We start from the raw sequence: 57,671 nt of genomic DNA, 5'->3' as shown, positions 1-57,671 counted from the left end.
CACTTTTCAATTCTAACTGAATCGAATAACCGTCTGTGCATTTCTTTATCCAAAACACAATCTAGAGAGAGTATATTTTTCTTGATTTGTAGAGGAATAAAACCAAGTATATTGCATGAAGTCCAATGCTATTTTGTGGAGAAATGACCATACAAAAAGGCGTAGAACTCATCTTAAAGCTTTTGAGGTACTGGTATACCGTGCAACAATAAGTGAGCCCACGCCTAGGTCGTGAGCAAATTTACTTATTTTCTCGTTGCTACAAAAATTACCAGTTTTCAAAAGCGAGATCAAAGTATAATTACTTTATTTTTTAACTATCTGATAACAAATATAGTAATATATTTTTAATTGCGCACTATCGACCGCATTATTTTTACATACTACTCTTAATTTGCTATAATGGATAGCGTAAACAGACATATATGTAAATACATATATTATAATTGGATAATAAATTCTGATTCACAAAGAAAGTTTGCTGATGAGCATAATATAGAAGAAAGTATTGTTAGAAAGATTAAAAAAGCATCTCAAGATAAAGATTATATTGAGTATAATATCCCTATCACTACTCTTGAAAAAATATGTACATCTAGGGAAATCAAGTTATACGAGTTTTTCAAGATGCTTAACATATAAAAAGGCTCCAACTTGGAGCCTTTTTATATGTTATATTATTATATTATTTCTTAACGGCATCTCCCTGTCCTTTTCCAGAAACAGTTCCGATAATGTATTTAAAATAATTAGAAATAGACATTGTTTGATACATTTCGGCATCTAATTTCGCTAATTTTTCAGGTGTTGACATGTCGACATTATTAATTTGTCCTAAACCTGTAATTCCTGGTAGATAATTATAAACACCTCTTTTCTCACGTTCCTCGATCAATTCTGTTTGATTAAATAGACATGGTCTAGCTCCAACTAAACTCATATCCCCTATCAACACATTAATTAATTGTGGTAATTCGTCTAATTTAGATTTACGCAAAAATGCTCCAAACTTCGTTACTTGTGCTTGAGATGCTAAATGTGATGCTACCGATTTTGTATTCACATCCATTGTACGAAACTTAAGCAAATTGAATGCTTTCTTTCCTTTTCCTACACGTTCTTGTACAAAAATTGGCGAACCAGTATCAAAAAGTCCAATGATAAAAAGAATGACTCCTATTGGCCATAAAAATAATATGCCGAAAAAAGAGAATAATATGTCGAATAATCGTGTCATAGTTTAGTTTTGCTTAAAGCTTTTTATTGTTTTAATAATTCCTTCTTCTGCCGACAAAGGTAATTGTTTAATACCTAAAGCCAATTTAATTTTTTGGTTGGAAACAACATAATTTTCCGTTAACTTCTTAATTCGTTCAGAATTTAATGGAAATCGAATTATATCACCAACCTTTGCAACAGCTTGTATTATACCTTTTGGAATAGGTAAAAATTTCGCTTTACGTTCCAAAGCTTTATTTATTGCAATAATTAATTGGTTCGTCGATAAGAATTGATCGTCTGAAAAATTATAAACACCTGATTTTACAGTCTTATTGATTAACATTTCTTGTACTAAATAAGATAAATTGTCAATACTCAAGAATGAACGACTATTATCAAATTTTGATAACGGCCAAGGAATACCCTTTTCAACAACTTTATATAATAAATTTAAGTTCCCTTTATTTCCAGGTCCATGTATCATACAAGGACGTACAATAAATAAACGTTTTCCTTCTGGTAAATTTTGAGCCAATAAATATTGTTCAGCTTCAAACTTTGATTTACCATATGGTGTTAAAGGATTCGGAACTATCTCTTCATCAATAGTATTATCTGCAGTATCAGCACCAGCTTTAACAGAACTAAAATAAAAGAAATCTTTCACTTCTGATTTCAAAAACTCATAAAAAAGTTGAATAGTTAAATCACGATTAATCTTAAAATATTCAGATTCATCAGAGACATTTTCTAAATCGTGAGCTTTACCTGCAAGATGAATAATGGCATCAGCATTTTTATCTAATTTAGATAACCAATTTCCTCGTAAAGAAAGTGATTCAATAGAATGATGGTTATTTTTTAAATATGATGAGAGATTTTGACCTACAAAACCTGAAGCTCCAGTAATAGTTATTTTCATTTTTTAACTAAAATTCTTTCCAAATTATCTATACATGATTTTAATGTGAATCGTTCAGAAAAATATTTTTTTCCATTTCTTCCTTTCTCTTCCAATATAGCTTTATCAAAATTAGCTGCCTTTTTAATAACATCAGCTAATTTAGTTTCGTCTGATGATGGCACAGTAAAACCACAATCAGCTTCATTTATTGTCTCAGCTCCTTCTCCATTTAACATAGCTAATATAGGTTTACCAGATGACATATATGCCTGAACTTTTGCAGGAACTGTTAAGTTAAAAATAGGATCATCTTTAAGACTAACCAACAACAAATCTGCTTCTGCAAAGAAAGTAGCCATTGCTTCAACTGGAAACCGTCCAACTGTATGCACTGTTTCTTGCAATTGATGTTCCTTAACAAATTCTTGCACAAAAGGCATCTTTCTTCCATCGCCAACAATTATGAATTTTATTTCTTTATAATTTTTCAATAATAAAGCTGCTTTCATAATTGTGTCCATATCTTGTGCTTCACCTACATTTCCAGCAAATAAAATTTTAAAGCCTTCTGGTAAGTCAGGAATTGGGTAATTTGTTTCACCTTCTGAAATACTTTCTTCTGCCCAGTTTGGAAAATACTCAATTTTATGACCAAACTCTCCTTTCTCTAATATTGACTTTCTAAAACCTTTTGAAGTAATTAAGAGTTTTTCAGATTCTTGATAAAAGCCTTGTACAACACGTTTATAATAATTTAGAATGCTTTTATTCTTAACGCCTCCTGCTATCTCCAAACTTTCAGGCCATAAATCCATTACCCAAAAGTAAATAGGTATTTTTTGAATTTTCTTAACTGTAAGTGCTGGGTAAAATTGAGTGATTGGAGAAGGTTCATGGACAATAATTGCATCATATTTTTTCTGACGAGCCAATTTACGAGCCTTTAAAGAAGCAAAAAATGCAAAAGAATAATAATTCAAAAAAAGACGAATTCCTCCTCCTTTTCCACGAGGAAGTAATAATGATCGAACTATTTCAACCCCTTCTATGTTTTGATTCCTCTTTTTTTTATAACCGTAACCATCATAAATTTCTCCTTCAGGGTAGTTTGGAATACCTGTCAGAACTGTTACTTGATGCCCACGCTTTTGTAATTCAAAAGCTAAATCGGTACTTTTAAATGTTTCTGGATAAAAATATTGGGTAACAATAAGAATATTCATTCCAACTAAATTTCCTCAGACCAAACAGTTCTTTTAATATAATCTGCGTACGAAATAATAATTCTTACGACTTTCTCTGAAACATTTGGCATTGAGTAATCTGCAACAGGGCGGAAATTTCTTTCATCGCCTACTTTTTGTTGTAAAACCTGTGTTAAACCTTGCATAATTCTTTCTGGTGAAAGTCCAACCATCATTACTGATGCTTCTTCCATCGCTTCAGGACGTTCGTGTGCTTGACGAATATTCAATGCTCTAAAGTTTAGTATTGAAGATTCCTCAGAAATTGTTCCTGAATCCGATAAACAAGCGTATGCATGCATTTGCAACGCATTATAATCATGGAAACCTAATGGTTTTAAAAACTGAATTTCAGGACGCATTTCAATTTGCATCTTGTCAATCATGTTTTGCGTACGTGGATGCGTAGAAACAATAATTGGATATTTATATTTTTCAGCGATTGCATTTAAAGAAGTCATTAAACCACGGAAATTTTTCTCAGAATTGATATTTTCTTCACGATGAGAAGACACAACGAAGAATTTACCTTTTTCAAGATTTAATTTTTCTAAAACATTCGACACTTTAATTTCTGGTAAATAATGAGTCAAAACTTCAAACATTGGAGAACCTGTTTTGATGATTCTATCCGCAGGAAGACCTTCCCTCAATAAATACTCACGAGCAATATCCGAATAAGTTAAGTTAATATCCGAAGTATGGTCTACAATTTTACGATTCGTTTCCTCTGGTACACGTTGATCAAAACATCTATTTCCAGCTTCCATGTGGAAAATCGGAATATGTCTTTTCTTTGCAGGAATCGCACATAGGCAAGAATTGGTATCTCCTAAAACCAAAAATGCATCAGGTTCTAATTCCTCTAACAATGGATCAATTTTAATTAAGATATTTCCAACAGTTTCTGTTGCTGTTTTTCCAGCCGCTTCTAAGAAATAATCTGGCTTACGAAGTCCTAAATCTTCAAAAAAAATCTGGTTTAATTCGTAATCATAATTTTGTCCAGTATGGACTATTGTATGCTCTATAGCTTCGGAAGCATCCAAAGCTGACAATACTCTTGATAATCTTATGATTTCAGGTCGTGTTCCCACAACCGTCATTACTTTTAGTTTTTTCATTGTTATGTTTAGTTGTTAAACCGTTTCAAAATATGTATCCGCATCCTCTGGATTAAATGGTTCATCTATCCAGAAAATTGTATATAAATCTTCGTCTCCGATATTTTTGATATTATGGGTATACCAAATTGGCATATCCACATAAGCTGGTTCTGTTCCGTCTAAATAGAAATCCATAACTTCATCCGTATCAATCTTACGCAATTGAATCAAAGCTTTTCCTTTAATCACAGCAAAACGTTCAATTTTACGTGTATGATAATGATTTCCTCTTGTAATATCAGGAACCGTTGTTGAGAAAGAACATTGACCGCCAATTCCCAAACGAATCACCTCAACAAAAGCTCCTCTTGGATCTGTATGCTGCGTAAACTTAACTGGAAAATGTGTTTTATAATCGATGTACGAACGATAGGTATTGAACAAATTATGTTCGAATTTATCCATTAAAACTGGGATTTCGCTACCGTCGAAATATTTAGTTTTATAATCATATAATAAAACTAAAACTTCAGAAACTTTCTTAGTTGCAGTTGGCTCTACAAATAATTCTGACTGACTTTTCTCTGAACGAATTTCGTTAATAATAGTCATCACCAATTCTTGAACATAGATCAGCTTCACTTCTCCGTCATTGGCAATTGTTGGCATTTCTCCATGCGTTAATTGATGACAAAAAGTTGCGATAAACGAATTGTAGAACGGTTTCCCGAATGCTCCAAAAACGTTTGGAATAATAAGACCTGTTACTTTTCCGCCAGCTTCATTTGCCCAATTTACAATCGCTTCACGTCCTTCTTTTTTTGATTTCCCATATAGATTATCACGCTCTTCTTGCGTCGAAGAAGAAATTAAAACATGAGCTTTAGAGTTCGTTCTTTTTAATGAGTCAACCAAATTTTTAGCTAAACCGACATTTGTTTCATAAATAAACTGCTCCGATTCATGACGATTCATTGCAGCAAGATGAACAATAACATCACATTTTGAAGTAAATTCATCCAGTTTGGTTTCATCTTCAAAGAATTCTTTTTGAAAATCTACTCTTTCAAATTCTTCTGGGAATAAACTTAAAGTATTGTATAAATGCTTTCCAACGAAACCATTTTGTCCTGTAATTCCTATTTTTTTCATTATTCGTTTTTAAAATAATCTAATGCAAACCTATATTCATCTTGGATTTCGCCTAAGGCATAATCTCCAAGAACCAACAATTTACTTCCATCCTTTTTTGCTTGAATTGCGGTAATATGTCCAGAAGGGATATGCAGGTAAGTTAAAGATTCGTCTTTTAAATGGTATTTCGAAATCCTTAAATCTTTCGAAGGTTGATCAAAATTATCAATTTCAATCACAGAAACTTCAAATTCACCTTTCATTGCAGCAAACCAACGTTGCTCGACTTTATGCCCTTGCCAACCTCGAATAAAATCTAAAGAATGATTTTCTATGGTATAAATACGTTTGATTTCAGAAGTATCAAATTCATTATTAAATGTGATGATTCCTCTTTCGTCTTCATACTTTTTACCATCAAAAATCAAATTGTTCATATTTAGATTCTTAGATTAATAAGGATATTGCATTACATCTTCACCAAAAATTTCTTTACGAATTAATGGCAATTTTGAAATTAATTTTTTAAGACCTTCAACACCTTGTTGCTCTGTATTATGAGAATGATAATCTTCGATTTTAGAAACATCTTCTTCACCTTCTGAAAAGTATTTCGCATAATTCAGATCGCGATTATCTGCAGGAACACGATAAAAATCGCCCATATCTTCTGCTTTCATCATTTCTTCACGTGTACAAAGTGTTTCGTATAATTTTTCACCGTGACGCGTCCCAATAATTTTTACTGGAACTTCTTTACCTGTCATTTCAATTAAAGCTTGCGCCAAATCTCCAATACTTCCTGCGGGAGCTTTGTTGACAAATAAATCTCCAGGATTTCCGTTTTCAAAAGCGAACAATACCAAATCTACAGCATCTTCCAATGACATGAAAAAACGAGACATATTAGGATCTGTAATAGTAATTGCCTCTCCTCTCTGAATTTGATTCAAAAATAATGGAATCACCGAACCACGAGATGCCATAACGTTACCATAACGTGTTAGACAAACTACAGTTTCTGTTAGATTTCTTGCTTCGGCTACAGCCACCTTTTCCATCATTGCTTTGGAAATTCCCATAGCGTTAATTGGATAAGCCGCCTTATCTGTTGAAAGGCAAATTACCTTTTGTACCTTGTTCGCTGCAGCTGCACGAATAACATTCTGCGTACCTTCAACATTGGTTTTTACTGCTTGCATTGGAAAAAACTCACAAGATGGCACTTGCTTCAACGCTGCTGCATGAAAAATATAATCTACTCCACGTGTTGCAGGCTCTACAGAACTATAATCGCGAACATCACCGATGTAATATTTAATTTTCTCATTTTTATAAAGATTACGCATATCATCTTGCTTTTTCTCATCACGAGAAAAAACACGAATTTCTTTAAAATGATCTGTTGCTAAAAAACGGTTAAGAACAGCTGTCCCGAAAGAACCTGTTCCTCCTGTAATTAATAGGGTTTTATTTTTTATTGCTTTCATTTATTTAATCTTTTTAGGATTTCAAAAATATTTCTTAAAAAGATATATCTTGAATAAATTCTTTTAAGAAATGTACGGTTATTTTTTGTTACATTATTTTCATGTAGCCTTCTAAATAATGTTTTACTTTCAATAAAATAATTTCCATTAACAAAATTAGCTATTAAACCTATCCAAATATCATGAGATTCTAAACAACTTGGGAATGGTAGTATTATACTTTTTAATTCTTTTCTAAAAGCCATAGTACTACCATAATACAAAGATTTTCCTAAAAATATATCTAAAATATTTTTATAATATTTTGAAGAATTACTCGTAACTATTTTAAAAGTATCAAATTCTAATTTGTTTCCAATATTATCAATATAATCCATATTACTTGTAATGACACTTACATTATCTTTACTTTCAAATACTTGTAAGAATGTTTTTCTTTTATTTGCATTCCAAATATCATCTTGATCAGATAAAAAAATATACTCATTTTTTGTCATAGTTATTAATTTTTCAAATGTTTTAACGTGTCCTACATTTGTATTATTTTCATGAATCCTTATGAATCGAGAATCTATTTTTTTAATTACTTCCAATGTATTATCTGTTGAGCAATCGTCCAATATTAAAAGTTCGTCTCCTTCGATCAATTGATCAATAATTGAACGTAATTGCTCTTCAATATACTTCTCACCATTATAAGTAGCTAAACATACACTAATATTCATCCATCAATTTTTTATATATTTTGTAAGTTTCATTTGTTGAAATATTAATATTAAAATTATTAGCAGATATAGTCTTAATGATAAGTTTATCTACAACTCCTTTCTGTTTAATTTTTTCAATTACAGCTAAAAAATCTTCTTTTTCTGTATTTTCTATTGTATATCCAATATTATTTATAGAAATAAATTCAGATGAGTCTCCTATTGAATTAGTCATTATCATTGTCAGTCCAGAGTTAAGATATTCTTTAAACTTAATTGGAGCTGAAACTAAATTAATGATATCATCATCTCTAAATAAAATTCCATAATCACATTGGCTTAAGTAATATAGCATTTCAGTTTTTGAAAGACTTTTAACAAAAAAATTATTTCTATTTAACCTTCTATTATTTATTAAATTTTCAAATTCATTTACATCTTTAGAAAATATAGCAAACCTAGAATTGGGAATTAATTTTTCTACTAAAGCAAAAAAATCAAAAACTTTATCAACTAGCTGCCATTTTTCAAAAGAACCAGAATAAACAAATATTTTAACATTTTCCGAATTAAAATATTGTTTTTTAATATTGTAAGAATCTATATTATCTTTTGTATTATTTGCTTGAGGAAATGTACTAATAATATTTACTTTGGTTTTACTTATACTATATTTAGTAATAAAATACTTTTCAAAAGGCTTAGAAACTACAATAATAGCATCACTCAACTTACAAAAAAGTTTTTCACTAAATTTAAAAACTCTATAAAAAGTGTCCTTTTTTTTATATTTCAATTCATCTGCATATAAACCTCTTGGATCAAAAATTATTTTTGTCCCTTTTATTAATTTAGTAACAATTGCACCAAACATACTAGGATAACTTCTTACATGTATTATATCCATTTTTTTTGCAAAAAGAGGATAAAATATTGAAAAAATTAAATTTAAAACATGTCCACGATTTTTAATTAATTTTAACTTAAAATTCTTATTAAAGTAAATTTCTTTTGCCTCTTGATCAAAAGTAATAACAGTTACATTAACATTATTATCTTTCTTGCAAATTTCATCAAGTAAAGAAATTACTTGAGAGTCTATTATTGGGCTATTATAGTAACTTTCATTAGTTAAATATAGTATTTTCATATTTCTTTATTATTAAAGGTCCATAAATCAACATAAAATAATATTGTTAAGAAAAATATTGAATTATGTCTATATAAAGTATCTATATTAAAAGAAGCTAATAAAAACGTAATAAATATTAATTTGAATAATACCGTTTTTGATTTTTTATACATTTTTATAAATATTAATATTAAAATTATCATTGGAAAAAAACCAAATCTTAATAAAATATTTATCAGACTTGTATCTGTATACTTTGCACCTTCATTTAAAAAATTAATAAAAATTGGTTTCGTAAATGGTAGACCTATTAACCAATATCCTTCATCAATTCGACTTAAAATACCTTCGTATATAACATCTCTATTATTCTCAAATAATCTATCATTCGATTTTATTGATGTATCAAATAAATAAAGAATTCTACTATTTATTTGATTACTAAAAGATTCATCACTTATATATACAAAATAAATAATAAACCAAAATAAAATCGTGATTAATAGAACTCTAAATAACATTTTAACATTTCCATCTTTATACCCTTCATATATAAGATATAATAATAATAAAAGTATTAAACCTAAAAATGTTCTATTAAATGCTAATAAAAGTGATGCAATTATAATTATTAAATAAAACTTTTTTTTAGCAAACCAATTGTTCTTATATTTTAATAATAAAAAAAATGCTATCAAACCAAAAGATACATTAGCATTATGTATACGCCCACTTAATATAAATTCTCTACCACTATCTAATTGATTTAAAAATGGAATATTATAAAAATATAGTATTACTGATAATAATATCGATATAACTATTGTAAACAATAAAGTATTCCATACTTTTTTTATATCAATCCTTAATCCGAAAAATAATATACTCAAAGAAAGTAATAACGGAATTCCTAAATAAAAACTCTTAAATCCATTATTTATAGTTTCATTATAAATAATGGGTTTCATTATTATTTCTCCAAAAAAAATAAGTAAAAAAAATATAATGATTTTTTTATCTAAATAGAACGGATTTATTTCTTGCTTATTACCAAGTAAATTTAGTACAATTAGAAAAAGAAATAAACATGACTTTAAGGTGATCCCAATACTTTTAATTAAGAAATAATCATTGTTAGGTAAAACAAGTGAAAGAAATAATATGAAACAAAATATATTATCTAATACTGAATTTTTTTTTAATCTATTCTCTTTCATTTACTATTAAATTTTTAAAATCAATTAAAAAACATTTTTTGAAATACTCCCAAAAACTTACATTTATCATTTTTGACACTAAAAATCTCCAAAATGGATAAAAACCAATTATTGAACTTAATACCAATGCATAAGAAATTGCATATATTCCAAAAAAAGATCCAACGAAGATAAATAATGGTATTAACAACATCATTAATAAATTCCAGTAAAATTCTAAATATGTTTTCCCCGTAGCTATTGTCAAACTACCTATTGGATTACCTACTGATCTTATAATCATATAAACACAAAGGATTCTAACTATCATATTAGCTTCAACATAATTATCTCCATATAATATTCCAATAATTATTGGAGCAAAAAGAAATAATAATGAATATGCAATAATATTTAATGTACCTATAATATTAATAAACTTTAAATAATTATCTCTAAGCTTTTCCGGAGAACTCTGAAAAGTAGCTAATAAGGGAGTAGCTACTTTTATTATTATTGGATTTAATACTTGATATGGCCTAGCTACTAATTGTTTTGATAAACTATATACACCTAAAATTTCAGGACCCATAATTTTTCCAATAATAAGTATATCAAAATCACGACTAAAATAGTTTGCAACTTGCCCTCCCATTTGGTATAATCCTATTTTTAAAAAAGGTTTTACTTTTAAATAACTAAAGTAAAATGTTATCCGATGTCCTAATTTATAACTAATAAAAAAGAAAAGAAGATTACTTAATGTAACAGATGTTAGTGTATTTGCTATTAATGCATATACTCCATATCCACGTATAGCTAAATAAGAAGAAATTATTAATGCTATTAATGCAGATAGTATTTCAACTATACTTATATTTTTAAATCTTAATTCTTTATCCTGAATCACTTTAAATTGTCTACCAACACCATTTATCAGAATACTTAAACCCGCAATCTGAATTAAACTTGATAACTCAGGGAGTTTATAAAACATTGATATTAATGGTGATATAATAAATATAATACAATACAAAAAAATGCTAACGAAAATGTTAAACCAATACAAACTAGAATACTCTTCCTGACTAATATTTTGCTTATGAAGAATTGATGCCGAAATCCCCATATCATTAAATAGATCAAAAAAGCTTAATGAAAATAGTATAATTGCAATTAATCCGAACTCTGATTTATCTACATATCTTGTAAGAATAGTAATACTGAGAAGAGAACAACATACTATAAATAGACTACTTAATGTAGTCCATTTCAATCCTATTTTAAATAAATAACTCAATTTTATTGTAACAATTTTTTTATTAAAGAATTATATTGAAAATGTATATTACAATTACTAAAGTTTTTCTCTATAATTTCTCTATTTTTATTTTGTAATTCAGCATCTAAAATCGAGTTCTTAAAAACAATAAAATCCTTATCAAAGTCATAAACACTTATTCCTAATCTAACAAGATAAGAATAAACAGGATTTTTACTTGAAAAATAAATACGAATTCCTAAAAATAACAATGCAATAATATTTCCCATAGCTTGTTGTCTAAAATGATAAAAAATAGCTGTACTACAATTTGATAATAATAACAAATATTCTTCTCGACTTAAAAAATTAACAAGAGGTGTAAATCTATCTCCTAGAAAATTATTACCCAACTTAATTATTAAATCTCTATATTGTATATTATCACCATAATTAAGAGGACAAATAACTTTTCCTTCAAACTCCGTTTGTTTAAGAATATCTATTACTTCTAAATGATTATTTTCATAAGAATTTGAATTTCCTATTAATATGTCTTTAGCCTCATTTTTTATTGATAAGTCAACTAACCCAGCTAAATATTGATCAATAGAAAAATATATAGTTTCAAAAAATTCAATATTATTTGAATTATACTTTGAAAAAATTTCATAATCCTCTTTTATATAAGAACAAAAAAAATTGATTTTTTTATATGCTTCTTTATTTAGAGAATAATAATCTATTGTGTTACTAAAAATCTTATAATATATCTTTCTAAGAAAAAATATATTTTTAATAATGTGCTTAACATTGTAAGTTTTATCAAAATGCTTTATCAGGCTTAATGTTTTTTTTCCATATAAGTTTTTTATAATCTTAGGTGAGTCATAAATATCATACCCCCAAGCAAACCAAGCAACTTTTATACTAGAATCTAGTTCTAATAAAACTTTAGAAAAAACATGATGTAAACTATGAACAATCACAGCATTAATTTCTGAATCTATATTAGATATAACAAACTCTTTTTCATTTAAAATTATAATATTATTATTAAATATTTTTAAATATTTTAGATTGTTCTTATCTCCTAATATGTAAAAAATATTGTAATCTGTTACTTTTTGGAAATTTTCAATAATATTTTCCGTTACTTTTTCATCTAAAATAAAATGAGCTATTTTAGTCATTATTTTTAATTACATCAATAATGTTTTTTATCTGAAGATCACTTAATTCATAAAACATAGGTAATCTAACAAGGCAGTCTGAATAATAATCTGAATTTTTCAATTCTCTACCATCATGCTTATCTTTATAAAATGGACTTTCGTGAAGACTCAAATAATGAAAAACAGCATGAATATTATTATCTTTTAATTTCTTAATAATTTCTTCTCTATGTTCAATTGAATCAAAAATCATGTAAAACATATGTCCATTATTTGTTGCAAAATCTGGAATTATAGGTAACCTTACATTCTTAGATTTAGTCCAATCTTTAAGACCATCAAAATATAAGTTCCATAAATGGATTCTTTTATCTTGAATCATTCTTAAACCTTCAATCTGAGCCCATAAAAATGCTGAAATAATTTCAGAAGGTAAAAATGAAGATCCCATATCTACCCATCCATATTTATCTACTTCTCCTCTAAAAAAGGCAGATCTATTAGTACCTTTTTCCCAAATAATTTCAGCTCTTTCAATAAATCTTTTGTCATTAATCGCTAATAAACCACCTTCTCCTGAAATTATATTTTTGGTCTCATGAAAAGAAAATGCTGATAAATGACCTATACTTCCTAACGCTTTCTTTTCACCATTACTAAAAGTAAAATAACTATCAATTGCTTGTGCAGCATCCTCTACAACAAAAATATTGTATTTATTAGCAATATTCATTATCTTTTCCATATCACAAGCAACTCCTGCATAATGTACAGGTACTATAGCTTTAGTATTCTCAGTAATAAGACCTTCGATTAAATCTTCGTCGATTCCTGGATGGTCTTTTCTACTGTCAGCAAATACAATTTTTGCTCCTCTTAGCACAAATGCATTAGATGTTGATACAAATGTATAAGACGGCATGATAACTTCATCTCCTGGCTTTATATTGACTAAAATAGCAGCCATTTCTAAAGCATCTGTACATGATGTGGTCAATAGTGTTTTTTTAAATCCATAAGTATTTTCAAAAAATTCTTGACACAACTTAGTAAATTTTCCATTTCCTGATAATTTACCTGTATGTACAGCATCGTACATATAATGCGTCTCTTTCCCTGTTAAATAGGGTTTATTAAATGGTATCATAATTCCAAACGTGATATATATATGTTATTGATTCTTCTTTAAAACCGGCTTTTAAATAAAGTTTATTTGCTGGTTCATTATCTAACTGAGTAACAACTTGAATTTTTTTGAAGTTTTTTTGCTTTGCTACTTCAATACTCTTTTTTATTAATTCTAATGCAATCCCTTTACCTCTATAATTACTATCCACTGCAACCAAGCTTATATCAGCTAATTCGTCAGATTTTTTTGCGAGAGTGGTAAATCCCACAATCTTATCTTCAATTTTTTTGACTATTATTTCAAAAGCTAAATCTTTACTAATAGATTTATCTATCCATTCTCTATAAAGCTTTTCATACTCATTATTTTTAAAGTTTTCATCTAATTTAAACCTAGAATATTCTCCGCTTTGTAATGTTAACAATAGTAATTCTTCATACTTATCAATATCTGAATTATAAAATTGCACGTCTAACATCTCGTTTTCAGTTTTTTCAATATTTTCAATCAGATAAACTATTTTTTTATCTATTAATTTAAAATCCAAACTATCATTTTGGCTAAAAACATATACCAAATCAAATGATTTCAATTGATCATTTGGAAATTCTTCAATATTTGAAATATTAATTTTACCTATTTCTTTATTAAAAAATTTGCTGTCCCAATTAATTAATTCAATTTTTGAATTCATCATAATAATATTGTTTTTTTTATAATTTAATTATTTTTTTTATTTACTTGAATATTATATATTAAAAATAATAAGTTATTAGACAATACTAATCAAAAACCTAGTTTTTTAAAATGATATTTATGACCCACAACATTAATTATTAACCCCACAAAAATCTAATACAATTTGATTTTCGTTAAATTGTAATTCTTTAAATTCATTATGTGCAACCAATAGCACAACGATATCTGCCTTGTTAATAGCTTCTTTATAATCTGTTAATTTAAACACTTTATGTTCATGTACATTTGGTTCAACAATATACATATCTGCATCTCCAGAATCTTGTAATACTCGTTCTGCTATATGAATAGCTGGCGATTCACGTAAATCATCAATATTTGGTTTAAAAGCTAATCCCATTATAGCAATCGATGGTTGACGTCCGTTCTTTAATTCAAATTCTAAACGCGCATTTTTTACCTTCTCAGCACACCAAAAAGATTTATAATTGTTCGTTTCACGAGCTTGAGCTATAATTCGAGATTCCATTGGGAAATCAGCTGTAATAAAGTAAGGATCTACAGCAATACAGTGTCCTCCAACACCGCAACCTGGTTGTAAAATATTAACTCGAGGATGTTTATTCGCTAAATGAATTAATTCCCAAACGTTAATACCTGCTTTATCACAAATTAAAGAAAGTTCGTTAGCAAAAGCAATTTGTACATCACGAGAAGAATTTTCTGTTAGTTTACACATTTCTGCAGTTCTTGCATTTGTAGGATGTAACTCACCTTTTACAAATTGACCATAAAATTGTAAAGCTTTTTGAGTCGATTCTTCATTAACTCCTCCAATAACACGGTCGTTATGGACTAATTCGTACATTACGTTTCCTGGTAAAACACGTTCTGGACAATATGCTAAATAGATTTTACCTTCTAATTCTGGGCGTTTAGCAAAAATTAAATCCATCATTTTTTCAGTTGTTCCAACTGGTGATGTAGATTCAATAATATATAAATCCTCTTCTTTCAATAATGGAATAATACCTTCTGTAGCAGCTTGTACATAAGAAATATCTGGTTCATGGTTTCCTTTAAAAGGAGTTGGCACTACAACTAGATAGGTATCAGCTTTAATCGGCTTCACATCTGCTTTTAAATACCCAGCTTTTACAGCTTCTGCAACCGCTTGATCTAAATCTGGTTCCACAATATGTATTTTCCCTGCATTGATTGTATCTACTACATGTTGCGAAATATCAACTCCATGTACAGAAATTTGATTATTCGCAATTAAAGCTGATGTTGGTAACCCAATGTACCCTAAACCTATTGTAACTACTTTTGGTTCCATATATTAGTTTAAATTTTTAATAAAGTTAGCAATTCTTTCGCAAGCTTTTCCATCTCCATAAGGATTATGTAATTCACTCATCGAATTATATCTGTTTTGATTATTTAATAAATCATTTGCTTCTGTAATAATTTTAGTTTTGTCTGTACCAACCAAAATCACAGTTCCAGCTTCTACAGCCTCTGGTCTTTCTGTTGTATCTCGCATTACTAAAACTGGTTTTCCTAATGAAGGAGCTTCTTCTTGTACGCCTCCAGAATCTGTAATAATCATGAAAGATTGAGACATTAACCATACAAAAGCAGGATATGCCAATGGGTCTATTAATTTTATATTATCAATATTAGACAAAATATCATGCACTGGTTTTTGCACATTCGGATTTAAATGTACAGGATAGATTATTTGAACATCTGCATTTTTTTGAGCAATTTCCTTTAATGCTTCGCAAATATTAATAAAACCTTGTCCATGATTTTCTCTACGATGTCCTGTTACTAAAATTAATTTCTTCGATGAATCAACTATTGTTTTCAAATATTCAATTTCATCATTATTAATCGTTTTAACTTTTTCAGAACTATTTAATAATGCATCAATCACCGTATTACCTGTTATGACAATATTCTCAGATTTAATATTTTCTTTAACCAAGTTATCATAAGATTGCTGCGTTGGTGCGAAATGATAATCCGCTAATCTACCTGTTAATTGTCTATTCATTTCTTCAGGAAATGGAGACCATTTATTATGTGTTCTTAATCCTGCTTCGACATGGCAAACTTTTGCTCCTGCATAAAATGCTGCTAATCCCGCAATCGTAGAAGTTGAAGTATCTCCATGAACATACACATAATCAGGTTTAAAATCTTCTAAAACTGGTTTTAACTCTGTAATTATATCAGCTGTCAACGAGTATAAATTTTGATTTGGTTTCATTAAATTCAAATCATAGTCTGGCTTAATCTCAAAAAAGTCCAAAACTTGATCTAACATTTCTCTATGTTGAGCTGTTACACAAACTTTGGCTTCAAACTCTTCATGCTTTATAAATTCCTTTACTAAAGGAGCCATTTTAATAGCTTCAGGTCTAGTGCCAAAAATTATTAAGTGTTTTGTTTTATTCATAATATTATTTACAAACCTTCTTTAAATACTCCCCATAACCACTTTTGCGTAATGGTTCAGCAATCTTATTTAACTGTTCTTTGTTGATGTATCCCATACGATAAGCAACTTCTTCAATTGCTCCAATTTTCATTCCTTGACGTTCTTCAATCACTTGAACAAATTGTCCAGCTTGCATCAACGAATTGATTGTTCCTGTATCTAACCAAGCTGTACCACGGTTGAAAACACCAACTTTCAATTTACCTCTTTTAAGATATTCAGCATTGATATCAGTAATTTCTAACTCTCCACGAGGAGATGGTTTGATATTTTTTGCAATTTCTACCACATCATTGTCATAAAAGTATAATCCAGGAACAGCGTAATTAGATTTTGGTTCAGTAGGCTTTTCTTCAATCGAAACAACCTCATTATTTGAATTAAACTCTACTACACCATATCTTTCTGGATCTGAAACTTGGTAAGCAAAAACTACACCTCCATCTGGATTAGCAGAATCTTGTAATAATTTTGACATACCAGAGGCATAAAAGATGTTATCACCTAATATTAAAGCAACTTTATCATTACCAATAAATTCTTCTCCCAATATAAAAGCTTGTGCTAAACCATCTGGACTTGGTTGTTCTTTATAAGAAAATTTACAACCGATTTGAGATCCATCACCCAATAACTTCTCAAAATGAGGTAAATCGTGAGGTGTAGAAATGATTAATATTTCATTTATCCCCGCCAACATTAAAGTTGATAATGGGTAATAGATCATTGGTTTATCATATACAGGCATTAACTGTTTACTAACTGCTAATGTTAACGGATGTAACCTTGTACCCGATCCTCCAGCTAAAATTATTCCTTTCAATTTATAGTATTTTAGTTTAGTTATTTTGTTTTAAATGTCTGAAACGATTGCGCTTCTTGATCTTTTTCTGAAATAATCATTTTGTCTGAAGGAATTCTCCAATCAATTCCAATTTCTCCATCTAATGGATTTACTCCATCTTCAGAAGCTTTATTATACCCATTGTCACATTTATAGAAAAATGTAGCTGAATCAGAAATAACAGAAAATCCATGTAAAAATCCTCTAGGAATAAACAATTGCTTTTTGTTATCTGCAGATAATTCAACTGCTACTGATTGACCATAAGTTTCAGAACCTGGTCGAACATCAACCGCAACATCTATCACTGCACCCTCTACAACTCGAACCAATTTTGCTTGCGCATGTTCTCCCGCTTGCATATGCAATCCACGCACAACGCCATAAGATGAATTAGACTGATTATCTTGAACAAAAGTTGGTTTGTAACCCAAAATTTCTTCCAATTTATTCTCATTATATGATTCGAAGAAATAACCTCTTGAATCTTCAAAAACTGTAGGTTCTAAAATAAAACAACCTTTTAATTTAGTTTCTGTCGCTTTCATCTTATTAATTATATTGTTTTTCGTAATAATTTTGGTAATCGCCAGACGTTACATTATCTAGCCATTCTTTGTTTGATAAAAACCAATCAATTGTTAGACTCAAACCTTGCTCAAACGTCACACTTGGTTCCCAGCCTAATTCTTCGTTGATTTTTGTTGCATCAATGGCGTAACGTAAATCATGTCCTGGACGATCTTTCACAAATGTGATTAATTGTTCTGAAGTTCCTGCTTCTTTACCTAATTTTTCGTCCATTTGTTTACACAATTCTTTTACTAAATCGATGTTTTTCCATTCGTTGAAACCTCCTACATTGTAAGAACCTCCATTTTTTCCTTCGTGGAAAACTAAATCAATCGCTTTTGCATGATCGATCACAAATAACCAATCACGTGTATATTTCCCATCTCCATAAATTGGAAGTGGATTTCCATTCAAAATATTATGAATACACAACGGAATTAATTTTTCTGGAAAATGATTTGGACCATAATTATTTGAACAATTTGTCATCACAATTGGTAAACCATAGGTATCGTGATATGCTCTTACAAAATGATCCGAAGATGCTTTTGAAGCTGAATAAGGAGAATGCGGATCATAAGACGTTTCTTCTGTAAAAAAACCTTCATCACCTAAAGCGCCAAAAACCTCATCTGTCGAAACATGATGAAAACGTTTTCCTTCAAAATTATCTTTCCAAATTGTTTTTGCAGCATTCAATAAATTAACTGTTCCAATCACATTGGTCATCACAAATTCTAACGGATTTGTAATTGAACGATCTACGTGAGATTCGGCAGCTAAATGAATAACACCATCTGGCTGATGTTTTTCAAAAACCTCTAATATATGTTTTGCGTCAGTAATATCAGCTTTTACGAATTCGTAATTTGATTTACTTTCGATATCTTTCAAATTCTCTAAATTTCCTGCATATGTCAACGCATCAAGATTGATGATTTTCGTTTCAGGATATTTCAAGACAAATTCTCTTACAACATGAGAACCGATAAATCCAGCTCCCCCAGTAATTAAAATAGTTTTCATAGTATTTTATAGTCGTTTATCAACTTCTTCTTTAGGCAAAGCCCCTTTTACATCATAAATCACACCATTTTCATTTAAATAATCATTTAACTGAAGATTTAAAAATTCGTCGTGTGAAACAGTCAAAATAATAGCGTCAAATTTAGATTCTTCGATAAGTTCTGAATGACATTTTATTCCATATTCGTGCATAACATCCGTTGTGTTAGCCCAAGGGTCTAAAGTTGTCACCTCTATTCCATATTCTTCTAATGCATTAATTACATCAATTGCTTTCGAATTACGAATATCAGGGCAATTTTCTTTAAAGGTAATTCCTAAATTTAGAACTTTCGCGCCTTTAACTTTGATATCGTTATGAATTAATAATTTAACAACCTGAGAAGCCACAAACGCTCCCATCGAGTCATTTAATCGTCTAGCTGCTAAAATTAATTCAGAATAATAACCAATTTCTTGTGCTTTTTGAGCCAAATAAAATGGATCAACGCCAATACAATGTCCTCCAACAAGACCTGGTTTAAATGGTAAAAAATTCCATTTTGTTCCAGCAGCTTCTAAAACATCATTTGTATCAATATCCATTAGCGAAAAAATCTTCGATAATTCATTGATAAATGCAATATTGATATCACGCTGCGAATTTTCGATCACTTTTGATGCTTCTGCAACCTTGATTGTAGGTGCTAAATGAGTCCCAGCAACAATTACTGATTTATATAAATCATCAACTATTTTTCCAATTTCTGGAGTTGAACCTGATGTTACTTTTAAAATTTTCTCAACCGTATGTTTTTTATCTCCTGGATTAATTCTTTCTGGCGAATATCCCGCATAAAAATCTTGGTTAAACTTCAATCCCGAAAATTGTTCCAATACTGGAATACATTCTTCTTCTGTAACACCTGGATAAACCGTTGATTCGTAAATAACAATATCATTTGGTTTTAAAACTTTACCTACCGTTTCCGAAGACTTTTTAAGCGGTGTTAAATCAGGTCGATTATTCTTATCTACAGGAGTTGGAACGGTTACAATAAAAATTGTAGCATCTCTAATATCTTCTATATTCGAAGAGCAAAACAACCCGTTTTGAGATTCTTCGACAAGGTCAGAATGTGAATTAAAAGGGTTTTGTTTAACTAAAACATTTTGTAGAACATTATTTTCAACTTCTAAAGTTGAATCAATTCCACTATTTAATTCTGCAATACGTTTTTGATTGATATCAAACCCAACAACAGGGTATTTTGTTGCAAATAATCGAGCCAAAGGTAAACCTACGTAACCTAAACCGATAACTGCTATTTTATGTTGTTGATTCATTTATTATAATATTTTCTGTACCATTGTACAAAGTTATACACTCCTTTGTCAACAGGATAATTAGGATTATAACCAAATTTATCTTTCAAATCTTGGACATCCGCCCATGTTTGATTGACATCTCCTGCTTGCATCGGATACATTTCTAAAATAGCTTTTTCACCTGTCGAATGTTCGACTTCTTTGATAAAATCCATTAATTGAACAGGTTTACTATTCCCAATATTGTATAATTGGTATTTTTCGTTTGTATTTTTATCTTCAAGAATTTTGTCAATTCCTTGAATAATATCATCAATATATGTGAAATCGCGTGATAAATCGCCGTGATTAAAAACTTTTAAAGGTTGATGATTCAATATAGCATCTGTAAACAAAAACATTGCCATATCTGGTCGTCCCCAAGGTCCATAAACAGTGAAAAAGCGCAAACCTATCGTTTGGAAATCGTACAAATGGCTATACGCATGCGCCATTAGCTCGTTTGCTTTTTTGGTTGCAGCGTATAAACTAATAGGATGATCAACATTTTGATTTGTTGAAAAAGGAACATCTGAAGAGTTTCCGTAAATACTTGAACTACTTGCGTACAATAATTTTTTGACGTTATAATTTCGGCAACTTTCTAAAATATTTAGAAAACCAACCAAATTACTTTGTCCATAGGCATCAGGATTTTCGATACTATAACGAACACCAGCCTGAGCTGCCATATTAACAACCGCATCAAACGAATATTCTTTAAAAATTTGAGCTAATGACTCTTTGTCTTCTAAATTCATTCGATAGAAAATCATCTTTTCTTCATGTTTAGAAGAAAGAACTTTCTGATCAAAATTTGAAGCAAATTCTTGATTGATTCCTAATTCTTTTAATCGATCATATTTTAACTGAACAGTGTAATAATCGTTAATATTATCAATTCCAACAACTTTGATATTTTTTTCGATTAATTTTTCAGCTAAATGGTAACCTATAAAACCAGCTACACCAGTTATTAATACTGTTTTCATTATTTCTCCTTTTCAGAAGTCGCAACTACTTTTCTTAATCCAGAACTAGAGAAGCGATGTGTACGCTTGTTGTAGTAAATTTGAATATTATTATCTAAACAATATTGTTTTCCCGTAAAGTCGATATTTCGATATTCTTCTCCAATAACTCTAACATTTATTGGTAAAGCACTTAACATATCAAACAAATCTTGTTCGGTTTCGTAGGGAATGATTTCGTCGACATATCGACAACCTTCTAATTGAATATAACGCTCTACGATGGATTGCGTAGGACTATTTTTTGAAGGATCTACACTTGCAGGATCTGTATTAAGCCCTACAATTAAGTAGTCGCATTGTCTTTTGGCTTCTTCGAGCATCATCACATGACCTGCATGAAGAAGGTCAAATATACCGAATGTAATTCCCGTTGTCATTTTATAATAATATTGTTGGAACGACAAATTTAAGGATTTATATTGAATTAATTTTAAGCTTTTATGACATAAAAAAAGCACTCAAATCGAGTGCTAAGTATTTAAATTAATTCAGAATTTCTTTTTTCTAAATGCGTGTAAACATTCTTTACTTCCTGCGAATATTCTTTTTGTAGAATTAAATTCGCTGTTGGGGTATTCACAAAAATGGTATTTTGCAAACCAACAAAAGAAGTATAAACATCTGTTCCAATCACCATGTTTCCATTACGATCGACATAATGTCCGTTCATCACAAAATAATCATACAAGGATTCGAAAGAACCTAAATCATTCCAAACAAATTTTGCTGGAACTACTTTTATCTTCTTGCTTCGTTCCATTACGGCGTAATCGATACTATTTGATGGAATATTCATTGAAAGTTCTTCGTTCAATTCTCCGTTAATATTTTCAGACCAAGCAATTTTTGAAGCTTCGTAAATATCTTTCTCAAATTTCTTTAATTCTTTCAATAAAACTCTCGCTTTGAAACAAAACATTCCACTATTCCACAAAAAGTTTCCTTGCTCGATAAAATCTTGCGCAGTAATATGATTTGGTTTTTCACGGAAAGAAAGTACATTATCTCCTTTGTGCTCAATATATCCATAACCCGTTTCTGGACGAGTCGGATGAACACCAAATGTTACGATATAATCTTTTTCGGCTAACGCAATCGCTTTTTTCATTGCAACTTGATAAGCTTCCATATCTTCAATCAAATGATCAGATGGTGTAACAATTAGAATATCATCATCCTCAACTGCTAAAGCTGCAAATGCAATTGCCGCTGCTGTATTACGTGGAACAGCTTCTACAATTTTTGTGTATTCAACATCAAGTTTATCTAAAGCTTCTTGACTTAAATGGTCATTATCTTTATTCCCAATCACAATTAATTTATCGGCAATTGGACGATTACGTTGAATCGTTAACTCAAATAATGATTGCTCATTAAACAAAGGTAAATATTGTTTTGGATGACTTTTACGAGAAAGTGGCCATAAACGACTTCCTACTCCTCCAGATAATATCACGTTATAAATACACATAAATTCTTCAAATTCGAACTTGTAAAGTTATTAAAAACTACTATATCATAGCATTCTATTATGATTTTTCTTTTAAACACAAAAAAAGCGTTCAAAATTGAACGCTTTAAAGTATTATTATTGATTTTATTAAATCATCGAAATACGTAATGTATTTGTAATTCCTTTCTCAAATGCTGGCATTGCATTAAGATTGATGATATAATCACCATATTCTACATAACCTGCATTTTTCGCTAAGATATTTACTTCAGTTACCGTTTGATCTGTAGAAGTATCGCGAGGATCATAATTAATTGCTTTTACTCCCCATAACAAATTCAACATACGGTTAATACGTTTACTTGGATTGAAAACCAAAATAAATGAATTTGGACGATGAGAAGAAATTTGGAAAGCTGTATAACCAGAATACGTTAAAGTTGCAATTGCTTTCGCTCCTGTGTCTTCTGCCATTCTAGCTGCATTATAACAAACCATATCAGTTACGAAACGTTCGTTTTTGATCTTTGGTTTGTGTTCTGGTACATGTACGTGATCATCATCTTCAACTGTTTGAAGAATCTTCGTCATTTTCTCGATAACTTGTACAGGATATTGTCCTACAGAAGTTTCTCCAGATAACATTACCGCATCCGCACCATCAAAAACTGCATTTGCAACGTCAGAAACTTCAGCACGAGTTGGTGTCAAACTAGAAATCATTGTTTCCATCATTTGCGTTGCAACAATAACTGGCTTACGTGCTAATTTCGCTTTGTCAATTAATTGTTTTTGCGCTTTAGGAACGATTTCAAACGGAACCTCAACTCCTAAATCTCCACGAGCAACCATTAATCCATCAGAAAATTCTAAAATATCATCGATATTTTCTAATGCTTCAGGTTTTTCGATTTTAGAGATAATTGGAATTTTTAATGTTCCATTTTCTTTGATAAATTCTGATAAATCTTTTACATCTTGTCCAGAACGAACGAAAGATAATGCAAACCAATCTACACGATTTTCAATTGCGAATTTTGCATCTTCTTTATCTTTTTCTGTTAAAGCTGGTAAAGAAATATTTGTATTTGGTAAGTTAACTCCTTTTTTAGAACGCAATGGACCTCCTTGAATCGTTTCTGCTTTTACAGTATCCGTTCCGTTTGTCTCGATTACTTTGAAGATTAATTTTCCGTCATCAATCAAAATATTTTCTCCCACTTGCACGTCTTGCGCAAACTTTTTGTACGTCATAAAAACTTTTTCTTTCGTTCCTACAACATCCTCGTTTGTGAAAGTTAAAATATCTCCTGGATTGATGATAAAATCTTCGTGTTCCATTTTTCCAATACGCAACTTAGGACCTTGTAAATCCGCTAAAATTGCTGTATTGTAGCCATGATCGTTATTTAATTGATGAATTGTTTCAATCTTACGTTTCACATCCGCATAATCTGCGTGCGAAAAGTTGATACGGAACACATCTGTCCCTTTTCTCATCATTTCTAATAAAATCTCTGGACTTTCTGTTGCCGGACCTAAAGTCGCGACAATTTTTGTCTTTTTAAGATATTGTCTATCGTAAATCATAATTTTTCCCTTTTTTTATGCACAATATTTTGTTAGAAAACCAATTGATCTGCATTGCTAATCAAATCGATATCTATTTTTTTGATCGTTTTTATAAAATCTTTTTCTACAAATGGTAGTTGAAGATATTGTAGTTCATCTTCCCAACCAGAGATTTTTACTACATAGTTGCAATCCTTGTAATTTGGCACAAGAATAACACTCTCTTTGAAAAGATTTGATAAATCTACTTCATTTTTTTTAAAATCGGATTGATTTGGCGTATTTTTAATGATATGATAATCTATTTTATTTGCTTCATCTAACCATTGATAGGTTTCGAAAAAATAAGTATGCTCATCTAACCGAATATCCAAATCGTGAATACGCTCAAAACGCGTATCAAAAGTAGAGTTGAGATGGAAAATAAATTGTGTAGAAGTGTTAAAACTAGAATTTACGCCTATGAGATGAAAATCTATCCAATCATCATATAAGAGTAATTCTGCCATGTTTCTAAACTTTTTCTATTTTCTTTTGTAGCGAATAATAGGCGCGTTTTGCTGCACTTTCTTCCGCTTTCTTTTTAGAAGTTCCTCTCCCTTTCGAGATGACTTTATCATTGAGACGGATAACTGATACAAAAACCTGCAAATCTTCTGCGTTTTGCTCCTCAAATGTATTGAATCTTATCGTATTTCTCGTTTTTTGACTCCATTCCAAAATCAACGATTTGTGACTTGTAATCGTGTGTTCCAAACGATCTAAATCCGCATAAGGGTCAATAATTTTGACTTGAATAAATTTTTGTACAGCATCTATGCCTCCATCAACATAAATTGCACCTACCAAAGCTTCCAACATATCACCATTTACGTCTTCACCTAAATTGTTGTGATTATTCATTGGATCCAAATAATCCAACAAGCCAAGTTGTTTCGAAACGGCATTCAATTGTTTACGCGAAACAATTTTAGAACGCATTTTTGTTAAATAACCTTCTTGTTGATCTGGCGCTTTGTAGTATAAGTGCATTGCTGCAGAAGCACCAAGTAATGCATCTCCTAAAAACTCTAATCTTTCAAAGTTTATACTGTTTCCGTTTTCATCTTTTTTCTGTGCAGATCTGTGGGTAAATGCTTCTTTAAAAACCTCAACATTGCGAGGAGTATAACCCAAAATCGACTTCAAAAATTTCAAAAAAGGATCAGATGAATTTGAATCATCACGATGATTTTTAAAAGAAAATAATTTTTTTAAGAAAGACATTACTTATACTTCTTAAATATCACACAAGCATTGTGACCACCGAAACCAAAAGTATTACTCAATGCATAATCTACATTTTTCTCTTTTGCTTTGTTAAATGTATAATCGATTTTCGGATCAAGATTTTCATCATCCGTAAAATGATTAATTGTTGGTGGAACGATACTGTTATTGATTGCTCCAATAGCCGAAATCGCTTCAATAATCCCTGCACCACCTAATAAGTGTCCAGTCATAGATTTTGTTGAATTGATTTGAATATTATAAGCATGTTCTCCAAATAATTTTTGAATAGCTTTAGATTCTGCAATATCTCCTAATCCAGTCGATGTACCATGCATATTAATATGATCTACATCTTCTACACTGATATTTGCGTCTAATAAAGCCTCTCTCATCACATTAAGTGCGCCTAATCCTTCTGGATGTGGTGCTGTAATATGGTGAGCATCTGCTGTCATTCCTGTCCCTACTAATTCTGCATAAATTGTAGCTCCACGTGCAATTGCATGTTCGTATTCTTCTAAAATAATACTTCCAGCTCCTTCTCCCATTACAAAACCGTCGCGGTCTTTGTCGAATGGACGAGAAGCAGTTTGTGGATCATCATTTCGTGTAGATAACGCATGTAATGCATTGAAACCTCCAATACTTGCAGCTGTAATCGCAGCTTCTGACCCTCCTGCAACAATTGCATCAGCTTTTCCAAGTCTTAATAACATGTAAGCATCAATAATTGCGTTTGTAGAAGAGGCACATGCCGAAACAGTTGTATAATTAGGTCCCATAAGACCAAATTCCATTGAAATATGACCAGGCGTGATATCTGCAATCATCTTAGGGATAAAGAAAGGATTGAAACGTGGTGTTCCATTTCCTGTTGCGTAATTAGAAACTTCTTCTTCAAAAGTTTTAATTCCACCGATACCAGATCCCCATATAACGCCGATACGCTCTTTGTTTACATTTGCATCTTCTAAGATTCCACTGTGTTTTATTGCCTCTCTAGCTGCAATAATTCCCAATTGGGCACAACGGTCAATTTTTCTTGCCTCTTTACGATCAAAATGATCTTCAATATTGAAGTTCTTGATCTCACAAGCAAATTGTGTCTTAAAAAGAGTTGCGTCAAAAAGCGTAATAGGCGCAGCGCCACTTACACCATTCACTAATCCATTCCAATATTCTTGGTATGTATTTCCGATTGGTGTTAGCGCGCCTAAACCTGTTACTACTACTCTTTTTAATTCCATAAAATAGGAACTATTACTTGTTTAAGTCTTCGATGTATGTTACAGCTTGACCTACAGTAGAAATTTTTTCTGCTTGATCGTCTGGAATTTGGATATCAAATTCTTTTTCGAATTCCATGATTAATTCTACTGTGTCTAATGAATCAGCTCCTAAATCGTTAGTGAAACTTGCTTCTAGCGTAACTTCGCTTTCGTCAACTCCTAATTTATCTACGATAATTGCTTTCACTCTTGATGTAATGTCAGACATAATTTTCTAATTTTAATTGTTGTAAACTAGTGCAAAAATATAAAACTTATATTAAATACAAGCTTTTTTTTATATGCACGCATAAGAACTTGCAAATATATGGTGAATAAATATTCACGAAAACGTTTAAGTGAATGACATAAGTCAAATTTTTCACGCTTCTTTTTATTGTAACTTTGTGCAAAGTTTTTACCTTTAATATTTTAAAATACTATAAAAATCACAAAAATGAGCATAGAATTGGCATCTTACGGAATAAAAAATTCCAAAATTAACTATCAATTATCTCCTCAAGAGCTTACGGAGAAAATGGTAGAGCTAGGACAAGGAGAAATTACATCTTCTGGAGCAGTAAATATGTTAACAGGAGAATTTACAGGACGTTCTCCTAAAGATCGTTTTATTGTAAAAGATGATATTACTGCAGAAAACGTTTGGTGGGATGGAAACATTAATATTCCTTTCGATTCTGATAAATTTGACGCTTTGTATGATAAAGTTGTTGAGCATTTAAGCAACCGCGAAATTTATGTACGTGATGCTTTTGCTTGTGCTGATGATTCTTACAAAACAAAAATTAGAGCAATTACAGAAACTCCTGCTGCTAATTTATTTATCTATAACATGTTTATTCGTCCAACAGAAGAAGAATTAAAAAACTTTGGTGATTCTGAATGGACAATTATCAATGCGCCAACTTTTGTTGCAGACGCTAATGAAGATGGTACAAGACAACACAATTTCTCTATCTTAAATTTTAAACGTAAAATCGTTTTAAACGGAGGAACTGGTTATACAGGAGAAATGAAAAAGGGTATTTTCTCTGCCTTAAACTTCATCATGCCAGTATTCAGAAATACTTTACCAATGCACTGTTCTGCTAACTCAGGTGAAAATGGAGATACAGCAATGTTCTTTGGTTTATCTGGAACAGGAAAAACAACTTTATCAGCAGACAAAAACAGACGTTTGATTGGTGATGACGAACACGGATGGACAGAAGACAATACGGTTTTCAATTTTGAAGGTGGTTGTTACGCAAAAGTTATCAACTTATCTCCAGAAGGTGAGCCAGAAATTTTTGCAGCAATCAAAGACGGAGCTTTATTAGAAAACTGTAAATTAATTCCAGGAACTAACGAGGTTGATTTTACAGATACATCTATCACAGAAAACACACGTGTTTCTTATCCAATTGATTATATCGAAAATATTGCAGTTCCTTCTGTAGGAAAGAATCCTAAAAATATTTTCTTCTTATCGTTTGATGCTTACGGAGTTTTCCCTCCAATTGCAAAATTAAACCCAGATCAAGCGGCTTACTTATTTATCTCAGGATATACATCTAAAGTTGCTGGTACAGAAGCTGGTGTTACAGAGCCTCAAACTACATTTTCTACATGTTTTGGTGCGCCATTCATGCCGTTACATCCAACTAAATATGCTGAAATGTTGAGCGATAAAGTTGAGAAAACTGGTGTAAATGTTTGGTTAATCAATACAGGTTGGAATGGTAAAAAAGAGCGTATGTCTTTAAAAGATACACGTGCGGTTATCAATGCAGCTTTAAACGGAGATTTGAACAATACAGAATTCAAAAAAGATCCTTATTTCGGATTTGAAGTTCCAGTTGCAATCGAAGGTGTTGCTTCAGAAAAATTAAGTCCAGCGACTTCTTTTGATTCTACAGCAGCATACGAAGCAAATGCGAAAGAATTAGCAGATAAATTCAAAGCGAACTTCAAGAAATTCGAAGAATTTGCAACTGCTGATTTATTAGCTGGTGGACCAACAATTTAAGATTAAAACTGAGATTAAGATTGAGGTTAAGTTTTTAACTCATTTTGAAAATCAGAAATAAATACAAAACCGAGCAATTTGCTCGGTTTTTTTATGTTTTTAAATTTTGGAATAAATCATCACATAGATACATAGAAATACATTTCTATTTGATATAAAATAAGTAGTTTACTCATCGTTTTTCATCTTTGATGAAAATTACATTTTCAAGTAAAAATCCCTTGTCAACTTAATATAATCTTCTGTGTATTGATGACGATCGACTTCAATGATTAATTCTTTTTCTTGTATATCTTTTTCATAAAAACTAAATTCTAACAACACACGTTTTGTTACTGTTGTCGAATTCCCTTTGATATAAACAACTCTAGATAGTTTTAAAGCGTTTTGAGCCGCTATCATACAAAAACCATCCATTTGGTCGTATGGAATTATAAAACTCGCTAATCCGTCTTTATGTAGTAATTCAGCAGTTTTTTTTATTAATTCTTCGAAAGTCAACGTTTCTTGCTGGCGTGCTTGTTTACGCGCATCAAAATCAACCGTATCATTCACCACAAAAAAAGGTGGATTACTGACAATCAAATCATATTTTTTATTGGTTGAATAATCTTGAAGCGATGAATTAAAAATGGTTAATCGATCTGAAAAAGGTGCATTCTCGAAATTCTCTTTTGCTTGTAAAAAAGCATCGTTATCAATTTCTATTGCATCAATCATAGAAAGAGGAAAACGTTGCGCTAACATCAACGAAATTAATCCAGTTCCTGTACCAATATCTAAAATAGTATTTCCACTTTTTAAATCAGCCCAAGCACCAAGTAAAACACCATCTGTGCCTACTTTCATTGCGGTTTTGTCTTGAAAAATTTCGAATTGTTTGAATCGAAAAGGTTTTCTATTCATTGTAAGGAATCAAAATATAGAATGTTGTACCAACAGAAATTTCGGTTTCGAAACGAATTGTTCCGTCATAATCGTCAATAATTTTTTTGACCATTGGCAAACCAATTCCCATTCCACTATTCTTTGTTGTAAACTTTGGAACAAAAATAGAATCTTGCGATTCTACAGGAATTCCATCCCCATTATCTTGAATGGTTATATGTAAAAAACCTCCTACTAAAAACACATCTACTTTAACTTTCGCAATACGAGATTGTGGAATAGATTGAAACGCATTTTTTGTAATATTTGTAATAATTCGATTCAAATATTGTTTATCAAAACGCATCATGATGATGTTTGGAGAATAATTAAATTCGATGAACTCCATTGGAAAAACATAAAGCGTATTTTTTATGACATCAACCACATCGATTTTTTCATCTTTACGAGAAGGCATTTTAGCAAAATCTGAAAAAGCTTCGGCAATCGCAGAAATGGTATCAATTTGTTGCAATAAAATATTACCAGTTCTCATTGTTTTTTCTTCTAGATTTGGATCATTTGCATCAAATTTTCGCATATAATTCTGAATCATTAATCGCATTGGTGTTAATGGATTCTTGACTTCATGCGCAACTTGTCTCGCAAAATCTCGCCATGCTTCTTCACGCTCTTGCTTAGCTAATAAATCTGATTGTTCCCGCAATCGGTTCAACATATCATTATAAGAATCTACCAGAACCTTTATTTCATCGTTACCATCATAACGAATAGGCATATTGTTTACAATAACTTCTGTTTCTCGAATACGATCTGCAAATGACCAAAGTTTATTCAGGGTACGTTTTGTAACAAAATAAACCGCCAAGGTTCCAAACAAAAGAATAACTCCAAAAGCTAATCCATAACTACCAATTAAGGTAAACATGTCTTGCTGTAAAAAATCTTGGTTAGATTGATAAGGTAGACAGAGAACAGCAATGTTTTCGTTGTAATAATTTTTGATATTACTATAAGACGAATAAACATTGTTATCGTCGGCTGTATCTTTATTCGTTACAATAAAATCATTTGACTTTTGTAGTTTGTCTAATATTTTTTGAGGCAAAACATTGTAAGTCGTTGAAACTGGTTGTGTAGTTAAAATTTTATTACCACGTAAATCATAAATTACAATATCGGTTTTATTGATATCACCGATGCGAAGAAAACCATCTTCTAAAATCGCATGAATATTATCTTTGGTTGCAATTCCAGGATAATTATCCATTTCGTAATCTATCGCAGACTCTACCGCTCTAACTTTTCGTTTGAGAATATCTTCGTGATATTGTTTAGTTTGTTCATTGAAATGATTGGCAGTAATCAGCAAGATAGCACCTGCTGTAAATAACAAAATCGTTACCATATAAATGATAATACGAACGGGTAGCGATAGGTTATTTTTTTTTCTAATCATTTTTATTTTTGGAATAATCTTTTGACGTATTTTCCTAAGATATCAAATTCTAAATTCATTGTATCGCCCACTTTCACTTGATTAAGGTTTGTAAACTCCCAAGTATACGGAATAATCGCAACCGAAAACTGCCCTACTTTACTGTCAACAACTGTTAAACTAATTCCGTTAAGACAAATTGAACCTTTTTCTACTGTAACATTTCCAGACGAAGCTTCATCGTATTCTACAGTAACAAAAAAGCTACCATTTTGGTTTTCTATCGAAACAATTTTTCCGGTTTGATCTACATGACCTTGCACAATGTGACCATCAATACGACCATTGAATTGCAAACATCGTTCTAAATTAATTAAATCACCATTTTTTAATGTGTTAAAATTTGTTTTTTGTAAGGTTTCCTCTATAGCAGTAACTTTATAAAGTCCATCTTTGAAATCAACAACCGTTAAACAAACTCCATTATGTGCAACACTTTGATCAATTTTTAATTCATCACAAAAATCAGCCTCAATCCATAAATGTAAATTAGATTGCTCTTTCTCTGCTTTTATAAGCTTTCCTACTCCTTCTACGATTCCTGTAAACATGATGTTATTTTTTGTGAAATTAATAATTAATTTAAACTTATAAAATGAAAAAGGGATGATTTTAAAACATCATCCCTTAAATATATTATCTCTGTAATAATTTTTACTCTACAGTAACAGATTTTGCCAAGTTACGAGGCTGATCTACATTCTTACCTAATTTAACGGCAATCCAGTACGATAATAATTGTAATGGAATAGCTGTTAAGATTGGAGAGAATTCTTCTGCTGTTTCTGGGATTACTACGTAATCATCTGCCATAGCAGTTACTTGCTCATCACCATCATTAACAATTGCAATTACTTTGGCGCTACGTGATTTAATTTCTTGAATGTTAGAAACTACTTTTTCGTAATAACCTTTTTTCGTTGCAATAACGATAACTGGCATATTTTCGTCCAATAATGCAATTGGCCCGTGCTTCATCTCTGCTGCTGGATAACCCTCTGCGTGGATATATGAAATCTCTTTCAATTTTAATGCTCCTTCTAAAGCCGATGGATAGTTGTATCCACGTCCTAAATAAATTGCATTTCTGTTGTCTTTGTATTTTTCTGCGATTTGATCAACAACCCCTTCACAGTTATCTAAAATTTGTTGAACTAAATCTGGAATACGCTCTAATTCTCGTGTTAACAATGTAAATTTCTCTGTTGATAATTCACCGTTTTGTTTTCCTAATTTTAAGGCAATCAATGCTAAAATTGTTAACTGAGCTGTAAATGCTTTTGTTGATGCAACACCAATTTCTGGTCCCGCATGTGTATAAGCACCAGCATCTGTAATACGAGCAATAGAAGAACCTACAACATTGTTGATTCCAAAAATAAATGCACCGTTTTCTTTCGCTAATTTAAGCGCTGCCAATGTATCTGCCGTTTCTCCTGATTGAGAAATCGCAATCACCACATCGTGTTTGTTGATGATTGGATTACGGTAACGGAACTCAGATGCATATTCAACTTCTACAGGAATACGAGCGAAATCTTCGATCATGTATTCTGCAACTAAACCTGCATGATAAGAAGTTCCACATGCAACAATGATGATACGTTTAGCATTCAAGAATTTCTCTTGATGATCCCAAATACCAGCCATTTTAATAACGCCTTCGTCTACTAATAAACGTCCACGCATTGTATCACGAATAGAACGAGGTTGTTCGTTGATTTCTTTTAACATGAAATGCTCGTAACCACCTTTTTCAATCGCTTCAATATTTAATTGTAACTCTTGAACATCTAAAGATACCGCTTCATTATTTTGGATTGTACGTACATCAACTTCTTTATCTAAAGTAATTGTTGCCATATCTCCATCTTCCAAATAAACCGCATCTTTTGTAAACTCGATAAACGGAGAAGCATCAGAAGCAACGAAAAATTCGTTCTCTCCAATACCAATTGCCAATGGAGAACCTAAACGTCCTACAACAATTGTATTTGCTTCTTCTTTGTCTAAAACTGCAATTGCATAAGCTCCAATCACTTCATTTAAAGCTAAACGAACTGCGTCAGTTAAGTTTAAGTTTTGTTCTTCTTGAAATAATTGAATAAAGTTTACTAAAACTTCTGTATCCGTATCACTATGAAAAACGTAACCTTTGTCTTTTAATAATTGTTTGATTGATTCATAATTTTCAATAATTCCGTTATGAACCAATACCAAACGTCCATTATTAGACATATGTGGATGAGAGTTTACATCATTTGGTACACCATGTGTTGCCCAACGAGTATGCCCAATCCCTAAATGAGGTGTTTTATCTAAACTTGCTGATTTATCTTCTAAATCAGAAACTTTTCCTTTTGTTTTTACCAATTCAAAATCGGTACCAGTAGAAAGAACTAATCCAGCACTATCATATCCACGATATTCTAGTCTTTTTAGTCCATTAATTATAATTGGGTACGCTTCGCGATGTCCAATATATCCTACAATTCCACACATAATATTTTATAGTATTTTAAGTTAAATTCGTTCAATATAATACTTTCTATTTTTGAGAGTAATATACTAATAATTTTAGCTTTTTATCCGCTACTTCCGAATTATTTCCATGTAAAACAATTCTGTATGGATTATAAGCTCTATTATTTTGATAAGGATTTGTACTATTAATAGTTGTTGCGTCACTAACAGATGTTATAAAATTACCCATTGTAATAAACATCGTTTGATCTTTAAACTCATTTCCTTTCTCTAACATGCTTTTTAGATGTTTCGTGATATCAATTGTATAATAATCAGTATCTCCTTTTACAATAGGATTAAAGTGTACTGATGTCGGGTACGCATTATAGAATTCTAAAACGTCTGCATACAATTCATTTACAATTTTGTCATCTTTTTTATAGTTATTCCAAGCAACTAAATAAGGAGGTTTTGGAAAACCTGTAGAACCATCAATATAGAATTTTAATTTTGCACCAAGAATTACAATATTGCTTTTTGTCATCTCAGATTTTAATTCATCTAATTGCGTTTGATTGAATTTTAATTTTGCATAATTTCCACTCATTCCGCTTAAATACAATCTCGCATCACCATTCACTTCATCAGGTTTGATTGTAGAATAAGTAGAACCTATTGTATTATTCACAATTTGAGAAGCAATAATATTTGCATTATTTGCAGTACCAGAATTCCATTGATTTGTCATATCAAAAGCATAAGTAACACTTACGCGTTCTTTATAATCTTTATCAGTATCTTTTTTTTCAGTTGGATTCTTTTTAGAATAATACATATTCAAATCAATTTTATTTGGATTAAAATTGACAATAAATCCATTTGATTCTTCAACAGAAAACTCTAAACCTTTGATATTTTCACGAATAAATGTTGCATAATCAGAAAGTAATCCTGTTTTAGCATTTTTAATAATTTTTTCGTCAAAATAATCTGGATCTAAAGAAACTTTGTAACCAGGAACAACTTCAGAAATATTAGAAGTTCCAGTTTTTTGTTTAACAACTTTTCCTGTTACTGTTTTTCCGATTGTAGCTTTTCCAATTACTCTCGAATTAACAGAAATTGGCGTCTCAAGTCCACTTAATGTTGAAAAATATTTTGTGTCTTTATATAAGACTGTATTAATGTCTTTAATTTTCAACGTCATTGTTAAATCCTTATTTCCATACAAAGAATCTACTGCATACTTTGTCGTAATTTGGATTGTATCTGTATCTTTTGGTTTCTCTCCTGGTTTAGAAAGATTGATTGTATCTTTAGAAATTGGATCTTTAGTCGTGCTGTAATAAACTGGAATTACTAAATTCACAGAATCTACTTTAGGTTCTGTTCCAAAATCTTGATTACCTATAGACGAAGGTCTAATTTGTGTATAAAACTTAGAAGATGTAGAACCAAAAATTGGTTCATTATACACACCAAAAGCTCCATTTTGAAGTACAAATTTATCTGTACGAAGCGTATCAAAATTGGCATTAAAAGCAATAACATCCAAGGATTTTACATTTCCTTCTGCCTCACCTCCAATCACATTGTTATCTAATCCTAGTGTTTCATTCTCACACGAAACAATTGCTCCCATTCCAATCATCATTGCAACAGACACAGAAAGGACATTCAAAATTTTTTTCATTAATCTAAACAGATTTTAATTAGAGTTCATTACTTCCTCAATATAGAAGTTGTTGTAAACTTCTTTTGCTTGCTCTTTAGAACAATAGTCTAATAGAGGAATATTTTGTTGGTTGATATAGTTTTTCACATCTTCTGGAATCATCTCTTCCCCTTTCGCAACTGCATCAGCATATTGTAAAGAAGCTTGAATCATACCCAAATGTGTAGGTTTTTCTAAATATGTTTGTACATCAGCTTCTACTTTATCAAAAGCTAATTTTTTAACTAATTCGTTATCTAATTCTCCTTCAAATCCGTTGTCAAATAAAGAAACAACAACTTTTGCATCTTGAAAGAAAGGATCGTCAGAATAATATTTTTTTAGATACAATGGTACTAAACTAGACATCCAACCCATTACGTGAACAACATCTGGTTTCCAGTTTAATTTTTTTACTGTCTCTAAAACTCCTTTTGCGAAGAAAATAGAACGCTCGTCGTTATCAGAAAATAATCCATTATCTTCTCCATAAACTTCTTTACGTTTGAAATATTCTTCGTTATCAATAAAATACACTTGTAGTCTTTCTCCTGGAACAGAAGCGACTTTAATGATTAATGGCTGATCCAAATCATTAATAATCATGTTCATACCTGAAAGTCGTATTACTTCGTGTAATTGGTGTCTTCTTTCGTTAATTGCTCCAAATCTTGGCATAAAGATTCTTACATCTGCGCCACTACTTTGCATGATTTTTGGCAAATCTAATGCTTGTGAAGACATCGGATTTTCAGGAAAGTAAGGTACCATTTCTGTTGTTACATACAATATGCGCTTTCCTTCCATAATTTCTACTCTCTTTTCCTAATGAATAATAAGGCACAAATTTACAAAAAAATGTTGATATATTATTTGCTTATAGTAGCTTTGCGAGATATTAGTTTTTTTTTAACAAATCAGTGTTATGGTTATATTTAACGAAAAGGAAAAATTAACTCCCGCAATCGTCGAGTTAAAAAACCAAAACAAAACCATTGGCTTTATCCCTACAATGGGCGCTTTACACGAAGGTCACATGTCTTTGGTCAAAGCTTCTAAAGCTCAAAACGACTACACAATCGTCAGCATTTTTGTCAATCCGACACAATTTAATAATCCAGAAGATTTAGCAAAATATCCTCGAACTGAGGAAAATGATAAAGAATTGTTAATGAAAAATGGCTGCGATTTTGTCTATATGCCTACTGTTGAGGATTTATATGATGCAAATGAAAGTGCAAAACACTACGATTTTGGTACAATAGACCAAGTGATGGAAGGAGCGTCTCGTCCTGGACATTTTGATGGAGTGGCAACAATTGTTTGCAAATTATTCAAAGCAGTTCAGCCAACAAGAGCGTATTTTGGAGAAAAAGATTTTCAGCAAATTCGTATCATCCAAGAAATGGTAAAACAAGAGAATTTAGATGTCGAAATTGTTCCAATGCCAATTCACAGAGCAGATTCTGGTTTAGCATTTAGTTCAAGAAATACACGTTTATCAACACAACAAACTTCAGATGCACCTCAAATTTATTCGATTTTATCACAAGCAGTAAAGCTTAAGAATGAAGGAAAAGATGTTGCTGAAGTAAAAGCTTTCGTCGAAAATGAATTCAAAAATTCACCCTTCGAATTAGAATATTTTGAAATCACAGATGAAGAAACGTTATTGTCTATCGAACATTTTTCTGATGCCAAACATATTCGTGGATTTGTCGTTGCTTATGCAGGCGATGTACGTTTAATCGATAATATTCAGTTTTAATAAAATATAACAAATCCTTCACTCCAATCGAAAAATATTGGAACGGGTTTTGAAATTTATAAGTTCAGTGTAACTTTGCAAAATTATGATGATAGAAGTATTTCACTCTAAAATACATAGAGTTAAGGTAACAGACGCAAAATTAAACTACATCGGAAGTATTACAATCGATGAAGATTTGATAGACGCTGCAAATATGGTAGTTGGTCAAAAAATTCAAATTGTGGTTCAAGAAAACGGAGAACGTTTTGAAACTTACATTATTAAAGGAAAACGAGGAAGTGGAGAAATTTGTTTGAATGGACCAGCGGCACGTAAAGTACAAGTAGGTGATACTGTCATTTTAATCACGTATGCGATGATGGAATTTGAGGAAGCCAAAACCTACGAACCAACAATTGTTTTCCCTAACGAGAACAATCGTTTAGATTAAGGGATTAATTTTCAATAATTTATATGAAGAGTAAGATCAAACAATCGCTCTTCTTAATCATAGCTTCATTGTTAGCCGTTTTTTTTGTCGTGGTAACAGTGAAGCAAATTGATTTCGAACGAGTTGCAAAAGTTTTAAAACAAACTAATTATTTTTGGATTTTTGCATCTATGGCAATCAGTATTCTCACGTATTGGATACGCGCCGCTCGTTGGAATCTACTTCTAAAGCCGATGGGCTACAACACACAAACCTCATCTGGTTTTTGGGCTATTGCATTTGCATATTTTATGAATTTGACCATTCCTCGAAGTGGTGAAGTAGCTCGTGCTACAAGTTTCTATAAAATGGAAAAAGTGCCGTTTGAGAAATCTTTCGGAACAGTAGTTTTAGAACGTGTAATTGACGTTTTATTTTTGGGATTATTTTTCGGTTTAACTCTTATTTTCAATTACGAAACATTCATCAAATTTGTTGAATTAGGGAATAAAGAAAAAGCGCATCAACCAACAACAGAACCTTCTTTCTTAAAATATTACATCGCAATTGGAATTCTTGTTTTAGGAATAGGATTAGTTGTTATTTTCTGGAAAAAAATTAGTCAATTAAAGTTTTTTGAAAAGATTAAAATCTTTCTATTTGGACTTTGGGAAGGCATAAAATCAATCTCAAAATTAGAAAAAAGAGGTTTATTTATTTTTTATTCTTTCGCACTTTGGATTTGTTATTTCCTAATGACTTTCCTTGTTTTCTTCGCTTTTCCAGATACCAAAAATTTTGGAATACCAGAAGGGTTATTTCTTTTGATTGCAGGATCTCTGGGAATGATTTTACCTGTTTCGGGCGGTTTGGCTTATCCGTATATTATGTCGATTGCATTTTCGGCAGTTTATTTAGCAAAAGGCGGAGATCAGCATGAAGGACGAGCAATTGGCGATTATTTTGGGTTAATCCTTTATATAGCTCAAGTTGTATCGATGATTAGTTTTGGGTTAATTGCTATTTACAAAATCGCACGAATTCGACGAGATTCTACACAATAGTTTCACATAAAAATGTTAGATGAAAGAGATTATTTTTCACGTTTTGTAAATGCTTTATTAGAAAGCATAGAACGTTATTAACATAATCCTAAAAGTATTTCTGAAGAAGAAATTCAATTCGATTTGACTAAAATATCTGCGTATTTCGAAAAAGAACATCAGATTAATCTTCTTTCAAATCCTAATCTCACAAATAAAGATTTTTCTGTTGAAGAATTGGAATTATTGATTTCTTTCTATTATTTACAAAATATTCATTTTCAATTAGAATCAAAAGAAATTACATTAAAATTAATTCAAAAATATAATCATCAATCTCAAGTTTTTAGTTTGAAAATAAATGAAATTCAAGCTTATTTTGAAAAATTATAATCCAAACTTTCTATTCCAAAGTTTTACCATTTTATTGATTTCCCAAGGATTTATTTTATAAAATATTTTCATCACTACAAAGAAAATAATATTGACTAACTGCACAAAAAGTAATTCCATAACGAATAAGTTTTATTAAATATACATTTTATTTCTTTATCATTTCCAAATATTTAGGCGCTTGTTCTTCTAAAATCTCTGTTATTTTATCGTATTTATTTTCTTTTACGAGTTTCTCCAATTCAAAATTCGCATAACAATATCGCACATAATCCGTGACTTTATTTTCAGGAATATTCAATGTTTCGATGAAATAATTTGAGGTAAAATAATTCTCTAAATCTTTGATTTTATCTACCTTTTTGAAATATTCATTTTGTTTTTTATCTTTTTTCTTTTGCCCAGAAATAGTTGCTATCCACAAAGAAGGATCCAACAACCCATTATTATTAATTGTAGAAGTCATGTTAGGATTTATCTTTCGGAAGCGCAAATTTGGATCAAAACCCAAGTTCAAATTATCATACAATTCATCAACTTTTCCATGTTCTAGCTTGATGTTATTCTTAAAATTTTTGTCTAATGTATTAATTCGCGCTTCAGCAAGTTCAATCGTTTCAATATTCAAATGAATCGTCAACATTCCTTTGGCAAAAATATCCGAAGTAATTTTGATTTTTCGTTCGATATAAAAATCATGTGTAATCACCAATTCATCTCCAACAGACGCTTTGATCGAAAACATTCCATTTTCGTTTGTCAAAACTCTGGCGTTAGTCATTTCGTTCATAATCAAAATATGATCCACATCATCTTGCCCAACAACACCATCATCAATCACCACTTTTCCAGTAATCAAAGTTGTTTGCGCAAAAGAAAAAGTGCTTATCAAACCGAAAATTATAACGTATAAAATTTTATTCATTCTTTTGGATTTTTGACAAATAAATCGGTGCTTGTTCCTCTAGAATCTGAGTAATTTTGTCGTAATTATTTGCTGTGACCAATTTATCTAATTCAAAATTAATATAACAATACTTTACATATTCACTGACTTTATTTTCTGGAATATTCAATGTTTCAATGAAATAATTTAGGGTAAAATAATTCTCCAAATCTTTTATTCTATCTTCTTTTTTGAAATATTCATACTGTCTTTTTTCTCGCTTCCGTTGACCTGAAATTGCAGTAATCCATGCCGCAGGATTCAATAATCCAAAACTTCCAATATTTGATGTAGCATTGGGATCGATTTTTCTGAAACGCAAATTAGGATCAATTCCCAAATTCAACTGTTTGTACATTTCATCAACTTGGTCATATTTGAGCTTGATATTGTTCTTAAAGTTTTTGTCTAACGTATTAATTCTCGCTTCAGCAAGTTCAATTGTTTCAATATTCAAGTGAATCGTCAGCATTCCTTTTGCTAAAATATCCGATGTAATTTTGATTTTTCGTTCGATATAAAAATCGTGCGTAAAAATCAATTCATCTCCAACAGACGCCTTAATCGAAAACATTCCATTTTCGTTTGTCAAAACTCTAGCATTCGTCGATTCATTTGTCACCAAAATATTGTCCACCACATCTTGCCCAGCAATTCCATCATCAATCACCACTTTTCCGGTAATCAAAGTCGTCTGCGCAAATGTAAAAACGCTCAACAAATTCAATAATATAATGTATTTTATTCTACTCATTTTTCTTCATTTTTGCTAAATAAATTGGTGCTTGTTCCTCAATTATAAAAAGAATTTCATCAAAATTATTATCTCGCAACAATTTGGGAAAATCAAAATTTGAATAACAATAATCCAAAAACTCGTTTATTTTTCCTTCAGGAATTTTCAAATCATTCACAAAATAATAGGTCGTAAAAAATTTATGTAACGCCGACAATTGATCTTCTTTCACAACTTTTATCGGAACAGGATTTTTCATTCGCTTTTTTGGACTTTTAAACACATTTAACAACCCAAGCAAATTAACTCCACCAACTTGTTTAATCGTTCTATTCACTCTTTCCTCATCATGTTTAAGATTCAGTTCCGCTTTAAATTCTAGAGAAGTAAAACCTGCTTCATCATTCAATTTTTCTTGAAATGATTTTTCTTTTCCCAAATTTTTGAGCGAATTTTTATCCAATTTCGAGATATTCGCTTCCTTCAATTCAATTGCTTCAATATTTACGTGAATCATCACAAAACCTTTCGTAATCGTGCTTTCAGAAACTTTTAATCTTCTTTCTTCAATTCCCGTATGTTTGATTAACAATTCATCATTCAAATTCACATTTATCGAAAATAAGCCAACATTATTCGCTTTTGTTTTGGCTTTTGTCGTTAAGTTTTCAATCAAAGTTCCTTCCAAATCAATAACTTCATCTGCATCATCCACAATAATTTTTCCTGTAATTAAAGTACTTTGAGCATAGGCAGAAATACAAAAAATATAAAAAAAGCTAAGAAGTAAAGTTCTTTTCATTGGCATTTTAAAATATGATTAAAAATAATCGAGAAAACAATTGAAAATCAATATTTAACTCAACTTTATCTAAAGTTGATAATTTGTTAAAAAAGTAAATTATCGTTAACGTTTTTTAGTTGTTGTATTAAAATTTTTCACACTTATAACTCCATATCTTGTCGCGATAAAAGATTATTTTTGTCTAAATTTGAAACTATGGCTAAAACAAAAACTACATATTTCTGCCAAAACTGTGGCACGCAAACCTCGCAATGGATGGGACAATGCAAAAGTTGTGGCGAATGGAATACCATTGTTGAAGAAATTGTGGACAAAGGCGACGAAAAAAAATCGTGGAAAGATAAATCGGATAAAAAAGAGAAAACTTTTGCACTGAATATCCGAGAAATAAATCCATTAGGAGAAATAAGAATTTCGACAAAAAACCAAGAATTAGACCGAGTTTTAGGTGGTGGAATTGTTCCTGGATCAGTGATTTTGGTTGGTGGAGAACCTGGGGTTGGAAAATCCACATTAATGTTGCAAGTAGCCTTAAAGTTAGATACGATTAAAATCTTATATGTATCTGGAGAAGAATCTGTTTCACAAGTAAAACTTCGTGCTGAACGAATTGGAATTGAATCGGATCAATGTTTTATTTTACCTGAAACCAATACGCAAAAAATATTTGCTCACGCCAAAGAAATTCAACCTCAACTGATTGTTGTCGATTCTGTTCAAACACTTCAAACAACTTATGTAGAATCGTCTCCAGGAAGTATTTCTCAAATTCGAGAAACAACTTTTGAGCTAATTCAATACGCAAAAGAAACTAACACACCGATTATTTTAATTGGTCATATTACAAAAGAAGGTGTAATTGCTGGTCCAAAAATTTTGGAGCATATGGTAGATGTTGTGTTACAATTTGAAGGTGATCGCAACCATATTTACCGAATTTTACGTGCAAATAAAAACCGTTTTGGCTCAACTGCAGAAATTGGAATTTACGAAATGCAAGGTGCTGGTTTGCGCGAAGTGACAAATCCATCTGAAGTATTAATTACAAAGAAAGATGAATTATTGAGCGGAAATGCAATTGCAGCAACTTTGGAAGGTGTTCGCCCGATGTTAATTGAAATTCAAGCTTTGGTTTCTACGGCGGTTTATGGAACTCCGCAACGTACGGCGACTGGTTTTGATGCCAAACGATTGAATATGTTGTTGGCAGTTTTAGAAAAACGTGCTGGGTTCAGACTGAATATGAAAGATGTTTTCTTGAATATTACAGGCGGAATTCGAGTGGATGATCCTGCAATTGATTTGGCTGTTATTGCGGCAATTCTTTCATCGAGCGAAGATTCTGCTGTTCCAGATAATTGTTGTTTTGCAGGAGAAGTTGGTTTGAGTGGAGAAATAAGAGCTGTAAATCGTGTTGAACAACGCATTACCGAAGCCGAAAAATTAGGTTTTGATGCAATTTTTGTTTCAAAATACAATAAAATAAAAGACACCGATTTTGGAATTCGAATCGTTAGAATTTCTAAAGTTGAAGATTTATATCGCATGTTATTTCAATAGAATATTAAATCTTTTATAAACACTTGATTTATACATTATTTTTTCTATTTTTATTCGAAACTAAAAAAACATTATTATGGATTATTCTAACCAATCTACTCAAGATTTTAATCAACCTCAACAATCTTCTTTTGAAGAAATTAAACCAAAACCAGAAAACAACCTTGTTTTAGCAATCATTGGTACTGTTTTAGGGCTTTGTTCTCCTTGTTGCATCGGTACTATTGTGGGTATTATTGCAATTGTTTTTGCAAATCAAGTGAATACAAAACACAATATTGGCGATTATACAGGTGCTGAACAAGCAGCTAAGAATTCTAAATTATTAGCTTATGTTGCAATTGGTTTAGGCGTAATTGGTGTTATTATCAATGTTGTGATGTTAATTACAGGAGGTATGGATGCCTATATGGAGCAATATAAAAGTATTTTAGAAAGCTCTAACGGAAATTAATCATATGATAAAACGGATTTTGGTTTATGGACTAGCAACGCTTTTACCCATTTTGGTAATTGTCTATTTTTATAGTTATTACAGCAACCAAAATCCGTTTTCTATCAAATGTATGTTTCATGAAATAATAGGTTTATGGTGTCCTGGCTGTGGTGGTCAACGTGCTTTTTCCTTGCTTGTTCACGGGCATTTTTTACAATCGTTACGCTACAATCTTATTTTGCCTTTTGCACTTTACATTTGTGTACAATTGTATTATGCTATTGTTGGAAATATTTTTTTAGGCAAACCAATGTCAGGCAAATTACATCTCCCTGCAAGTTTTGCGCGAAATTTCTTAATCTTCCTTTTGATTTATTCTATTTTGAGAAACATTCCTCTTTCACCTTTTATATATTTGGCTCCAGAGAGTTAGAATCAAAAAAAAATCAGAGAACTATTCCTCTGATTTCTTATTTGTTGTTCGTGGATTTTGGCGCTCCTCGCCTTCTTTCAATTCTCCTCGACGTATTCTATTTTTGTCCGAATCTTTGTCATCATTTGGTAAAGAAACGGGTTGATTTGCCTCACCTAAAACCCATGTTTCAGTCGCATCCCACATCGCTCTAATTTTGATTGGCTCTGGATACAAATAAATAGGTTCGGGCTGTTTACCTGATAAATAATCGCCTGTATCCCATTTTCCATTTTCGTTTTCATCAACCAATAAACGGAACAAATATTCACCTGGCTCAATAAAATTGAATTCGAAATAGTTTTTATTTGCTGGATTATATAATTCTTCAATCACTGTAAAGTCTTTATCAGTTTTTAGAAATTGTAGGATAAATGGTTTGCTTGGAGTATTTTGAAGCGTTAATTTCAAATGTCCAAAATCGCCACGCGTTCCCATTTTTATTGGATAAGCAAGCGTATCATTCTTCTCTCCTAACACATCTGTCAATGCATTTGGATAGATATTAACTTCAAATTTTTCGTCTAAATTTTTATCAAAAGCAAAATTCAAGTTCTGTGCATTCACTGTATCAATCGAAACTTTGAATGGAATTGAAACGGTATCCTTAAACACATAAATTTTAGATAAATCCAATGATTTTATTGGTGCATTTGCCTGAACTTTAAATGGTTTATTTGGCGCTAATTTTTGATCATTTAATGCTTTAAATTCTAATTTTCGTTCTGTATTCGATTTTGAATATAATGCACTTATTTCATCAATTTGATCTTTATGTTGAACCTTGAAATTCAATTTTGCGCTTTTTCCTACAATTGTATCCACCTTTGGATTGAACCAAAAATTAATCGAATCTTGTTTTGGAAACTTCTGAATATAAGCTGTTTTGAATTCTTTCCCAACCGGCGTTATCGTTACATCATCCGTTGCGCCAGTCGTTTTAAAAACAATTAAACCCTCTTGTTTAAAACTCGCTTCAGGTTTACGATAAGCTGGTTTTTGATTGAATAAATTCAAGTTGATTTGTTGATTTGCATTCAACTCAATTGGTTCGTTATGAAAAGCCAAACGCTCTTTCCCATAATCGTACATCACATTTTCTACCTTATCCTCGAAAGCAATCAATTTATATTTGCCCGAAGCCAAGTAATTTAATTGATATTCTCCTTTATCATTGGCTCTCGCAATGTAATATGGTTTCTTTTGCAGAATAATGCTGTCTTTGTATGTACTATCTACTTTATATAGCCCGACCAATATCTTCTCTGGCAATTTGAAATCATAAGACGAATTTACTCGACCTGTCACCTTCAACGAATCGATAAAACTACCTGTCGAAAAAACATATTGAAAGTTTGACAACTTATTATTTTCGTTAAAATCTTGAATCGCATCACCAAAATTGAAACTATATGTCGTATTTGGTAACAATGGTTCTTGAAATTTAATCGAAATATATTTCTTCGCTAAAGCTTGCGGCGTCACAATTGGCGGAATTTGAAACGATGGCGAAACAACAACATTTTTACTGTACTCTTTTAGAAGAATATACTCATCAAAGTTGATTGTTGCCTCTTGTAAATTGACATCTACATTCGTTGCCAACGTATCTGGATCAGCTTTTAGGAAAACTGGAGGAGTTTCATCTTTAGGCCCTCCCGTTGGTGAACCTTGTCTTGCACAAGAAATAACCATCAAAATGGTTAACATCAAAAGCGAAAAACGTGTCGTCTTATTCATGGGCGCAAGTTAAGAAAAAGCTTGTTATTAAGCACAAGCAATGGTAATTACACTTATCTTAAAATTTTCTGAAAGATTAAACTTTTTTATTGCCGATGCAATCGTTGCGCCAGTTGTTAACACATCATCAATCAAAATATAATGTCCAGACTTAAGATTTGGATTGATTTCAAACGCTTCTTTCATATTTTCCAATCGATGTTTTTTGTCTTCATTTACTTGAGATGAATTGTATTTCGTTCGAATTAATCCATCCGAAAAATAATTCATCTGGTTGATTTCAGCCAACGTTCGTGCAAAATCTTCTACTTGATTGTAGCCTCTTATTTTCAATCTTTTTGGATGCAAAGGAATCGGAATAATTCCATCATAATCACTCAAATCAAACTTAATCAATTGCGCTAAATCAATTCCAATTTCTGGACGATTTCTATATTTCATTTCATGTAAAATGGCTTGCGTTGTATTATGATGTTTAAATTCTAACAAAGAAAAAGCGTTTTCGACCTCGCAAAAATTTCTCAATTTATCATAAGCACGATTATTTTTATCGAAATTAAAATGCGTAAAAACAAGTTTTGTTGAGCACGAAACACACAGAAATTGCGAAGGTTGAATGACGTCTTGACAATCCAAACAACGCATCGGAAAAAATAAATCAACCAAAGAATTTACGATTGTTTTGATTTCCATTACCTTTGCAAATTAAAGTTTAGTACTAAATTTAATGAAAATCATTCGACTTACAAAAGCTTTTACGTTCGAAACTGCACATGCTTTGCATGGTTATGACGGAAAGTGTAAAAATATACATGGACATTCGTACAAATTATTTGTAACTGTGAAAGGAACACCTTCTGAAGACCCAAACGATGTGAAACTTGGAATGGTGATGGATTTTGGGGATTTGAAAAAAATTGTGAACAAAGAAATTGTTAATCTTTTTGATCACGCAATTTTATTGAACGAAAATTCGCCTCACAAAACATTAGGAGAAAAATTATTAGCAGAAGGTCACAATGTTGTTTTTACAGATTATCAACCATCTGCTGAAAATATGATTTTATGGATTGTGGATAAAATCAAACCTCTTTTACCAACGAATATCGATTTGGTTGCTTTGAAATTACATGAAACTGAAAATTCTTATGCAGAATGGTTAGCGGAGGACAACCAATAAACATTCAGTTAGAAGCTGGTAAAAAAGCCTATTTTTCTTCGGATCATCACTTTGGTGCTCCGAATGAAAAAGATAGTTTGGTGCGCGAAAAATTGTTTGTAAAATGGCTTGACGAAATAAAAGACGATTGTGGTGTTTTATTTTTGATTGGCGATTTGTTCGATTTTTGGTTCGAATATAAACACGTTGTTCCGAAAGGATTTGTGCGTGTTTTAGGAAAATTAGCCGAAATTTCTGATCGTGGAATTCCTATTTATTTCTTTGTTGGAAACCATGATTTATGGATGAAAGATTATTTAGAAGAACAAATCAATGCGATTGTTTTCCGAGATAAGCAGGATTTTATTATCAATGGGAAAGAATTTTTTATTGTTCATGGCGATGGAAAAGGTCCTGGTGATAAAGGCTACAAACGCATGAAAAAGGTTTTTACAAACAAAGTTTGTCAATTTCTTTTTTATCTACTTCATCCGGATTTGGCAATGTGGTTGGGAATTACAGCTTCGCGAAAAAATAAAATGATTTCGGGTGACGAAGATGTTAATTTTTTGGGCGTTGACAATGAATGGTTAATCATGTATAGCCGCAAACAATTGCATCGAAAATACTACGATTATCTAATTTATGGACATCGACATTTACCAATGGAAATTGCGATAGGCAAAGCGCGTCATATCAATCTTGGCGATTGGATTAACTACTTTACCTATGGTATTTTTGATGGAAAAGAATTCGAATTAAAAACTTACCTCCGTAATCAAGGAGAAGAATCTCGGGATTCTATCATAAAAATTATAGATTAGCAAGCAAATCATAAAAACCCAAAGAAATGCCTCTTTTAGCCATTCTATTTTGGGTTTGCTTTCGCTAAAATATCTTGTTAACATCAACATAATGCTAAAACCTAAGAAGGCAAGATAAGCATCATTATTCCCTCCGTAAAGAATATACGTAATCAACATTGTTCCAAACATAAAATGCATCAACAAAAAGATTCGTTTCTTTTGTGCTGTCAATTTATTCACATTCTTGAAATGATTAACGATTGAATAAATTAGAATAATTGCAATTGGAACTAAAAACAATTGTTTCCATTCGAAATGCACCATTGTTAACATCAATTGTTCTTTATAAAAATCGAACATAAAGTAATAATCAAGCAGAAAACTTACTTGAGCAACGATTAATATTGGAAGAATAAATCCTAGAAAACCAAGAATAGGAATTTTTGGTTCTACAACTCTTAAAGTCAAGAAATAAGTAAAAACTACAATTCCTAAGAAAATAAGTGGCGGACTTAATAAAATTGCAAAACTCATAAAAACGCCTATATCAAAAGCGTTGTACGTATCATTTTTTTCGGACTCAAAATAGAGTAATTGCACTGTTACATAAGTCACAAGCAACAAACTTCCAGCAATTCTATAATCTGATAAACCTGCAATAAAAGGCATTATCCACAAAATGTAAGTAAAAGTTGGATAGGAAGAAGTCGAAATTAAATCATTCGTATTGTCGATATACCCCACAAAAGCAATCGTCAAAATCGTCAGGATTACACCTAATTTTTCTAAATTACTCAGATCAATACTGTTAAAATTAGTAATTCCAAGCAATATAAACAGCACAATGATAAAAATCTGTATAAAAAAATTCCTTTTGTCAAGTAGATTAACCAACATTTTATTAACTTTGATGCAAATTAAGCAATAAACTAGAATATGGGAGTTATAACTGATTTATTTTTTGCGATTGGTGATATTTTCAAATGGACTTTTGAAAACTTATTATCTCCAGTTGGTGTTATCTTTGGATGGTTATTTACATTCATCGGATGCGCATTACTTGGATGGTGGTTATATAAAATCGCTAGCTTTGGAACCGAAAATGAAAAAAGATACGAAAGATAATTTATCTTATATTGTATAAAATATATTTTCGAATTAATTCGAAAAACCTCTTATAAATTTTATAAGAGGTTTTTTTGTGAGTTATATTGCGTTTTTGTCTCCTTTGAAAATCAAAACAACTGTTTGATAAATAATCTGTAAATCTAAAAGAAGTGACCAATTACGTACGTAAAAAATATCTGTTCGTATACGGTCTTCCATATCTTTATCACAATCTATAGCTCCACGATAACCTTTTACTTGTGCTAAACCAGTAATACCTGGTTTCACATAATTACGAAGATTATATTTCTTAATAATTTCGCTATAATAGATATCTTGAGAAATCATATGCGGTCGTGGACCTACAAGAGACATATCTCCATTCAGCACATTAAAAAATTGTGGCAATTCATCTAAACTTGCTTTACGAAGAAACTTTCCAATTTTTGTAATTCTATTATCGTTAACTACTGTAGCTTTAATGGAATTTGTTCCATCATTACGCATTGTTCTAAATTTATAACAGTCAAACTCTACTCCATTGATTCCTCTTCTTTTTTGTTTAAACAAAATAGGACCTTTCGAATCTAACCTAATTAAAATTGCAATTATCGGAAACAACCAACTCATAATAAAAATTAAAACAAAAAAAGAAATAATAACATCAAATAATGATTTGATCAATTTATTTTCCGTTTTTTCTAAAGGAAATTTTTTAAATCTAAAAATAGGTAAAGTATCAATGTATACAACATCTAAACTTACTAATTCTGTGTTCAACGAATAAGGTATATAACTCACTTTTACATGATGATCTTCGCAAAAATTAACAATATTTTGCTCTTGTAATGATATAGGTAATCCTAATTGAGATATAAATATTTCTTTAACTTTATTTGATAATAAAACTGCTTCTAGTGAATCATTATCAATAATATTATTTGTTTTGATAATTCTATATCCATAATGTTTTCTATTCTCTATAATCGATTTAAAACGTGGTGTATTACTATTCTCTCCTAAAACAATAACATTCTTTACGTCATTCCCCTTTTGAAAATTATAGCGACTAACAAAAAATACAAGTAATCGTGTAAAGATTAGATAAACAAATAAAATGAAAACAAAATAAACAATTAACTGATTCGCTAATAGTTCCTCTTTTTTTATTCCAGAAATTGTAAAAATAATCAAAGAAAAGAAAAATGTTTGTAACACTATTTTTCGAAGAATTTCTCTAAGAAAATTGACTCTTTTTATAGAATAAAGTTTTACATAATCTGAAATAACAAACCAAGCGAGTAATAATAGTAAAATTGCTTTGTAATGAGCGTCGAGTAATTCATAAAAATAAGGAAGTCTAGCTAACTTAGTATGATAAAAATATTGATATTGATTACAAATAAAAAAAAGTAAACCAAAAAAAATAATCAATGCATCTAAAATATAGAATCCTATCTTTATTGAAAAGTTAAATTTATTAAGATTACCCATTATAAAATTTACGTTATACTTTTTTTATTTTTGATTCTACGAAATCTCTCATTTTTTTCTCGAAAACTTCTTGAGAAAAACTTAATGCATGATTCCTCATTAAAGTCTGATCAAACTGTAATTGCTCGAATTCATTTATTGCAAAATCTAAACTTTTTTCAGTTTGTTCATTAAAAAAAACACCTGTTTGTCTATCAATTACAGTTTCCAAAACACCTCCTTTTGCGTAAGCTATAACTGGTGTTCCACATGCTTGTGCTTCTAACGGAGCTATCCCAAAACCTTCTACTCCAACTTGTATAAATGCTTTTGCTTTGCTGATATACTCACCCACTTGTTGCGATTCTAAAAAACCCAAAAAATGGATATTATCTGAGGTCGATAGCTTTACTAGGTCATCTAACTTTTCTCCATCTCCAATAACTATTAATTTCTTTTTATTTTGATTAAATGCTTTTATAACAACATCAAATCTTTTTATTGAAGCCATTCTACCTACAATAACGTAATAATCTGACTTATGTTTTACAAGTTCAAAATTTTCGAAATTAACGGGTGGATAAATTACAATAGACTCTCTATTATATGTTTTTTTTATCCATTGTTGAACAAACTTAGAATTAGAAATTATATAATCAGGTTTCTGAGCTTGTTTAACATCAATTTTTCTAAGAATCAATAATAAAGGATAGAATAGATATTTACTTTTACCAAGATATAAGTCTACTTCGTCCCAGATATAATTTGAGTTTCTCGCCTGAAAATAACTTATATGAATTTGGTCTTTTCGAGATTTTGTAACACCTTTTGCTATAGAATGAGAGGAAGAAATAAAATAATCGATTTCTGGAGAAACTTTCATTCGGTTTATTGTCCAAAAGAAAATGAAGTAAAGAAATCTAAATTTATTTTTTAAATTTCTAAGAAAAGTGTCGTGAACTTGTATATTTTTTTGAGGAAAAATTTCCAAAAACTCCTCTTTTTTCATAATATTAGTCAAAGTATATACCTCGTCAAAAAGAAAAATTTGATTAAGTTTTGCGATTACTCTTTCTGCTCCTCCGTATTTATCAAGCCAATCAATAATTATAGCTTTTTTCATTTATTATTTTTTAAAGGTTGAAATACTACTAAACAATGAATAAAATAATCCACTAAAAACAATTCCATCAAATCGAATTAAAAAATCATCCGTTAAATTCGAAATAAAGAACAACGTTCCAAAACAAATAAATAGTGATTTGAAATCGAGTAAATCTAAGCTTTTATAAAACGGAAAAAATATATAAATACAACAAACTATGAAGCCTATAACACCAAATTTTATTGAGAAATCTAAGAATTGATTGTGAACTGGAAATTCATATTTAGCTAAGAAATGTTGATTTGTCTTTTTATAATAATCAAAAAGTTCTTTTTTACCCATCTCAGCTCCTGTTCCAAAAGGTAAATTTTCTTTTGCGACTTCTACAGATGCTTTCCAAATAGAGACTCTTGTCACCAAAGCATTAAACACTACAATTTCTGGATTTTTAATTTCATCAAGCTTTCCAACTTTATCCATATGTATAAAAGTAACCGAGGAGTATTTCTCGTACATATAGGGATTAATTTTAACAAAACCTCCTATTATTGAGGCTGTTATCATTAATCCTAAGAATAAACCAATCATTGTTTTCTTTAGTGAATACAAAGAAATAAGTTCTCTAATCAAAATAACAATTACACAAAGAATAACAGCTAATAACGTAATACGAGTATTTACAATTAGCACCAAAGAAAATGAAAGGAAAAATAGAATGATATTAAAAAATATTTTAGAAAATTGCTTATTTACAATTGATTGAATCAAAAAATAAAAATGAACTACACTCAAAAAGCCAACTTGTAAATTGAGTAAAGGAGCGTGAGAACCTAATGAAATTGCATATTGATAACCAATTTCTATCAAATCAATTCCGTTAATATATTTCGTGATTTTTTCAGGAAAAATTAAAACAAATCTTACTAAAAACCCTAATAATATAACGAGAAACCAGATCCTATATTGATTTAGAATAAAATTGATATTTAAGTTTTTATTCGTTAATACAAAAAGTGGAAAAATAATTAATGTCAATAATTTTTCTACAGATTTGAATCCTCCTGAAATTGTATCATTATTAAAAAAAAACAATATACTAATTAATAACGGCGAGCTAATGATAAGAATATCTTTAAAGTGTTTTTTTTCAATAATGATAAACTTACAATGAAGTAAATTAAACACTAAAAAAAATATAATAATAGGTGTACAAATACTCCTAAAAACGATTGTACATGCAATTAGTAGAATCAATAACTGATTAATTTGATTATACTTTTTCAGAGAAACTATCATAGTAGAAAACGTAATAAAACAATGGTAAAATTCCAATTTTGTGTCTAACTGCTGAACCTAAATCTGGCTCAAAAACACTTTGGATTGCCAGATAAGAAAACAGAAAATAAAATATCCATAATATTCTATTATTCTTTACCGGATCTTTTATAGCCCACGAAAAACGAACTATAAAAATTATTGTAAATAAAATCTGCCAAATAATAAATAGAAAAATTCGAGGTGATAATAAATGCTTATACTCTACAATTGGAAAATTAACTGATAAAAAACTATAAAAAGTATTCACTAACTCTGCTAATAATCCTGTAGGTTCTAATGGAGGAATAATCATAGAGTTTGCATCTTCAGAGCCTTGTCTAACTTCATTTACAGAATTCCTTGCTAAATCAGAAAAAAAATCTCCCTTTACTAAATAATGTAACGCTGAAAATAGAATTATTACTAGTACACTTATTATTATTATTCCGAAAGTTCTGTTTGTATATTTTATTTTCGAAATAAAGTATAATAAAATAGATATAAGAGGTATTAACGCAAAATAAGACCTGAAGAATATTCCAAATATTATTAATACTAAAAAAGAATATAAAAGGGATAAATCAAACCCTATTTTTTTAGATTGAAATAAGAAAACAATTTGTGAAATAAATAGAAATGTAATAAACTCTTTTGAAGGCATTGAGATAAAAATTCCTATCATCAAAAAAGCTAAGTAAACAATTATATTCTTTATAGTAAGAATATGAAAATCCTTTGGAACACCTATTTTGAATAAAATAAAATAATAAAAAAACAACTGAAAAACACCTACTACATTAAAAGGTAATTTACCTAACTGAGTATATTTGTAAAAAGACATTGTAAGCGGATAACTTCCTTTGAAACCTGCTTCATTATAATAATCAAAAACAATAGTATTAGCATCTATAAAGAACTTCTGTGGCAATACTTTCTCACCCATTAATGCGATAAGAATTGACAATAAAAAAAGAAGTATAAATGTTAACTTATTTTTTTGTAGAGTAACTCTCATTTCAATTGATGTAAATTTTTATTTTATCCTTTTGGTAAATATATATAACAGCACATAAGTTCCAAAAAAGTATTGTTACAACATACGTTATAGACGCTCCTATTATTCCAAATTTAGGAATCAAAATTAAATTCAAAGAAAGATTAATTAGCAAAGCAATCAATAGAAAACTACGAAAAACTTTTGGTCTTCCTGTCATATTCAAGTAAACAGCCGAACTTCCTAAACTTGAAATTAAAATTTGTCCAATAACAAGAATTAATACAGCTGTTTTCGCAGCAATATATTCTGTTCCAAATATTGGTAAAATATAATCAGAAAATAAAATAATTATTAAGCCTATTATTACGCTTAACAAAAAAATAAATCGACTCGAACGTCTTAAAACCTTCTTTAGCTCGTCTAACTCATTCTTCAAATAAAGTTCAGCTATTTGTGGCGAAAGATTAACATTGATGCTTAAAATTACCATACTCAAAATTGCCATTATTTTTATTCCCAAAGCGTATAAAGCCACATCTGAACTAGAAAAATAGTTTCTCAAAATAATGATATCAATTGTTGAAAATAAATAAACTGCAAAGCTACTTATTCCCATTGGTAAAGAATAGTCTATTATTTCGCGATAAGATATTGGCAAATGATGGTAGTTTGATTTCGGAATTTTATTCAAAAGTATTAACACAAAAACTGTTGTGATAAGGCTTAGAAATACAAAACCTAAAATATAGTAAAAGACAATACTTTCCTCTTTTTCACTTCCATATAAAATGATTGCACCAAAGATAACAGGAAAAAACTTGAATGTATTTCGAAACAACTCTGACCAAACGATTTGATCAAGAGCTCTCAAAACCTCCGTATTAAACAAAGTCCAAACATTAAAAAATAAAAAAAGTATACTATATGATACTATTTTATACGAATTTTCTGAACCAAAAAATGAATTAATAAATGTTGAATCAAAAAAAATAAAAAAGATTAAGCCTATTATTAAACAAAAAATAAAACTTAAGATTGTAATTTTATAATACAAATTTTTGAGTTCATAAAACCTTTCTTCACTTTTCAGTCTTCCAGCAAAATATAAAATAGAGATATCTGTGCCGAACAAACAAATACTTCCTGATACGAGTAAAAACATACGAGTAAACTCATAGTCTCCCACCACAGAAGAATCAAAATTTCGATTAAAAAAAATAGTAAAACCAAATAACGTCAATACACCAATTCCTCTTAAAAAAAGTGTGATTAAACCTTGTTTAATTTCCTTGTTTTTGATAATATTTTTGCTCTTTTCAAGCATTTTTAATTTTTGTCTTTTGGTATAGATTATTATACTTCACATACAAATATTTGATATAAGACAAAAACAAGTAGAAACCAATCAAAAAAAGTGGTAAAACAACTACCATTTTTTCATATATTTTTTGGTGTATTTTATTGTTAAAAGATGTATTAACTGGATAAATAGTAGATTTATACTCGATTAACTTAGTATTAATTTCAGCTAGTTTTTTCATATAATAATCTTTCATCTCAATTACATTAGATAATTGATCATAACTATTAATATTCAAATCTTTACCAACAACAGAAACACTTCCATTTCCTAAATTCTCTAGAATCTTATTAATTTGTTCAATACTCTTTTCTGCTTGCTGTTTAGCATTAGTTTGATTCTTAATTGCTAAAGCAGACCTTTGTTTATAATATGGTTTAGAATTAATAGTATTTAATAAAAAATCAATGATTTTTTGAGAATTCGCCGATGAATTTGTTTTCAACGTGATTAAATGATATTTATAATTCTTTTTAAACTCTTCATTTTTCAAAATTTTAGATAAATCTTGTCCATTTGATGTTAATACTTTAAAAATTTCCAAATTATCTTTATCTGTAAGAATACTATTAATATTTTCTATCGATTCTATTCTTAAATCTACAACATCATTCAAAAAGTCATATTTGGATTTGTTCGAATTTAAATTCGATTTAAAATTTTCTACTTCTGAATAAAGTAAATCGACACTATCAAAATTTGGAACAACAACAACTTCAGTTTTAAAATTATTCTTTGATTTTTTATCAAAATAAACCCCAAGAGATATACCTAAAATGAACAAGATAATTACTATTATTTTGTTTCGAATAATGAAGTTGATTAATCGTAAGATTGAAAAACCTATTGATAGAAAAAATTTTTTAATTTTCTTAGCTAAAAAAACCAAATCAATTTCCTGGGAATTATTTTCTTGAGAATTACTCATAAATTAAAAATCATTAATATTTTGATATATACAATAGTTGAAACGCAAATTTCCTACATTTCTTATACAAAATGCTTTATTTATATTTTTTAATTTTCTCATCTAATTTATTCCGTAAATTTGTTCTCACATTTTAATCTAAATTATTTGAACTATGTTCCTCGAAAATACCTTTAATCATAACAAAAAAAGTGGATGGATAGAAGTCATCTGTGGCTCAATGTTTTCTGGTAAAACCGAAGAACTTATACGCCGTCTAAAACGTGCCGAATTTGCCAAGCAACGTGTCGAAATCTTCAAACCTACGGTAGATACGCGCTATGCTGACCGTGAAGTCGTTTCGCACAATCAAAATTCTATTACATCAACACCTGTTGAGTATTCTTCAGCAATTTTATTATTGGCTGATGATTGCGATGTGGTAGGAATTGATGAAGCACAATTTTTTGATGACGGTATTGTAGACGTAGCCAATCAATTGGCAAATGAAGGCAAACGCGTTATAGTTGCTGGCTTGGATATGGATTTCAAAGGTCGTCCTTTTGGTCCTATGCCCAATTTAATGGCAACTGCCGAGTATGTAACAAAAGTTCATGCAATCTGCGTTCGTACAGGAAATTTAGCCAATTATTCGCACCGAAAAATTGACAGTGATCGCCTTGTAGAGCTTGGCGAAGTACTAGAATACGAACCATTAAGCCGAGTTGCTTTTTGGGAAGAACATAACAAACATAAAGTTGAAAACTTATAATCTAAATCAAATTGCAAGTATCATCAACGGTACTTTGATTGGAAACGGAGACGAAATCATCGATCAAATTTTCTTTGATTCGCGCATGATTGTCAATCCAACTCACGGAATTTTCTTTGCTTTTCACGGAAACCAAAAAGACGGGCATTTGTATTTGCAAGATGCTTATCAAAGAGGTATTCGAAATTTTGTCGTAGAAAAAGCGTTGACGAATTTGCCTCATGCAAATTTTATCGAGGTCAAAAATCCGCTTCTTGCTTTACAAAATTGGGCAAAAATTCATCGCAAACAATTTCATTTTCCTGTCATCGGAATTACTGGTTCCAATGGAAAAACTATTGTCAAAGAATGGTTGAATCAATTGTTATGGAAAAAATTCTCGATTGTTCGTAGTCCAAAAAGTTATAATTCTCAATTCGGAGCAGCACTTTCTGTTTTACAAATGGAGGAGAAAAACGATTTGGGT

At 30.4% G+C, this 57,671-nt stretch carries 60 protein-coding genes (1 of these 60 only partly in view); 13 read left to right on the top strand and 47 right to left on the bottom strand.

The window, feature by feature from the left end; genetic code table 11:
- Nucleotides 1–685: 685 nt before the first annotated feature.
- From B4A23_RS06195 to B4A23_RS06060, 28 genes are all read right to left on the bottom strand, one after another.
- Nucleotides 686–1,237, bottom strand: coding sequence for a sugar transferase (locus B4A23_RS06195; RefSeq protein WP_291118126.1), 552 nt, complete (start codon nucleotides 1,235–1,237; stop codon nucleotides 686–688).
- Between the two features lie 3 nt (nucleotides 1,238–1,240).
- Nucleotides 1,241–2,143, bottom strand: a complete 903-nt coding sequence (locus B4A23_RS06190) for an NAD-dependent epimerase/dehydratase family protein (RefSeq protein WP_291118123.1) — start codon at nucleotides 2,141–2,143, stop codon at nucleotides 1,241–1,243.
- Entirely contained in the window at nucleotides 2,140–3,348 is a 1,209-nt protein-coding gene (locus B4A23_RS06185) for a glycosyltransferase family 4 protein (RefSeq protein ID WP_282629971.1), read from the bottom strand. Before B4A23_RS06185 ends, B4A23_RS06190 begins: the two co-directional genes overlap by 4 nt.
- A gap of 5 nt (nucleotides 3,349–3,353) precedes the next feature.
- Nucleotides 3,354–4,493 (bottom strand): non-hydrolyzing UDP-N-acetylglucosamine 2-epimerase, encoded by a 1,140-nt coding sequence (gene wecB / locus B4A23_RS06180; protein ID WP_291118118.1) that lies wholly within the window; start codon nucleotides 4,491–4,493, stop codon nucleotides 3,354–3,356.
- 15 nt (nucleotides 4,494–4,508) lie between these two features.
- Nucleotides 4,509–5,627, bottom strand: a complete 1,119-nt coding sequence (locus B4A23_RS06175; RefSeq protein WP_291118115.1) for an NAD-dependent epimerase/dehydratase family protein — start codon at nucleotides 5,625–5,627, stop codon at nucleotides 4,509–4,511.
- Complete coding sequence (locus tag B4A23_RS06170) at nucleotides 5,627–6,046, bottom strand: WxcM-like domain-containing protein (RefSeq protein WP_291118112.1); 420 nt, start codon at nucleotides 6,044–6,046, stop codon at nucleotides 5,627–5,629. Before B4A23_RS06170 ends, B4A23_RS06175 begins: the two co-directional genes overlap by 1 nt.
- Nucleotides 6,047–6,061: 15 nt before the next feature.
- A complete protein-coding gene (locus B4A23_RS06165) occupies nucleotides 6,062–7,099 on the bottom strand; it encodes a polysaccharide biosynthesis protein (RefSeq protein WP_291118109.1) in 1,038 nt (345 codons plus the stop codon).
- Nucleotides 7,096–7,824 (bottom strand): glycosyltransferase, encoded by a 729-nt coding sequence (locus tag B4A23_RS06160; RefSeq protein WP_291118105.1) that lies wholly within the window; start codon nucleotides 7,822–7,824, stop codon nucleotides 7,096–7,098. Before B4A23_RS06160 ends, B4A23_RS06165 begins: the two co-directional genes overlap by 4 nt.
- Nucleotides 7,814–8,956: a glycosyltransferase gene (locus B4A23_RS06155; protein WP_291118102.1), complete on the bottom strand. Its 1,143-nt coding sequence runs from the start codon at nucleotides 8,954–8,956 to the stop codon at nucleotides 7,814–7,816. The genes B4A23_RS06160 and B4A23_RS06155 overlap by 11 nt, the downstream gene beginning before the upstream one ends.
- Nucleotides 8,953–10,155 carry a hypothetical protein gene (locus B4A23_RS06150; RefSeq protein WP_291118100.1) on the bottom strand — a complete coding sequence of 401 codons (1,203 nt, stop codon included), beginning with the start codon at nucleotides 10,153–10,155 and terminating at the stop codon, nucleotides 8,953–8,955. The genes B4A23_RS06155 and B4A23_RS06150 overlap by 4 nt, the downstream gene beginning before the upstream one ends.
- On the bottom strand, nucleotides 10,142–11,410 hold the full coding sequence (locus tag B4A23_RS06145; protein ID WP_291118393.1) for an MOP flippase family protein: 1,269 nt from the start codon (nucleotides 11,408–11,410) through the stop codon (nucleotides 10,142–10,144). The genes B4A23_RS06150 and B4A23_RS06145 overlap by 14 nt, the downstream gene beginning before the upstream one ends.
- Before the next feature lie 26 nt (nucleotides 11,411–11,436).
- Nucleotides 11,437–12,588, bottom strand: coding sequence for a TDP-N-acetylfucosamine:lipid II N-acetylfucosaminyltransferase (locus B4A23_RS06140; RefSeq protein WP_291118097.1), 1,152 nt, complete (start codon nucleotides 12,586–12,588; stop codon nucleotides 11,437–11,439).
- A complete protein-coding gene (gene rffA / locus B4A23_RS06135) occupies nucleotides 12,581–13,717 on the bottom strand; it encodes a dTDP-4-amino-4,6-dideoxygalactose transaminase (RefSeq protein ID WP_291118094.1) in 1,137 nt (378 codons plus the stop codon). Before rffA ends, B4A23_RS06140 begins: the two co-directional genes overlap by 8 nt.
- Nucleotides 13,704–14,396 carry a GNAT family N-acetyltransferase gene (locus B4A23_RS06130; RefSeq protein ID WP_291118091.1) on the bottom strand — a complete coding sequence of 231 codons (693 nt, stop codon included), beginning with the start codon at nucleotides 14,394–14,396 and terminating at the stop codon, nucleotides 13,704–13,706. The genes rffA and B4A23_RS06130 overlap by 14 nt, the downstream gene beginning before the upstream one ends.
- Nucleotides 14,397–14,528: 132 nt before the next feature.
- On the bottom strand, nucleotides 14,529–15,737 hold the full coding sequence (wecC, locus tag B4A23_RS06125) for a UDP-N-acetyl-D-mannosamine dehydrogenase (RefSeq protein WP_291118088.1): 1,209 nt from the start codon (nucleotides 15,735–15,737) through the stop codon (nucleotides 14,529–14,531).
- 3 nt (nucleotides 15,738–15,740) lie between these two features.
- Nucleotides 15,741–16,865, bottom strand: a complete 1,125-nt coding sequence (wecB, locus tag B4A23_RS06120) for a non-hydrolyzing UDP-N-acetylglucosamine 2-epimerase (RefSeq protein WP_291118085.1) — start codon at nucleotides 16,863–16,865, stop codon at nucleotides 15,741–15,743.
- Nucleotides 16,866–16,869: 4 nt separating this feature from the next.
- A complete protein-coding gene (gene rfbA / locus B4A23_RS06115) occupies nucleotides 16,870–17,730 on the bottom strand; it encodes a glucose-1-phosphate thymidylyltransferase RfbA (RefSeq protein WP_291118083.1) in 861 nt (286 codons plus the stop codon).
- A gap of 20 nt (nucleotides 17,731–17,750) precedes the next feature.
- A complete protein-coding gene (gene rfbC / locus B4A23_RS06110) occupies nucleotides 17,751–18,299 on the bottom strand; it encodes a dTDP-4-dehydrorhamnose 3,5-epimerase (protein WP_291118080.1) in 549 nt (182 codons plus the stop codon).
- Between the two features lie 4 nt (nucleotides 18,300–18,303).
- A complete protein-coding gene (gene rfbB / locus B4A23_RS06105; RefSeq protein ID WP_291118077.1) occupies nucleotides 18,304–19,350 on the bottom strand; it encodes a dTDP-glucose 4,6-dehydratase in 1,047 nt (348 codons plus the stop codon).
- Nucleotides 19,351–19,356: 6 nt separating this feature from the next.
- Complete coding sequence (locus tag B4A23_RS06100) at nucleotides 19,357–20,676, bottom strand: nucleotide sugar dehydrogenase (protein ID WP_291118074.1); 1,320 nt, start codon at nucleotides 20,674–20,676, stop codon at nucleotides 19,357–19,359.
- Nucleotides 20,673–21,689: an NAD-dependent epimerase/dehydratase family protein gene (locus B4A23_RS06095; protein ID WP_291118071.1), complete on the bottom strand. Its 1,017-nt coding sequence runs from the start codon at nucleotides 21,687–21,689 to the stop codon at nucleotides 20,673–20,675. The genes B4A23_RS06100 and B4A23_RS06095 overlap by 4 nt, the downstream gene beginning before the upstream one ends.
- Complete coding sequence (locus B4A23_RS06090; RefSeq protein ID WP_114998507.1) at nucleotides 21,689–22,108, bottom strand: adenylyltransferase/cytidyltransferase family protein; 420 nt, start codon at nucleotides 22,106–22,108, stop codon at nucleotides 21,689–21,691. Before B4A23_RS06090 ends, B4A23_RS06095 begins: the two co-directional genes overlap by 1 nt.
- Nucleotides 22,109–22,209: 101 nt before the next feature.
- The gene (locus B4A23_RS06085) at nucleotides 22,210–23,202 is read right to left on the bottom strand and encodes a mannose-1-phosphate guanylyltransferase (protein WP_291118068.1); all 993 of its coding nucleotides are present in this window, start codon (nucleotides 23,200–23,202) and stop codon (nucleotides 22,210–22,212) included.
- A 129-nt stretch (nucleotides 23,203–23,331) separates the two neighbouring features.
- Complete coding sequence (pyk, locus tag B4A23_RS06080; RefSeq protein WP_280062260.1) at nucleotides 23,332–24,774, bottom strand: pyruvate kinase; 1,443 nt, start codon at nucleotides 24,772–24,774, stop codon at nucleotides 23,332–23,334.
- 32 nt (nucleotides 24,775–24,806) lie between these two features.
- Nucleotides 24,807–25,265 (bottom strand): IPExxxVDY family protein, encoded by a 459-nt coding sequence (locus B4A23_RS06075; protein ID WP_280045920.1) that lies wholly within the window; start codon nucleotides 25,263–25,265, stop codon nucleotides 24,807–24,809.
- A gap of 4 nt (nucleotides 25,266–25,269) precedes the next feature.
- Nucleotides 25,270–26,022, bottom strand: a complete 753-nt coding sequence (rnc, locus tag B4A23_RS06070) for a ribonuclease III (protein ID WP_038336000.1) — start codon at nucleotides 26,020–26,022, stop codon at nucleotides 25,270–25,272.
- Nucleotides 26,022–27,275: a beta-ketoacyl-ACP synthase II gene (fabF, locus tag B4A23_RS06065; protein WP_125349147.1), complete on the bottom strand. Its 1,254-nt coding sequence runs from the start codon at nucleotides 27,273–27,275 to the stop codon at nucleotides 26,022–26,024. The genes rnc and fabF overlap by 1 nt, the downstream gene beginning before the upstream one ends.
- A 13-nt stretch (nucleotides 27,276–27,288) precedes the next feature.
- Nucleotides 27,289–27,525 carry an acyl carrier protein gene (locus tag B4A23_RS06060; protein WP_038336002.1) on the bottom strand — a complete coding sequence of 79 codons (237 nt, stop codon included), beginning with the start codon at nucleotides 27,523–27,525 and terminating at the stop codon, nucleotides 27,289–27,291.
- Nucleotides 27,526–27,753: 228 nt separating this feature from the next.
- Here B4A23_RS06060 and pckA point away from each other — a divergent pair, with 228 nt between their 5' ends.
- A complete protein-coding gene (gene pckA / locus B4A23_RS06055) occupies nucleotides 27,754–29,325 on the top strand; it encodes a phosphoenolpyruvate carboxykinase (ATP) (RefSeq protein ID WP_286502052.1) in 1,572 nt (523 codons plus the stop codon).
- A gap of 198 nt (nucleotides 29,326–29,523) precedes the next feature.
- Here the strand turns inward: pckA and B4A23_RS06050 are convergent, their stop codons facing one another.
- From B4A23_RS06050 to B4A23_RS06025, 6 genes are all read right to left on the bottom strand, one after another.
- Nucleotides 29,524–30,231: a tRNA1(Val) (adenine(37)-N6)-methyltransferase gene (locus B4A23_RS06050; protein WP_291118062.1), complete on the bottom strand. Its 708-nt coding sequence runs from the start codon at nucleotides 30,229–30,231 to the stop codon at nucleotides 29,524–29,526.
- Complete coding sequence (locus B4A23_RS06045; RefSeq protein WP_286486649.1) at nucleotides 30,224–31,672, bottom strand: sensor histidine kinase; 1,449 nt, start codon at nucleotides 31,670–31,672, stop codon at nucleotides 30,224–30,226. Before B4A23_RS06045 ends, B4A23_RS06050 begins: the two co-directional genes overlap by 8 nt.
- 2 nt (nucleotides 31,673–31,674) lie before the next feature.
- Nucleotides 31,675–32,262 carry a riboflavin synthase gene (locus B4A23_RS06040; RefSeq protein ID WP_114998525.1) on the bottom strand — a complete coding sequence of 196 codons (588 nt, stop codon included), beginning with the start codon at nucleotides 32,260–32,262 and terminating at the stop codon, nucleotides 31,675–31,677.
- 103 nt (nucleotides 32,263–32,365) lie between these two features.
- Nucleotides 32,366–34,213: a glutamine--fructose-6-phosphate transaminase (isomerizing) gene (glmS, locus tag B4A23_RS06035; RefSeq protein WP_221854044.1), complete on the bottom strand. Its 1,848-nt coding sequence runs from the start codon at nucleotides 34,211–34,213 to the stop codon at nucleotides 32,366–32,368.
- Between the two features lie 46 nt (nucleotides 34,214–34,259).
- Nucleotides 34,260–35,870 carry a DUF4270 family protein gene (locus tag B4A23_RS06030; protein ID WP_291118057.1) on the bottom strand — a complete coding sequence of 537 codons (1,611 nt, stop codon included), beginning with the start codon at nucleotides 35,868–35,870 and terminating at the stop codon, nucleotides 34,260–34,262.
- Between the two features lie 15 nt (nucleotides 35,871–35,885).
- Nucleotides 35,886–36,698 (bottom strand): glycogen/starch synthase, encoded by an 813-nt coding sequence (locus tag B4A23_RS06025; protein ID WP_286486645.1) that lies wholly within the window; start codon nucleotides 36,696–36,698, stop codon nucleotides 35,886–35,888.
- 118 nt (nucleotides 36,699–36,816) lie between these two features.
- Between B4A23_RS06025 and panC the strand changes: the two genes are divergently transcribed.
- From panC to B4A23_RS06005, 4 genes are all read left to right on the top strand, one after another.
- Nucleotides 36,817–37,659, top strand: coding sequence for a pantoate--beta-alanine ligase (gene panC, locus B4A23_RS06020; RefSeq protein ID WP_291118054.1), 843 nt, complete (start codon nucleotides 36,817–36,819; stop codon nucleotides 37,657–37,659).
- 85 nt (nucleotides 37,660–37,744) lie between these two features.
- Nucleotides 37,745–38,092 carry an aspartate 1-decarboxylase gene (panD, locus tag B4A23_RS06015; protein WP_180905565.1) on the top strand — a complete coding sequence of 116 codons (348 nt, stop codon included), beginning with the start codon at nucleotides 37,745–37,747 and terminating at the stop codon, nucleotides 38,090–38,092.
- A gap of 23 nt (nucleotides 38,093–38,115) precedes the next feature.
- Nucleotides 38,116–39,135, top strand: coding sequence for a lysylphosphatidylglycerol synthase transmembrane domain-containing protein (locus B4A23_RS06010; protein ID WP_291118051.1), 1,020 nt, complete (start codon nucleotides 38,116–38,118; stop codon nucleotides 39,133–39,135).
- Nucleotides 39,136–39,258: 123 nt separating this feature from the next.
- On the top strand, nucleotides 39,259–39,507 hold the full coding sequence (locus B4A23_RS06005; RefSeq protein ID WP_291118048.1) for a hypothetical protein: 249 nt from the start codon (nucleotides 39,259–39,261) through the stop codon (nucleotides 39,505–39,507).
- Here B4A23_RS06005 and B4A23_RS06000 read toward each other — a convergent pair.
- Genes B4A23_RS06000 through B4A23_RS05985 form a run of 4 tightly spaced genes read right to left on the bottom strand, consistent with a single transcriptional unit; the run spans nucleotide 39,502 to nucleotide 41,991 of the window.
- Complete coding sequence (locus B4A23_RS06000; protein ID WP_291118046.1) at nucleotides 39,502–39,627, bottom strand: hypothetical protein; 126 nt, start codon at nucleotides 39,625–39,627, stop codon at nucleotides 39,502–39,504. The two genes, B4A23_RS06005 and B4A23_RS06000, sit on opposite strands and share 6 nt — an antisense overlap.
- Before the next feature lie 28 nt (nucleotides 39,628–39,655).
- Entirely contained in the window at nucleotides 39,656–40,432 is a 777-nt protein-coding gene (locus tag B4A23_RS05995; protein ID WP_291118042.1) for a hypothetical protein, read from the bottom strand.
- Nucleotides 40,425–41,207: a hypothetical protein gene (locus B4A23_RS05990; RefSeq protein ID WP_291118039.1), complete on the bottom strand. Its 783-nt coding sequence runs from the start codon at nucleotides 41,205–41,207 to the stop codon at nucleotides 40,425–40,427. Before B4A23_RS05990 ends, B4A23_RS05995 begins: the two co-directional genes overlap by 8 nt.
- Entirely contained in the window at nucleotides 41,200–41,991 is a 792-nt protein-coding gene (locus B4A23_RS05985; protein WP_291118036.1) for a hypothetical protein, read from the bottom strand. Before B4A23_RS05985 ends, B4A23_RS05990 begins: the two co-directional genes overlap by 8 nt.
- Before the next feature lie 198 nt (nucleotides 41,992–42,189).
- On the opposite strand from B4A23_RS05985, the gene radA reads away from it, so the two are divergent.
- The 3 genes from radA to B4A23_RS05970 all read left to right on the top strand — a co-directional run bounded on the left by radA (nucleotide 42,190) and on the right by B4A23_RS05970 (nucleotide 44,423).
- Nucleotides 42,190–43,554, top strand: a complete 1,365-nt coding sequence (gene radA / locus B4A23_RS05980) for a DNA repair protein RadA (protein ID WP_114998538.1) — start codon at nucleotides 42,190–42,192, stop codon at nucleotides 43,552–43,554.
- 76 nt (nucleotides 43,555–43,630) lie between these two features.
- Nucleotides 43,631–44,008, top strand: coding sequence for a CD225/dispanin family protein (locus tag B4A23_RS05975; protein ID WP_114998540.1), 378 nt, complete (start codon nucleotides 43,631–43,633; stop codon nucleotides 44,006–44,008).
- Nucleotides 44,009–44,012: 4 nt separating this feature from the next.
- Nucleotides 44,013–44,423 carry a DUF2752 domain-containing protein gene (locus B4A23_RS05970; protein ID WP_291093734.1) on the top strand — a complete coding sequence of 137 codons (411 nt, stop codon included), beginning with the start codon at nucleotides 44,013–44,015 and terminating at the stop codon, nucleotides 44,421–44,423.
- Nucleotides 44,424–44,444: 21 nt separating this feature from the next.
- Here B4A23_RS05970 and B4A23_RS05965 read toward each other — a convergent pair whose 3' ends face one another.
- Together B4A23_RS05965 and B4A23_RS05960 are read right to left on the bottom strand one after the other, a co-directional pair.
- A complete protein-coding gene (locus B4A23_RS05965; protein ID WP_291118033.1) occupies nucleotides 44,445–46,202 on the bottom strand; it encodes an Ig-like domain-containing protein in 1,758 nt (585 codons plus the stop codon).
- A 27-nt stretch (nucleotides 46,203–46,229) separates the two neighbouring features.
- Nucleotides 46,230–46,895, bottom strand: a complete 666-nt coding sequence (locus B4A23_RS05960) for a ComF family protein (RefSeq protein WP_291118030.1) — start codon at nucleotides 46,893–46,895, stop codon at nucleotides 46,230–46,232.
- Nucleotides 46,896–46,929: 34 nt separating this feature from the next.
- Here B4A23_RS05960 and queD point away from each other — a divergent pair, with 34 nt between their 5' ends.
- Together queD and B4A23_RS05950 are read left to right on the top strand one after the other, a co-directional pair.
- Nucleotides 46,930–47,382 (top strand): 6-carboxytetrahydropterin synthase QueD, encoded by a 453-nt coding sequence (gene queD, locus B4A23_RS05955; RefSeq protein ID WP_219034110.1) that lies wholly within the window; start codon nucleotides 46,930–46,932, stop codon nucleotides 47,380–47,382.
- Nucleotides 47,358–48,185: a UDP-2,3-diacylglucosamine diphosphatase gene (locus B4A23_RS05950; RefSeq protein ID WP_280035029.1), complete on the top strand. Its 828-nt coding sequence runs from the start codon at nucleotides 47,358–47,360 to the stop codon at nucleotides 48,183–48,185. The genes queD and B4A23_RS05950 overlap by 25 nt, the downstream gene beginning before the upstream one ends.
- Here B4A23_RS05950 and B4A23_RS05945 read toward each other — a convergent pair.
- Nucleotides 48,120–49,010 carry a DUF6427 family protein gene (locus B4A23_RS05945; protein ID WP_291118027.1) on the bottom strand — a complete coding sequence of 297 codons (891 nt, stop codon included), beginning with the start codon at nucleotides 49,008–49,010 and terminating at the stop codon, nucleotides 48,120–48,122. The two genes, B4A23_RS05950 and B4A23_RS05945, sit on opposite strands and share 66 nt — an antisense overlap.
- A gap of 93 nt (nucleotides 49,011–49,103) precedes the next feature.
- Here B4A23_RS05945 and B4A23_RS05940 point away from each other — a divergent pair, with 93 nt between their 5' ends.
- Entirely contained in the window at nucleotides 49,104–49,292 is a 189-nt protein-coding gene (locus tag B4A23_RS05940; protein ID WP_038336022.1) for a hypothetical protein, read from the top strand.
- 81 nt (nucleotides 49,293–49,373) lie between these two features.
- On the opposite strand, the gene B4A23_RS05935 is transcribed toward B4A23_RS05940, so the two are convergent.
- The 6 genes from B4A23_RS05935 to B4A23_RS05910 all read right to left on the bottom strand — a co-directional run bounded on the left by B4A23_RS05935 (nucleotide 49,374) and on the right by B4A23_RS05910 (nucleotide 56,454).
- On the bottom strand, nucleotides 49,374–50,768 hold the full coding sequence (locus B4A23_RS05935; RefSeq protein ID WP_291118024.1) for an exopolysaccharide biosynthesis polyprenyl glycosylphosphotransferase: 1,395 nt from the start codon (nucleotides 50,766–50,768) through the stop codon (nucleotides 49,374–49,376).
- A gap of 13 nt (nucleotides 50,769–50,781) precedes the next feature.
- Nucleotides 50,782–51,870: a glycosyltransferase gene (locus B4A23_RS05930; protein ID WP_291118020.1), complete on the bottom strand. Its 1,089-nt coding sequence runs from the start codon at nucleotides 51,868–51,870 to the stop codon at nucleotides 50,782–50,784.
- A 3-nt stretch (nucleotides 51,871–51,873) separates the two neighbouring features.
- A complete protein-coding gene (locus B4A23_RS05925; RefSeq protein ID WP_291118016.1) occupies nucleotides 51,874–52,944 on the bottom strand; it encodes an O-antigen ligase family protein in 1,071 nt (356 codons plus the stop codon).
- Between the two features lie 178 nt (nucleotides 52,945–53,122).
- Nucleotides 53,123–54,184 carry a hypothetical protein gene (locus B4A23_RS05920; RefSeq protein WP_291118014.1) on the bottom strand — a complete coding sequence of 354 codons (1,062 nt, stop codon included), beginning with the start codon at nucleotides 54,182–54,184 and terminating at the stop codon, nucleotides 53,123–53,125.
- A gap of 1 nt (nucleotide 54,185) precedes the next feature.
- Nucleotides 54,186–55,490: a lipopolysaccharide biosynthesis protein gene (locus B4A23_RS05915; RefSeq protein WP_286512473.1), complete on the bottom strand. Its 1,305-nt coding sequence runs from the start codon at nucleotides 55,488–55,490 to the stop codon at nucleotides 54,186–54,188.
- Nucleotides 55,483–56,454 carry a hypothetical protein gene (locus tag B4A23_RS05910; protein ID WP_291118009.1) on the bottom strand — a complete coding sequence of 324 codons (972 nt, stop codon included), beginning with the start codon at nucleotides 56,452–56,454 and terminating at the stop codon, nucleotides 55,483–55,485. Before B4A23_RS05910 ends, B4A23_RS05915 begins: the two co-directional genes overlap by 8 nt.
- Before the next feature lie 154 nt (nucleotides 56,455–56,608).
- Between B4A23_RS05910 and B4A23_RS05905 the strand changes: the two genes are divergently transcribed.
- Both B4A23_RS05905 and B4A23_RS05900 read left to right on the top strand, forming a co-directional pair.
- The gene (locus tag B4A23_RS05905) at nucleotides 56,609–57,205 is read left to right on the top strand and encodes a thymidine kinase (protein ID WP_219034099.1); all 597 of its coding nucleotides are present in this window, start codon (nucleotides 56,609–56,611) and stop codon (nucleotides 57,203–57,205) included.
- Nucleotides 57,192–57,671: the 5' end (the start) of a bifunctional UDP-N-acetylmuramoyl-tripeptide:D-alanyl-D-alanine ligase/alanine racemase gene (locus B4A23_RS05900; protein ID WP_291118007.1), read on the top strand. It continues 1,986 nt past the right edge of the window; only the first 480 of its 2,466 coding nucleotides appear in the window; the start codon lies at nucleotides 57,192–57,194; its stop codon lies off the right edge, out of view. The genes B4A23_RS05905 and B4A23_RS05900 overlap by 14 nt, the downstream gene beginning before the upstream one ends.

Origin of the sequence: Empedobacter sp. UBA7248 (assembly GCF_002472945.1) — a bacterium.
Classification (GTDB): Bacteria; Bacteroidota; Bacteroidia; order Flavobacteriales; family Weeksellaceae; genus Empedobacter; species Empedobacter falsenii_C.
This window is presented reverse-complemented; position numbering and strand designations above follow the sequence as displayed.

What these genes read in the sequence shown, in the direction of transcription:
- B4A23_RS06195 (WP_291118126.1), bottom strand. Translation starts at nt 1,237, where the DNA reads ATGACACGATTATTCGACATATTATTCTCTTTTTTCGGCATATTATTT.
- B4A23_RS06190 (WP_291118123.1), bottom strand. Translation starts at nt 2,143, where the DNA reads ATGAAAATAACTATTACTGGAGCTTCAGGTTTTGTAGGTCAAAATCTC.
- B4A23_RS06185 (WP_282629971.1), bottom strand. Translation starts at nt 3,348, where the DNA reads ATGAATATTCTTATTGTTACCCAATATTTTTATCCAGAAACATTTAAA.
- wecB (WP_291118118.1), bottom strand. Translation starts at nt 4,493, where the DNA reads ATGAAAAAACTAAAAGTAATGACGGTTGTGGGAACACGACCTGAAATC.
- B4A23_RS06175 (WP_291118115.1), bottom strand. Translation starts at nt 5,627, where the DNA reads ATGAAAAAAATAGGAATTACAGGACAAAATGGTTTCGTTGGAAAGCAT.
- B4A23_RS06170 (WP_291118112.1), bottom strand. Translation starts at nt 6,046, where the DNA reads ATGAACAATTTGATTTTTGATGGTAAAAAGTATGAAGACGAAAGAGGA.
- B4A23_RS06165 (WP_291118109.1), bottom strand. Translation starts at nt 7,099, where the DNA reads ATGAAAGCAATAAAAAATAAAACCCTATTAATTACAGGAGGAACAGGT.
- B4A23_RS06160 (WP_291118105.1), bottom strand. Translation starts at nt 7,824, where the DNA reads ATGAATATTAGTGTATGTTTAGCTACTTATAATGGTGAGAAGTATATT.
- B4A23_RS06155 (WP_291118102.1), bottom strand. Translation starts at nt 8,956, where the DNA reads ATGAAAATACTATATTTAACTAATGAAAGTTACTATAATAGCCCAATA.
- B4A23_RS06150 (WP_291118100.1), bottom strand. Translation starts at nt 10,155, where the DNA reads ATGAAAGAGAATAGATTAAAAAAAAATTCAGTATTAGATAATATATTT.
- B4A23_RS06140 (WP_291118097.1), bottom strand. Translation starts at nt 12,588, where the DNA reads ATGACTAAAATAGCTCATTTTATTTTAGATGAAAAAGTAACGGAAAAT.
- rffA (WP_291118094.1), bottom strand. Translation starts at nt 13,717, where the DNA reads ATGATACCATTTAATAAACCCTATTTAACAGGGAAAGAGACGCATTAT.
- B4A23_RS06130 (WP_291118091.1), bottom strand. Translation starts at nt 14,396, where the DNA reads ATGATGAATTCAAAAATTGAATTAATTAATTGGGACAGCAAATTTTTT.
- wecC (WP_291118088.1), bottom strand. Translation starts at nt 15,737, where the DNA reads ATGGAACCAAAAGTAGTTACAATAGGTTTAGGGTACATTGGGTTACCA.
- wecB (WP_291118085.1), bottom strand. Translation starts at nt 16,865, where the DNA reads ATGAATAAAACAAAACACTTAATAATTTTTGGCACTAGACCTGAAGCT.
- rfbC (WP_291118080.1), bottom strand. Translation starts at nt 18,299, where the DNA reads ATGAAAGCGACAGAAACTAAATTAAAAGGTTGTTTTATTTTAGAACCT.
- rfbB (WP_291118077.1), bottom strand. Translation starts at nt 19,350, where the DNA reads ATGAAAACTATTTTAATTACTGGGGGAGCTGGATTTATCGGTTCTCAT.
- B4A23_RS06100 (WP_291118074.1), bottom strand. Translation starts at nt 20,676, where the DNA reads ATGAATCAACAACATAAAATAGCAGTTATCGGTTTAGGTTACGTAGGT.
- B4A23_RS06095 (WP_291118071.1), bottom strand. Translation starts at nt 21,689, where the DNA reads ATGAAAACAGTATTAATAACTGGTGTAGCTGGTTTTATAGGTTACCAT.
- B4A23_RS06090 (WP_114998507.1), bottom strand. Translation starts at nt 22,108, where the DNA reads ATGACAACGGGAATTACATTCGGTATATTTGACCTTCTTCATGCAGGT.
- B4A23_RS06085 (WP_291118068.1), bottom strand. Translation starts at nt 23,202, where the DNA reads ATGTGTATTTATAACGTGATATTATCTGGAGGAGTAGGAAGTCGTTTA.
- pyk (WP_280062260.1), bottom strand. Translation starts at nt 24,774, where the DNA reads ATGATTTACGATAGACAATATCTTAAAAAGACAAAAATTGTCGCGACT.
- B4A23_RS06075 (WP_280045920.1), bottom strand. Translation starts at nt 25,265, where the DNA reads ATGGCAGAATTACTCTTATATGATGATTGGATAGATTTTCATCTCATA.
- rnc (WP_038336000.1), bottom strand. Translation starts at nt 26,022, where the DNA reads ATGTCTTTCTTAAAAAAATTATTTTCTTTTAAAAATCATCGTGATGAT.
- fabF (WP_125349147.1), bottom strand. Translation starts at nt 27,275, where the DNA reads ATGGAATTAAAAAGAGTAGTAGTAACAGGTTTAGGCGCGCTAACACCA.
- B4A23_RS06060 (WP_038336002.1), bottom strand. Translation starts at nt 27,525, where the DNA reads ATGTCTGACATTACATCAAGAGTGAAAGCAATTATCGTAGATAAATTA.
- pckA (WP_286502052.1), top strand. Translation starts at nt 27,754, where the DNA reads ATGAGCATAGAATTGGCATCTTACGGAATAAAAAATTCCAAAATTAAC.
- B4A23_RS06050 (WP_291118062.1), bottom strand. Translation starts at nt 30,231, where the DNA reads ATGAATAGAAAACCTTTTCGATTCAAACAATTCGAAATTTTTCAAGAC.
- B4A23_RS06045 (WP_286486649.1), bottom strand. Translation starts at nt 31,672, where the DNA reads ATGATTAGAAAAAAAAATAACCTATCGCTACCCGTTCGTATTATCATT.
- B4A23_RS06040 (WP_114998525.1), bottom strand. Translation starts at nt 32,262, where the DNA reads ATGTTTACAGGAATCGTAGAAGGAGTAGGAAAGCTTATAAAAGCAGAG.
- glmS (WP_221854044.1), bottom strand. Translation starts at nt 34,213, where the DNA reads ATGTGTGGAATTGTAGGATATATTGGACATCGCGAAGCGTACCCAATT.
- B4A23_RS06030 (WP_291118057.1), bottom strand. Translation starts at nt 35,870, where the DNA reads ATGAAAAAAATTTTGAATGTCCTTTCTGTGTCTGTTGCAATGATGATT.
- B4A23_RS06025 (WP_286486645.1), bottom strand. Translation starts at nt 36,698, where the DNA reads ATGGAAGGAAAGCGCATATTGTATGTAACAACAGAAATGGTACCTTAC.
- panC (WP_291118054.1), top strand. Translation starts at nt 36,817, where the DNA reads ATGGTTATATTTAACGAAAAGGAAAAATTAACTCCCGCAATCGTCGAG.
- panD (WP_180905565.1), top strand. Translation starts at nt 37,745, where the DNA reads ATGATGATAGAAGTATTTCACTCTAAAATACATAGAGTTAAGGTAACA.
- B4A23_RS06010 (WP_291118051.1), top strand. Translation starts at nt 38,116, where the DNA reads ATGAAGAGTAAGATCAAACAATCGCTCTTCTTAATCATAGCTTCATTG.
- B4A23_RS06000 (WP_291118046.1), bottom strand. Translation starts at nt 39,627, where the DNA reads ATGGAATTACTTTTTGTGCAGTTAGTCAATATTATTTTCTTTGTAGTG.
- B4A23_RS05995 (WP_291118042.1), bottom strand. Translation starts at nt 40,432, where the DNA reads ATGAATAAAATTTTATACGTTATAATTTTCGGTTTGATAAGCACTTTT.
- B4A23_RS05990 (WP_291118039.1), bottom strand. Translation starts at nt 41,207, where the DNA reads ATGAGTAGAATAAAATACATTATATTATTGAATTTGTTGAGCGTTTTT.
- B4A23_RS05985 (WP_291118036.1), bottom strand. Translation starts at nt 41,991, where the DNA reads ATGAAAAGAACTTTACTTCTTAGCTTTTTTTATATTTTTTGTATTTCT.
- radA (WP_114998538.1), top strand. Translation starts at nt 42,190, where the DNA reads ATGGCTAAAACAAAAACTACATATTTCTGCCAAAACTGTGGCACGCAA.
- B4A23_RS05975 (WP_114998540.1), top strand. Translation starts at nt 43,631, where the DNA reads ATGGATTATTCTAACCAATCTACTCAAGATTTTAATCAACCTCAACAA.
- B4A23_RS05970 (WP_291093734.1), top strand. Translation starts at nt 44,013, where the DNA reads ATGATAAAACGGATTTTGGTTTATGGACTAGCAACGCTTTTACCCATT.
- B4A23_RS05965 (WP_291118033.1), bottom strand. Translation starts at nt 46,202, where the DNA reads ATGAATAAGACGACACGTTTTTCGCTTTTGATGTTAACCATTTTGATG.
- B4A23_RS05960 (WP_291118030.1), bottom strand. Translation starts at nt 46,895, where the DNA reads ATGGAAATCAAAACAATCGTAAATTCTTTGGTTGATTTATTTTTTCCG.
- queD (WP_219034110.1), top strand. Translation starts at nt 46,930, where the DNA reads ATGAAAATCATTCGACTTACAAAAGCTTTTACGTTCGAAACTGCACAT.
- B4A23_RS05950 (WP_280035029.1), top strand. Translation starts at nt 47,358, where the DNA reads ATGGTTAGCGGAGGACAACCAATAAACATTCAGTTAGAAGCTGGTAAA.
- B4A23_RS05940 (WP_038336022.1), top strand. Translation starts at nt 49,104, where the DNA reads ATGGGAGTTATAACTGATTTATTTTTTGCGATTGGTGATATTTTCAAA.
- B4A23_RS05935 (WP_291118024.1), bottom strand. Translation starts at nt 50,768, where the DNA reads ATGGGTAATCTTAATAAATTTAACTTTTCAATAAAGATAGGATTCTAT.
- B4A23_RS05930 (WP_291118020.1), bottom strand. Translation starts at nt 51,870, where the DNA reads ATGAAAAAAGCTATAATTATTGATTGGCTTGATAAATACGGAGGAGCA.
- B4A23_RS05920 (WP_291118014.1), bottom strand. Translation starts at nt 54,184, where the DNA reads ATGAGAGTTACTCTACAAAAAAATAAGTTAACATTTATACTTCTTTTT.
- B4A23_RS05915 (WP_286512473.1), bottom strand. Translation starts at nt 55,490, where the DNA reads ATGCTTGAAAAGAGCAAAAATATTATCAAAAACAAGGAAATTAAACAA.
- B4A23_RS05910 (WP_291118009.1), bottom strand. Translation starts at nt 56,454, where the DNA reads ATGAGTAATTCTCAAGAAAATAATTCCCAGGAAATTGATTTGGTTTTT.
- B4A23_RS05905 (WP_219034099.1), top strand. Translation starts at nt 56,609, where the DNA reads ATGTTCCTCGAAAATACCTTTAATCATAACAAAAAAAGTGGATGGATA.